We start from the raw sequence: 57,671 nt of genomic DNA, 5'->3' as shown, positions 1-57,671 counted from the left end.
CGAGGGCCAGTCGGTCGCCTGCAAATTAGACAGACGATCTCGATCGCGCCGATTGCAGTGCAGCGGGTGTTACGTTTTATGCGGAGAATATCCGTGGTGCGCTGCACTTTTCCCGCATGGCATGGTCGCGTTCACGTGCTGTCTGTGCGGGCAGCGCTGCACCAAAATGTGCAGCCCGTGGCTTGGTGAGCGGGGCCGGTCGCTTGCTGGCCCGGTGGATTGCGACAAAGCTGGCCCTAGCCCGCGCCCACCACTCTGTCGCACGCTCGCAGACGGTGGCATGACGGAGGATGCACGATGCACGCTCGAGGTTGTGATGGACGGGAAGGATCGGCGTTCGGTTCGGACGTCGCACGTAGTTGACCCCAATACATGAGCTCCTCCGAAAATCACTGGGAAGTCGGTACCGATATCGGTGGCACCTTCACCGACATCATCGCGATCCGGCGTGGCTCCGGCGAGGCGCGGATCGCAAAGGTGCCGTCGCGCCCCGACGCTCCGGTTCAGGCGATGCTGGAGGCGATCGAGGCGGTGGGCTTGCGCAAGAGCGAGATCAAGCGCTTCGTCCACGGCACCACGCGTGTGACCAATGCCATCGTCGAGGGCCGGCTGCCGAAGGTAGCGCTGGTCGCGACCGAAGGCTTTTCCGATGTGCTGGAGATCGCGCGCTATCGCCGCCGCGATCTCTATCGGCTCGACATTCCGCCGAAATCCCCGCCGCTCGTGCCGCCCGAGCGCTGCTTTGGGCTCGCCGAGCGCCTCGATCACGAAGGGCGGGTCCTGAAGCCGCTCGAACAAGCCGAGATCGAGCGTCTGGTAGACTGGCTGAAGCAGACCGGCGTCCAGAGCGTCGCGGTTGCCCTTCTTCACGCTTATGCCAATCCCGTGCACGAGAAGATGCTGGGCGAGCGCCTCAAGGATGTCGTCGCCCATGTCTCGCTGTCGCACGAGGTCAATCCCGAGGCACGCGAATATGAGCGGACCTCGGCGACCGTGTTCAACGCCGCCGCGATGCCCATCGCGGTCGAATATCTGAGCGAGTTGGAGCTGCGGCTGCCGATCGGCCCGGGCTTGCAGGTGTTTCATTCCGCCGGAGCCATGGTCCCGATCTCCGCGGTGAAACAGCGGCCGCTGGTGATGGCCATGTCGGGCCCGGCGGCCGGCGTCTCGGCGTCGGTGAGCATCGCCCGCCAGCTTGGTACGCCGCGCATGCTGACCTTCGACATGGGCGGCACCACGACCGACGTCTGCCTGATCGTCGACGGCCAGGCCGAAATGACCGACGGCCGCATGCTTGGCGACAAGCCGCTGCGCCAGCCGATGCTTGCGGTTCATTCGATCGGCGCCGGCGGCGGGTCGATCGTGCGCAACGGTCCCGGCGGCCTCACCGTCGGGCCGGAAAGCGCCGGCTCCGAGCCGGGGCCGGCCTGCTACGGCCGCGGCGGCCTTGAGCCAACCATCACCGACGCCAATGCCGTGCTCGGCTATCTCAATCCCGCGACCAAGCTCGGCGACCGGATCGGCATTGATATCGAGGCGGCCAGGCGCGTCATCGGGCCGATCGCGCGCGCGCTCGGCCTGAGCCTGACCGAAACGGCCCTTGGCATCATCAAGGTCGCGAACGCGACGATGGCTCGCGCGCTGCGCCGCGTCACGGTCGAGCGCGGCATCGACGGACGCGACTGCACGCTGCTCGCCTTCGGCGGCGGCGGCCCCATGCACGCCGCCGGGCTCGCCGATCTCTATGGCATCGCGCAGGTCGTCGTGCCCAGTGCATCGAGCGCGTTCTCGGCGCTGGGCTGTCTCACCGCCGATTTCAGCTTCTTGCAGCAGCAGACCTTGCGCGCCGCACTCGACGGCATCGATCTCATGCGCGTGTCGGAGCGCATCGGGACGCTGATCGACGATGCCTCGGCGCCGCTGATCGCCAATGGCGTTGCGAAGGCGGAAATCCAGGTCGAGCTGGCGGCGCTGATGCGTTATGCGGCACAGAACGATGCCATTCCGGTGCCCTTTGCGCTGCCGCTGGATGTAGCGAAGCTGAAGACGGATTTCCTCGCCCGACATCACGAACTGTTCGGCTACGCGACGGGCGAGCCTTGCGTCATTGAATCCGCGCGTGTCCAGGCGCGTCGTCCGTCCACGACCGTCGTGAACCGGCCGGTGACGTTGGTGAGGGCGGTGTCGTCAGGTACGCGCATCTGCTCCTTCGACAGCCTGCATGAGGTCGAGACTGCGATCGTCGACCGCGCCGCGATGGTCGATATCGTCAACGGCCCCGCGATCATCGAAGATGCGTGGTCGACGGTGGTCATGCCGCCCGGCTGGCAGGCGAAGCCTGATGCCGCAGGCAATCTGTTCCTGACGCGGAGGGCAACATGAAGCTCGATCCGTTTGTCGTCGAGGTCATCAGGCACGGGCTTTCCGCCGCGGCCGAGGAGATGAGCCTGGTGATGACGCGCTCGGCGCGCTCACCGCTGTTGCGGGAGGCCGGCGATCTGTCGTCCGCGATAACCGACGGCCATGGCAGCCTGGTCGGGCAGGGCCGCGACATCCCGATCCATCTCGGCGCGATGGCTTACACCATTCCCGAACTGCTGAAGGTCGTGCCGCGCGACAGCCTGAACGACGGTGATGTGCTGATCTATAACGTCGGCGCGCTCGGCGGCAACCATCTGAACGACGTCAAGGTCGTGCGACCCATCTTCGTCGACGGCGAGATCGTGGCGTTCGCGGTCAGCCTCGCACATTGGCCTGATATCGGCGGCACCTGGCCTGGCAGCTATTTTGCCAAGGCCATCGACACCTTCCAGGAGGCGATGCGCATTCCACCGGTGCTGATCGCGACCGCGGCGGGGGTCAATACGCCGATCGTGCAGTTGCTCAAGGCCAACATTCGCGACCCCGAATCCGGCGAAGGCGATCTTCTCGCCCAGATCGCGGCGACGAAGGCCGGCGAGCGGCGCATCGTCGATCTCTGTCGCGAGCACGGCAAGGCGGTGTTCATGGCGACGCAGTCGCGCCTGCACGATTTGTCCGAAATCGAGATGCGCGAGGCGCTCCGCGCGCTGCCGGACGGGGTCTACGAGGGCGAGGACTATCTGGACGACGGCAGCGAGAACAACGCGCCCGCGCGCATCCATGTGAAAATCACCATCGTCGGCGACGAAGCGACCTTCGATCTCTCCGGAAGCTGCGACCGCGTCTCGAACTTCTGCAACACGACCCCGTTCATGGCGCGCTCCGCCGTCGCCTATGCCGCGCGCATCATGAGCGGCCGCGACATGCAGCAGAACGCGGGTGCGCTCCGCCCCTTGACCATCATCACGCGTCCAGGCTCGATCCTGGAACCGGGTTGGTCGGCATCCGTCGCCGCCGGTAACCACGAAACCTCGATGCGCATCGTCGACGCGATCTTTCATGCCATGCAGGACACCATTCCCGAACGTTTGTCGGCAGGCGGAGCGACCACCGCGGGCGTCCTGTTCTTTGCGCAGCCGCGGCAGGACGGTTCGTGGAAGATGCTTTACGAAGTCCATGGCGGCGGCGAAGGTGCGCGTCATGATCGGGACGGCATCTCGGCAACCCGGGTGCATCTGTCCAATACCTCGAACACGCCAGTCGAGGTGATCGAGGCAAGCTACGCAATCCGCCTCGAGCAGCAGTCCATTCGCCGACAGTCCGGCGGCGCCGGCGCCCATCGCGGCGGTGATGGCGTCGTGCGCGCCTACCGCATCCTGGCTCCGTCGATGCATCTGACCACCTGCATCGAACGCATGGTGATCCCGCCGTTTGGCATGCAGGGCGGAAAGCCCGGCAAGCCGTGCCGCATCTCGCTGATCCGGCATGGCGCAAGCATCGCGATCGACGGCAAGTCGAACCTGGTGTTGCAACAAGGCGATCTCGTCACCGTCGAGACTTGCGGCGGCGGTGGCTACGGCACTGGGGCCGCCGAATGAGGGAAGTGCCATGAGCAAATTGTTGCGAACCGGGCTGAACGCGGGTGGGGCCGCGCCGATGGCCGTGGTCGGCGGCGAGGGCGTCTACTTTCACCTTGCGGACGGCCGCAAGCTGATCGACGGCAGCAACACCGGCGGCGGCCTCGGCCACCGCCATCCCGCGATGGTGGAGGCGATCCGCCGTGCGGCCGATACGCCCGTCGTCAACGAAGGCTGGACCTGGATCGGCCGCGAGCAGGCGGCGGACGATCTGATGGCCATCGCCTTTGCGGGCGAGGAGGATTGGGTCGCCGCGGTGCGCTTCTGCATCAGCGGCAGCGAGGCCAACGACATGGCGCTGTCGCTCTGCCAGGCGTTGACGCAGCGCTCGGCGCTCGCGACGCGAGAGCGCGCCTATCACGGCATCACCGGGCTGTCGCGTAACATGACGGTGCAGCCGCAATGGCACGGCGGCCTAGCGGTGCATGCCGGCGGCTCGAAGCTCCCGGCGCCGATGGCCCCGGTGCGGATCCTGCCGGCGCCTGATGGCGCGATCTACGGCGGCGCGGCCAACAACACCCCGCCCAGCGAATATCTGGCGGATGCTCCGCGTCTGCTCTCGGACACCGCGGCAACGATCATCGACTACACGCAGGGCGGCATCTATTACGACGGTGCCTATCAGGACGAGGTGGCGAGGCACGCGCGGCAGGCAGGCTCGTACTGGATCGCGGACGAGGTCGTTACCGGTGCTGGGCGCGCGGGGCGCTGGTTCGCGTTTCAGGGGGCGCAAAGCCGCCCTGATATCGTGACGCTCGGAAAATCGCTCGGCGGTGGGGCGGCGGCGGTCGCGGCTGTCGTCGTGTCGAAGGAGATCGTCGAGCGGTTAAAGGGCACGAGCTGGCAGAACTACGGCACCTTGCGCGGCCATCCGATCAGCATGGCTGCCGTCAGCGCTTATCTGAGGGTTGTCGCCGACGAGAAGATTCTGGAGCGCGTCCGGCACCTGGAAAAGCTGTTCAGCCGCCGCCTGCTCGCGATCGCACAAAAACACTCCAGCGTGCGGCGCGTGGCGGGTCAGGGATTGCATTGGACAGTGGAGTTGCACGGTCCGGACTGGCGTACCTGGCATGCCGACACCGCCGAGGTGCCGATCGCCTCGCGCGTCGCGGAACGGGCGCTGGAGGCCGGCGCCGTGATCGGGACCAGCGGCGAGCAAACCTCGCTGTTCCTGGCGCCGCCGCTTGTCATCTCCGATCGTGAGGCTGACCAGCTGCTCGACGCCCTCGACCATGGCCTTGATATTTCCGACAAGGAGCGCGGTTGAATGCGGGCCATGCAATGCACACCATGCGGTTTCGCCGGCGTCCGGCCGGAAAATCCGGACGAGGCTACGTTAAGCTGCGCGCCGGCAATTCGTTGAAGCCGTGGCTTTCCCCAAGAGATCACCAGGAAATCGCTGATGCGTATCGTCAACCTCGCCGCTGCCCAGATGGGCCCGATCCAGAAAGCCGACAGCCGCGAGGCCGTGGTCCAGCGCATGATCGCGCTGATGGATGAAGCCAAGAGCAAGGGCGCCGACCTGATCGTCTATCCCGAGCTGGCGCTGACGACGTTCTTTCCGCGCTGGTATGTCGAGGACCGCGCCGAGTTCGACATCTGGTTCGAGCGCGAAATGCCGAACGCGGCGACCAAACCTCTGTTCGAGCGCGCGGCGCAGCACGGGATGGCGATGAATTTCGGCTATGCGGAGCTGACGCCCGACGGTCATCATTTCAACACTGCAATCCTCACCGACAAGTCGGGCAAGATCGTCGGCAAATATCGCAAGGTTCATCTGCCGGGCCATGTGGAGTACGACACCAAGCGTTCGCACCAGCATCTGGAGAAGCGCTATTTCGAGCCGGGCGATCTCGGCTTCAACGTCTGGCGCGAGCTCGGCGGCATTATCGGCATGGCCATCTGCAACGACCGGCGCTGGCCCGAAACCTATCGCGTGATGGGTCTGCAGGGCGTCGAGATGGTGCTGATCGGCTACAACACGCCGTCGGTCAATGCGGAGAAGAGCGAGGAGGGCGTCGAGAAGCGGCTGTTCCACAACCGCCTGTCCGTGCAGGCCGGCGCCTATCAGAACGCGACCTGGGTGGTCGCGGTGGCCAAGGCCGGCGTCGAGGACGGCCACCCGCTGTTCGGCGGCAGCCTGATCGTCGATCCCAATGGCGAAATCGTCGCGGAAGCCAAGACGGAGGACGACGAGGTTCTGGTCCACGCCTGCGATCTCGATGCGACGATCTTCGGCAAGACCACGATCTTCGATTTCGCCCGGCATCGCCGGATCGAGCATTACGGCCTGATCACCAGTCAGACCGGCGCCGTGCCGCCGCCGGAGACGTGACATCGATGGCGGGCGAAAGCATATCCGGCATTGCCTTGCGCGAGCTCGATCCGTGCGATCGCGCGGCAGGGGACCAAAGAGCTGAAGGACGTCTAGTGAGCCGAGAACTGCACAGTCCCCAACGCCATGGTGACGGCCGCCTGTGTCGGGTCGATCACGGCAATGCCGAGCGCGTCTTCCAGCGGACGGCGATGGCGCGCCATGCCGGCGCAGCCCATCACGATGGCGCAGGCACCGTCCTCGTCGCGCAGCGCGCGGCCGACTTCGATCATCTTCGCCAGCGTTCCTTCGCCCGAAGCGGTCTCGGCGACACTCATATTGAGCGGCCGTTCGCCGGCGAGTCGTTCGGTCAATCCCATCTGCCTGAGATAGCGCATGTGGCGCGGGATCGAGCGCTGCGCGATGGCGATGACGCCGAAGCTCTCGGCGCGCGCGAGCGCCGTCAGCACGCCGCACTCGGCAATGCCGAACACGGGGCGGTCGGTGCCTTCACGGCAGACCTGAAGGCCGGGATCGCTGTAGCAGGCGATGACGAAGGCCGACGAGTTGTTGTCGCCTTCGACCAGCCGGCGCAGCGGCATCGCGACGCTGTCGACGTCGGCCTGGCTCTCGATGCCGAACGGACCCTCGGCGAGCGTCTGGCAGACCACTTCGGGTCCGCCCTCGAAACCGAGCAGCTTCAGCGCGTCTTTCAGCCCTTGCGTGACTGCAGGGTTGGAATTCGGATTGATGACGAGAATGCGCGGCCGCGACATGATGGTCTTCCTGCGACATGGAGATCATTTGCCCAAGCCTATCACGGAGTGCCTGATGACTGAACCCAGCTACGACCTGATCATCCGCGGCGGACGCGTCGCCACCACGACCGACGTTTTCGAGGCCGACGTTGCCATCTCCGGCGAGACCATCGCAGCCATCGGCCGCGGGCTTCCACAGGCCAAGCGCGAGATCGACGCGCGCGGCAAGCTGGTGCTGCCCGGCGGCGTCGATAGCCACGCCCATATCGAGCAGCTGTCCGCAGCCGGCATCATGAACGCCGATACGTTCGAGAGCGCGACCGTCTCGGCGGCGTTCGGCGGCACCACCACGGTGATCCCGTTCGCGGCTCAGCATGTCGGCATGAAGCTGCCGCAAGTGGTCGAGGATTATCACGCGCTGGCGAAGAAGGGCGCCGTGATCGACTACGCCTTTCACATGATCATCGCGGACGCGACCAAGGAGACGGTCGAGGAGCATATTCCGGCACTGGTGAAGCAGGGGCACGCCTCGATCAAGATCTTCATGACCTACGACCGGCTCAAGGTCGACGACGAGCCCTTGCTCGACATTCTCCTTGCCGCGCGCCAGTCCGGCGCGATGTTGTGCGCGCATGCCGAAAACCACGGCATCATCGCCTGGATGGTGAAGCGGCTGCTTTCGCGCGGCTACACCATGCCGAAATACCATGCCGTCAGTCACGCCCGCGTGTCGGAGGCCGAGGCCTTCACGCGTCTGATCGGCATGGCGGCACTGATCGACCAGCCCATCATGATCTTCCATGTCTCCACCGCCGAGGGCGCCAAGGTGATCCGCGACTCGCGCGGGCAGGGGCTGAAGGTCTTTGCCGAGACCTGTCCGCAATATCTGTTCCTCACCGCCGCCGACCTCGACAAGCCCGGCTCCGAGGGGGCCAAGTGGATGTGCAGTCCGCCGCCGCGCACGCATGCGGATCAGGAGGCGCTGTGGCAGGCGCTGTCGCTCGGCGATCTCCAGACCATCTCGTCGGATCATGCGCCGTATCGCTTTGACGAAACCGGAAAGCTGCGCGCCGGACCCAATCCGAGCTTCAAGCAGGTTGCCAATGGCCTGCCGGGGCTGGAGCTGCGGCTGCCGCTGCTGTTCGACGCGATGGTGTCGAAGGGCCGGCTGGGTCTGGAAAAATTCGTGGAGCTGACCGCGACGGCGCCGGCCAAGATCTACAATCTGCATCCGCGCAAGGGCTCGATCGCAGTCGGCGCCGACGCCGATATCGCGATCTGGGATCCCAACCGCGAGGTCACCATCGCCGACGAGACGATGCACGATCTCGCCGGCTACACGCCCTTTGCAGGCCGTAGGCTGAAGGGCTGGCCGGTGACCACGCTCTCGCGTGGCCGTGTCATCATCGACGGCGACAAGTGCCTCGCGAGCCCCGGCAGCGGCAAGTTTTTGGCGCGCAGCGGCGGCGAGGCGGCGAAGCCCACCGGCCGGCTGGTCGTCGACATGGATCCGGAACGGAATTTTGGAGCAAGACTGCTGTGACGGCGGACAGCGCGCGATGAAGATCGTCATCTTCGGCGGCACCGGTTTTGTCGACCTCAATCTCGCCGAGGTGCTGCTCGCGCGCGGGCACGAGGTGACGCTGTATGATCGTGCACCGCTGCCTGCGGCTGCGCAGCGATCGCTGGGCGAGTATCGCGAACGGCTCAAGGTCGTTCAGGGCGATATCACCGACTCAGAAGACATCGACGCCCTCATTGCCGAGGGATGCGATACGATCGTGCTCGGCGCGGCGGTTACGGCCGGCGAGAAGCTCGAGCGTGCATCGACTGCGCGCGTCCTTGAGATCAACGTGATGGCGCAGATCCCCATTCTACTCGCGGCGATCCGCCATGGTGTCCGGCGGGTCGTCAATCTGTCATCGGCATCGGCCTATGGCGCATCAGGTGCGCGGTTCGAAGTCCTGGACGAGGAAACGCCTTGCGATCCCGTCTCGCTCTACGCCATCAGCAAGTTCACGTCCGAGCGGTCCGTGGCCCGCCACGCCGAACTCTTTGGCGGCGATTTCCTGAACGTCCGCTTAAGTGCCGTGTTCGGTCCGTGGGAGCGGCCCGGCTCAGTGCGCGATACGCCGAGCCTCCAGTTCCAGATCCTGGCCGCGTTTGCGCGCGGCATGCCGGCGCTCATGCCGGGGCTGGGGATGAAGGATTGGATTTACGCCATCGATGCTGCCGAAGCCGTGGCCGTGCTGATCGAAGCCGAGCGCCCGCGCCATCGTCTCTACAACATCTCCAGCGGTGCAAATTGGTCCGCGCTGCAATGGGGTGAGGCGTTCGCTGCGCTGCATTCCGGCCTGCAATGCCGGCTGGCGGGGCCGGAAGAAAAGACGTTCATCAAGTTGCATGGGCGGCACCGCGCGCCGCTCTCGGTCGCGCGGATGGCCGACGAATTCGGCTGGCGCGCCCGTTTCGGCTGCGTGGAGTCAGCGGCCCATATGAGCGGCTGGTGGATGCAGCATCGAGGGGGCGTTTGACATGCGGCTGCAGGGGCGCACGGCCATCATCACGGGAGCGGGCTCGGGCATCGGCCGCGCCAGCGCAAAGCTGTTCGCGGAGGAGGGCGCGCGGCTGGCTCTCGTCGATCGCGATGCGGCGGGCCTGCAGGAAACGCTAAACCTGATCGGCGAGGCCATAATTCACGTCGGCGACGTCGGCGATGCCGCTCTGGCCGAGACCGTGGTCGGCGACGTCATAGCGAGGCACGGGAGGCTCGACGTCCTCATGACCGCCGCCGGCTTCTCCTGCGGCGGCACGATCCTGACGACGAGCCCGGAAGACTGGGACGCGGTGTTCCGCACCAATGTCGGCGGCACCTGGCTGTGGGCGCGAGCCGCCGTGCGGCAGATGCAGCGGCAGAAGGGCGGCTCGATCATCACGCTGGCCTCGCAGCTCGCGATGGCCGGCGGCAAGGGCAACAGCGCCTACATCGCCGCGAAAGGAGCCGTCGTCAGCCTGACGCGGACGATGGCCGTGGATTTTGCCGCGGACGGTATCCGCGTCAACGCCATCGCGCCGGGTGCGATCGATACGCCGATGCTGCGCCGCAGCTTTGCTCGCCATGTCAATCCGGACGAAGTGCGAGAAGCCTCTCGCAATCGCCACGCCATGAAGCGGTTCGGCGTGCCTGAGGAGATCGCGCAGGCAGCCCTGCACCTCGCCAGCGATGCGTCCTCGTTCACGACCGGCACGGTGATGGTGGTCGACGGCGGCTGGCTCGCGGCATGAATGATGCGCTCACCGCGCCCAAGCGTCCGCAAGAACGCCATGAGACTGGCGCGCAACTTGCTTTCTCCTTAACCTACCCTCGCTGGCGTTCTGGTTCGAAATTCAGGGAAAAACGAATGCGTTTTGTGTCTTTCAGGCTGACGTCCTCGGTCCTCGCCACTACGGCGCTGTTGCTCATCGCCACCGCGCCTGTGCAGGCGCAAACGCGGGCGGAAACGCTGCGTTATGTGACGGGCGCATCGGTCAACACGCTCGATCCCAACATCCCGGGCTCGACGCGCGAATCCTTCGCGCTGAGCATGAGTACCTATGACCGGCTCGTGGCGTTCGGCCGCAAGCAGCTCGACGGCAAATGGGTGTTCGATCTCGACAAGATCACGGGCGAGCTCGCTGAATCCTACGAGGTCAGCCCCGACGGCTTGAGGATCACATTCCGCCTGCGCAAGGATGCCAAGTTCCAGGACGGCTCGCCAGTGACGGCTGACGACGTCAAATGGTCGCTCGATCGCTGCGTCACCGCGCCGATCCTCGGCAAGGCGCAGCTGCTCACGGGCTCCCTGACGTCGGCTGATCAGTTCAAGGTGATCGATTCTCTCACCATCGAGGTGACGTTGCCCAAGCCCGACAAGCTTGCGCTGCCCAATCTCGCCACCGTCTATCCCATGATCATCAACTCGAAGGTCGCCAAGGAGCACGCGACCGCGGATGACCCCTGGGCCACCGCCTGGTTGAAGGAGCACACCGCCGGCAGCGGCGCCTATTTGATCGAGAGCTTCAAGCCGGGCGAGCAGGTAATCGCTAAGCGCAACGAGGCCTGGAACCGCGGCTCGCCCGACAAGCCGGCCTTCTTCAAGCGCGTGATCATCCAGTCGGTGCCGGAGCCGGCGACCCGCGCTAACCTGGTCGAGCGCGGCGATGCCGACCTCGTGGTCGATCTCCAGGCGAGCGACGTGCAATCGCTGGAGGCCAAGGGCAAGCTCAAGGTGATTTCAACACCGCAGTACAATTCGATCACCTTCGTCTCGATGAACAACCAGATCCCGCCCTTTGACAACGTCAATGTCCGCCGCGCCATCGCCTTCGCGCTGCCCTATGACGACATGTTCAAGGCCGCTCTGTTTGGCCGCGGCGCGCCTTTGTTCGGTGCGAGCTGGCCGGACGGAAAGCCGCTCAACGGCATCTATCCGTTCCAGCAGCCGGTGAAGATGGATCTCGACAAGGCCAAGGAATATCTGAAGGCTGCAGGCCTGCCGGAAGGCTTCTCGACCACGTTCAGCTTCAATGTCGGCCAGGCCTCGACCGCCGAGCCGATGGCTGCGCTGGTGAAGGAGTCGCTTGTCAAGATCGGGATCAAGGTCGACATCCAGAAGCTGCCGGACGCTCAGATGTCGACGCAGATCAACGAGAAGAAGCTACCCTTCTTCACCGAAGGCATCGTCGCCTGGCTGCCCTCGACCGACTATTTCTATCGCAACTTCTACACCGGCAATCAGCGCTGGAATTACAGCTCGATCAACAATCCCGAGCTCGCCGCAATCGCACAGGAAGCCCGCTTTGAGCCGGACAAGGCCAAGTACGAGGAGGCCGGCCGCAAGCTCAATGCGATGCATGCCGACTTGATGCCGCAGGTCATGCTGTGGCAGCCCAACCAGGATGCGGTGATGGCGTCCTCGATCGAGGGCTACACCTACGAGTTTCACCGCCAGGTCGACTATCGCGACGTCAGCCGCAAGTGATAGCGTCAGGCGAAAGGAGCTCTGAAAGGTGATGACTGGTCTTGGCGCAACGATGGTGCGGGCGGGCAGGCGGCTTCTGTCGTCGCTGCCGGCGCTGTTCGGTGTGCTGGTCTTCACCTTTCTGTTGATGCGCGTGTTGCCCGGCGACCCCGCGGTGTTCTTCGCCTCGGGGCCCAACGCCGGGAAAGAGGAGATCGAGCAGATCCGCAAGCAGATGGGGCTCGACAAATCGGTGCCGGAGCAACTCGTGTTCTATCTCTCCGACATCGGCCGCGGCAATCTCGGCCGCTCCATGATGACGGGGCAGCCGGTGCTGAATGACCTGCGCGAGCGGCTGCCGGCCTCGCTGGAGCTCACCTTCACCGCGCTGCTGATCGCGCTGATTGCGGCGGTGCCGCTCGGCGTGATGGCGGCGCTGCGTCCGGGATCGGTGGTCGATCACGGCGTGCGGCTGTTCTGCGCGCTCGGCGTCTGCGTGCCGACCTTCGTCTCGGGCCTGCTGCTGATCTACGTCTTTTATTATCTGCTCGGGCTCGCGCCCGATCCGACCGGTCGGATCGACGTTTTCACCTCGCTGCCGCCGCAACACACCGGGTTCCTCTCTTTCGATTTCCTGCTTGCCGGCGATATCGAAGGCTGGTGGACGGCCTGCAGGCAACTGATCCTGCCGGCGGTGAGCATGGCTTTGTTCGTGATCGCACCGCTGGCGCGGATCACCCGCGCCTCGATGCTGGTGTCGCTCGGCAGCGATTTCGTGCGCACCGCGCGCTCGGTCGGATTGTCCTGGCGCAAGGTGGTCGTGACCTACGCACTGCGTAACGCGATCCTTCCCGTCATCACCATCGCCGGCATCGTGTTCTCGACCATGCTGGGCGCCAACGTGTTGGTGGAAAAGGTGTTCTCCTGGCCCGGCGTTGCCTCCTATGCGCTCGATGCGCTGCTGTCCTCCGACTACGCGCCGGTGCAGGGTTTCGTGCTGCTGATGGCGAGCCTGTTCGTGCTGGTCAATTTGGTCGTGGATATCTGCTACGGCATCGCCGATCCCAGGGTGTCGATCGGATGACCAGCGCGACCCTCCGCCATTCGGTCTGGATCCTGCGCGGCAATCCGCTGACCGCCGTCGCTGCGACCGGCGTATTCCTCTTCGTCCTGGTGGCGATCTTCGGACCGTGGATCGTGCCCTATGACGCCGTGGCCTCGAATGTCTCGCAGGCCCTGCTGCCGCCGAGCGCGGCGCACATTGCCGGCACGGACCAGCTCGGCCGCGACGTGTTCAGCCGCCTCATCATTGCCGCGCGACTCGACCTTGCAATTGCGGTCTCAGCAGTTGGTATCTCCTTCCTGATCGGCGCGGTGGTCGGTTCCTTCTGTGGTTATGCCGGCGGCCGGCTTGATCGCGCGGTCGGGCGTTTCGTCGACGTCATGATGGCCTTTCCGCTCTTCGTGCTGGCGATGGCCATGGTCGCGGCCCTCGGCAACCGGATCGAGAACATCGTGATCGCGACCGCGATCATCAATCTTCCCTTCTACATTCGCTTCGCGCGCGCCGAGGTCAATGTCAGGCGCGATGTCGGCTGGGTCGAGGCGGCGCGCGCCTGCGGCGAGAGCCATTTCTCAGTGGTGCTGCGCTTCCTGCTGCCGAACATCCTGCCGGCGATGGCGGTGCAGATCTCGCTCAATCTCGGCTGGGCCATATTGAATGCCGCCGGCCTGTCCTTCATCGGCCTGGGCGTCAGGCCGCCGACGCCGGAATGGGGCATCATGGTCGCGGAGGGCGCGCGTTTCATCTCGACGGGGCGATGGTGGCTGGTCGCCTTTCCGGGCCTCGCGCTGATGCTGGCCGTGCTGTGCTTCAATCTCCTCGGTGACGGGATGCGGGACATTCTCGATCCCAGGATGCGCACATGAGCGAGGAGCTGCTCAAGATCGACGATCTCCACGTCGCGTTCTCGACGCGGCGCGGGATGGTCGAAGCTGTGCGCGGAGTGACTCTCTCGGTCGAGAAGGGCGAGATGCTCGGCCTTGTCGGCGAGAGCGGTTCGGGCAAATCCGTCACCGGCTTTGCCACGACACGGCTGCTCGATACGGCCGGCCGGGTCACTGGCGGCAAGATCCTGTTTCGCGGACAAGATGTGACGAAGCTCAGGGGAGATGACCTCCGTCATCTCCAGGGCGCCGCGATGTCGATGATCTTCCAGAACCCGCGCGCGGCGCTCAATCCGATCCGGGCGATCGGCTTGCAGATCGCGGACGCGATCCTGACGCATAAGAAGATATCGAAGGAGGCCGCGCGTGCGGAGGCGCTGGACCTGCTGCGCGCGGTGCAGATCCGCGATCCCGAGGCGCGGATGAACGCCTATCCGCATGAGCTCTCCGGCGGCATGTGCCAGCGAGTCATGATCGCGATCGCGATCTCCTGCAATCCCGCGCTTCTGATCGCGGACGAGCCGACCACCGGCCTCGACGTCACCACCCAGAAGGTGGTGATGGATCTTCTGGCGGACATCGCCGCGGCGCGCGGCATGGCCACGATCCTGATCACGCACGATCTCGGACTGGCGGCGCGCTATTGCCGCCGTATCGCCGTGATGGAGCGGGGCCGCATCGTCGAAGAGGCGCGTCCCAAAGCTCTCTTCAGCGCGCCTCGGCATGCCTACACCAGACGTCTGGTCGCGGCATCGCCGACCGCGACATCTCGCATCGAAGACCTCGTGGCGGAGGAGGACCGGGAGCGCCACACGGCCGTTAACGGCAAGCCCCGGCCGGAGCCCGCGCACGGCACGCCGCCGCTCCTGGAGGTGCGGAAATTGGCAAAACGCTTCGACCAGGGCTCCGCGGCGGTTGCCGACTTCTCGATGACGATGGCCGGCGGCGAGGCCGTCGGGCTCGTCGGCGAGTCCGGGTCCGGCAAGAGCACGACGTCGCGGGTGATCTGCCGGCTGATCGACCCGAGCGAAGGCGACATCGTGTTCGATGGGCATTCGATCGGTCACGTCGCCTCACGCGACTTTCACCGTTCGCCCCTGCGTAAAGACATCCAGATGGTGTTCCAGGATCCGAACGAGAGCCTCAATCCGCGGTTTACGGCCTACGATTGTATCGCACACCCGCTGCTGCGGCTCGATGGCATGCGTGCGGGCGAGGCCCTGCGCCAACGGGTCGAAGAATGCGCCGAGAGGGTCGGATTGCCGCGGGATCTGTTGCCGCGCTTTCCGCATCAGCTCTCCGGCGGCCAGAAGGCCCGCGTCGGCATCGCCCGTGCCATTGCCTGCCGGCCGCGGCTCCTGGTGCTGGACGAGCCGACCGCCGCGCTCGATGTCTCGGTGCAGGCGGTAGTACTGCAATTGCTCGACCGCCTGCGGCGCGAGAACGACATCGCGCTGCTGTTCGTCAGCCACGATCTCAACGTGGTGCGCATGCTCTGCGACCGCACCATCGTGCTGCGCAATGGCGGCATCGTGGAGCAGGGCGAGAGCCGGGCGCTGTTCGACAATCCGAAGACCGACTACACGCGCAAGCTGGTCGAGGCGATCCCGCATATCGAGACCGGCGAGATGCTGGCGTCGGCTCTTTGAGGTCTGAGTTGAGGCTAGGGCCCGCCCAAATCGCGATGAGATCCTGCTGGCGAAGGGCCGGTTAGTGGCATACCATTTGCACGCCAATGGGCTCTGGCTTCACCTGCTCTTGGCCAACGATGGCCGGCATCACGGCATTACTGGGAGGACTTCATGGATCGCAGGACCGTATTGAAGGGACTGGCTGGCGCGGGCGGTCTGGCATTGACCGGCCTCTCGGCACCGGCCATCGCGCAAGGCGCATCGGCCCGCACCCTGCGTTTCGTGCCCCAGGCCAATCTCGCCAATTTCGATCCGATCTGGGGCACGCAATATGTCGTGCGTAATGCGGCCGCGCTGGTCTGGGACACGCTCTACGGCATCGACGCGCAGCTTCAGCCGCAGCGCCAGATGGTCGAGTCCGAGGAGACCTCCGACGACGGCAAGGCCTGGACGTTCCGCTTGCGGCCTGGTCTCAAGTTTCACGACGGCGAGCCGGTGCTGGCCAAGGACGTCGTCGCGAGCCTCTCGCGCTGGGCGGCGCGCGATCCGATGGGCCTGATGATCATCGCGATCCAGCAAGAGCTGGTGGCCGTCGACGACCGCACCTTCAAATGGGTCTTGAAGCAGCCGTTCCCGAAAATGCTCTACGCGCTGGCCAAGAACAACGCGCCGTGCTCCTTCATCATGCCCGAGCGCATTGCGAAGACCGATCCCTTCAAGCAGATCACGGAGTATGTCGGCTCGGGTCCGATGAAGTTCGCCAAGGGCGAGTGGGTGCCTGGCGCCAAGGCCGTGTTCGAGAAGTTCGCCGACTACGTGCCGCGCCAGGAGAAGGCATCGTGGCTTGCCGGCGGCAAGCAGATGATGGTCGATCGCGTGGAATGGATCGTGATGCCGGATCCGGCCACAGCGGCGGCCGCCTTGCAGAACGGCGAGGTCGACTGGTGGGAAAACCCGATCGCCGATCTCGTGCCCGTCCTTAAGAAGAACAAGAACATCAGCGTCGATATCGGCGATCCCCTCGGCAATATCGGCTCGTTCCGCATGAACCATCTGTTCGCGCCGTTCAACGATGTGCGGGCAAGGCGCGCGGTGCTGATGGCGATGAGCCAGGAAGACTACATGCGCGCGATCGTCGGCGACGATACCGCACTGTGGAAGCCGCTGCCCGGCTTCTTCACGCCCGATACCCCGCTCTACAGCGAGCTGGGCGGCGAGATCCTCAAGGGCAAGCGCGATCTCGACGCGGCCAAGAAGCTGCTCGCCGAGAGCGGCTATGCCGGCCAGCCGGTGACGTGCCTGGTGGCGCAGGACCAGCCGATCACGAAGGCGCAAGGCGACGTCACGGCCGATCTTCTCAAGAAGCTCGGCATGAATGTCGACTTCGTCGCCACCGACTGGGGCACGGTCGGCTCCCGCCGTGCGGCGAAGACGCCGCCGGGGCAGGGCGGCTGGAACATGTTCCACAGCTGGCATGCCGGCGCCGACTGCATCACGCCCGCCGCCTACACCGCCATCCGCGCCAACGGCGACAAGGCCTGGTTCGGCTGGCCCAACAGCCCGAATACCGAAAAGGAGATCACGGGCTGGTTCGACGCCAAGAATCTTGAGGAAGAGAAAGCGGCGATCGGGCGGGTCAACAAGGCGGCGCTCGAGGATGTCGTCTACGCGCCGACCGGCTTCTTCCTGACCTACACGGCTTGGCGCAAGAACGTCTCCGGCATCGCCAAGGGGCCGCTGCCGTTCTTCTGGGGTGTGTCGAAGTCTGCATGATCGCGCGCTGAGGCCAGATGCTCTCCTTCATCCTCCGTCGCATCGTCGCGACCCTTCCGGTCATGGCTATCGTCGCGCTGTTCGTGTTCAGCCTGCTCTACATCGCGCCGGGTGATCCTGCCGTGGTGATCGCTGGCGACCAGGCGAGTCCGGAGGATGTAGAGCGCATCCGCCAGAGCCTCGGTCTCGACCGACCCTTCCTGATCCAGTTCGGTGGCTGGGTCTGGCGCATCCTGCACGGCGATCTCGGCACCTCGATCTTCACCAACCTGCCGGTGTCGGCGATGATCGGACAGCGCCTCGGACCGACGCTGTCGCTGATGATCGTCACGCTGCTGCTCACGATCGCGGTGGCGGTGCCGCTCGGCGTCGTGGCGGCGTGGAAAGCGGGCAGCCTGATCGACCGCGTCATCATGGGCTTTGCCGTGTTCGGCTTCTCGCTGCCTGTCTTCGTGGTCGGCTATATGCTCGCCTACATCTTCGCGCTCGAGCTCGAATGGCTTCCGGTGCAAGGCTACACGCCGCTCAGCTCAGGCTTCTGGCCGTGGCTCGAGAACCTGATTCTGCCGGCAATCGCGCTCGGTTGTGTCTACATCGCGCTGGTCGCACGCATCACCCGCGCCGCCATGCTCGAAGTGTTGCAGCAGGACTATATCCGCACCGCCAAGGCCAAGGGCCTCGGGCAGGGCGGCATCCTGTTCATTCACGCGCTCAAGAACGCGGCGGTGCCGATCGTGACGGTGATCGGAATCGGCATCGCGCTCCTGATCGGCGGTGCGGTCGTGACGGAGAGCGTGTTCGCGATTCCCGGCCTCGGCCGGCTCACGATCGACGCGATCCTGCGGCGCGACTATCCCGTCATCCAGGGCATCGTGCTGCTGTTCAGCTTCGTCTACGTCCTCGTCAATCTGATGATCGACGTCATCTACACGCTCGTTGACCCGAGGATCCGCTATTGACCGACACGACCGTCGATCCGCAATCGCTTCCCACCGGCCTCGTCCTCGCGCCGCAATTGCCGGAGATTCTCCGGCCGGTCAGGATCCGACGCGGCTTCGTCGGCCTCCTCCGCGGCCATCCCACCGTCGCGATCGGCGCCGCACTGCTGCTGACGCTGGTCCTGATCGCGATTTTTGCGCCATATCTCGGGACGGTCGATCCGACCGCGCTCGCGCCAGCCAAACGCACGCGGGCACCGTCGGCTGATTTCTGGTTCGGCACCGACGTGCTCGGCCGCGATATCTATTCGCGCGTGCTGTTCGGTGCGCGGGTTTCGCTCACGGTCGGGCTATCGGTCGCGATCTTCGCATCCGCTGCGGGGCTTGCCATCGGCATGGTCTCCGGCTTCATCCGCTGGGCCGACGGCATCCTGATGCGCTTCATGGACGGTCTGATGTCGATCCCGCCGATCCTGCTCGCGATCGCGCTGATGGCGCTGACGCGCGGCAGTGTCGGGAACGTCATCCTCGCGATCACTGTCGCCGAGATCCCACGCGTCTCGCGTCTCGTTCGCAGCGTCGTGCTGTCCTTGCGCGAGCAGGCCTATGTGGATGCCGCCGTGGCCTGCGGCACGCGCACGCCCATGATCATTTTGCGCCACATCCTGCCGAACACGGTTGCGCCGATGCTGGTGCAGGCGACCTATATCTGCGCCAGCGCCATGATCACCGAGGCGATCCTGTCCTTCATCGGCGCCGGCACGCCGCCGACCATTCCATCCTGGGGCAACATCATGGCCGAGGGCCGCGCGCTGTGGCAGGTCAAGCCCTACATCGTGTTCTTTCCGGCGGCCTTCCTGTCCATCACCGTGCTCGCGGTGAACCTGCTCGGCGACGGCCTTCGCGACGCGCTCGACCCGCGCATGGCCAAGAGCCTGTGATGTTGCCTGTGATGGATCGAGGCTGATCACGATGGCATTGCTCGAAGTCGACAATCTCCAGACCCATTTCCGTACCCCCGGCGGCATCAACCGGGCGGTGGACGGCGTGTCCTTCCATGTCGACGAAGGCGAGACGCTCGCCATCGTCGGCGAATCCGGTTGCGGTAAGTCGGTGACCTCGATGTCCCTGATGCGCCTGATCCCGGAGCCGCCGGGCAGGATCGCTGGCAGCATCCGCTTTGCGGGCAAAGATCTCCTGAATCTGTCTGACCGCGAGATGCGCGCGATCCGCGGCAACGACATCTCGATGATCTTCCAGGAGCCGATGACGAGTCTCAATCCGGTCCTGACCGTCGGCCGCCAGATCCGCGAGACCCTGATGATCCATCAGGGCCTGGACAAGCAGGCCGCCGAGACACACGCGATCGAAATGCTGACGTTGGTCGGCATTCCCGAGCCGAAGCGGCGGGTGCGCGAATATCCGCACCAGCTCTCCGGCGGCATGCGCCAGCGCGTCATGATCGCGATCGCACTCGCCTGCAATCCGAAGCTCCTGATTGCGGACGAGCCCACAACCGCGCTCGACGTGACGATCCAGGCGCAGATCCTCAAGCTGATGCTGGATCTGAAGCGCCGGGTCGGCGCCGCGATCATCCTGATCACCCACGATCTCGGCGTCGTCGCCGAGATCGCTGAGCGCGTCATGGTGATGTATGCCGGCCGCAAGGTCGAGGAAGCGCCGGTCGCCGAGCTGTTCCGTTCGCCGCGCCATCCCTATACCCAAGGCCTGTTAGGTGCGGTGCCTCGGCTCGGCTCCTCGCTGACGGGCACCGCGAGGCGGCTGGCCGAGATTCCCGGGCAGGTGCCCGATCTGCGCAAGCCGATCAGCGGCTGCGTCTTCGCCGGCCGCTGCGCGCTCGCGACCGATCTTTGCCGTCAATACGCGCCGGGGCTCGAAGAGAAGGGCCCGCGCCACATCGCCGCCTGTCACTACGCGGCCAAGGGAGCCGCCGCGGCATGAGCCCTCCGCTACTCCAGGTCAACGACCTCAAGAAGCATTTTCCGGTCAAGGCCGGCCTGTTCAGCCGCAAGTCCGAATTCGTCTATGCGGTCGACGGCGTCTCCTTCGAGATCGCGCGCGGCGAGACGCTGTCGCTGGTCGGCGAGTCCGGTTGCGGCAAGTCGACGGTCGGTCGCGCCATTCTGCGGCTGTTCGACATCACCGCCGGACAGGTGATCCTCGACGGTCAGCGTATTGACGATGCCGCACCAAGCACGATGCGCCAGATGCGCCGGCGCGTGCAGGTCGTGTTCCAGGATCCATTCTCCAGCCTCAATCCCCGCATGCGGGTGCGCGACATTCTGGCCGAGCCGATCCGCAATTTCGGCCTCGCCAAATCCGCCGAGGATCTCGAAGTTCGCCTCACGGCGCTGATGGACACCGTGCGACTGCCGCGCGAGGCATTGAACCGCAGGCCGCACGAATTCTCCGGCGGCCAGCGTCAGCGCATTGGCATCGCGCGGGCGCTGGCGGCCGATCCCGAGCTGATCGTATGCGACGAGGCGGTCTCCGCGCTCGACGTTTCGGTCAAGGCGCAGATCGTCAATCTCTTGCAGGATCTCCAGAGCGAGTTCGGCCTCGCGCTCTTGTTCATCAGCCACGACCTCGCCATCGTCGAGCACATGACCCACCGCGTCGCGGTGATGTATCTCGGCAAGATCGTGGAGGTGGCGCCGCGCCGCGAGATCTTTGCTGCGCCCAGACATCCCTATACCAAAGCGCTGCTGTCCGCGGTGCCGCTGCCCGAACCTGGCGCCCAGCGCAATCCCATCATCCTCAAGGGCGACGTGCCGAGCCCGATCAATCCGCCGAAGGGATGTCGCTTCCATACCCGCTGCCCGTTCGTCTTCGACCGCTGCCGGGTCGAAGAGCCGGTGCTTCGCGCGGCCGGTCCTGAGCAGTGGGTGGCCTGTCATCTCGAAGAGGGCGCGGCGACGACGAGCAGCTAGAGGGTGAAATTCGCGTTGGAAATTCGTCAGCAAAAACAAGCCCGGTTCTACTGTGCATGGGGTTGTTTTCGCGCTTTTGATGGGGCTGATCTCAACCCTGCCGGCGCAGGAAGCCCGTGATCGTGACCTTTTCCCAGATGCCGGCGGCGGCAAACGGATCGGCGCGATTGAAGGTCTCGACCTCGGCGCGGCCGGGCGCCTCGACCAGGAACAGGCTGCCCATCATCGTCTGGCTGTCGTCGGAGACGAGCGGCCCCGACATTACGATCTTGACGCCGAAGCGCGAGGTATCGCTCAGAAACGCCTTGTGCGCATCGTAATTGGCGAGCCGGGTCGGCAGCGCGCCGGCGCGGTCGACGGCGTGAATGGCGAACAGCATGGGGTCTCCGTTTCTTGACCTTGGTTCTTGGGACGGCCGCCGAAGCGACCGCCCGGATGTGATGGATGAGCTTACTTGGCCCCGAGCTTGCTGGCGTCCTCGAAGGTCGGGCAGGTGCGCTGCTCCAGCGGCACGTCGAACGGCTGGTAATTGTCCTTGGTGATCACGGTCGGCTTCAGCACGATCTCGGCGATGACCGGCTGATTGCGCAAAGCGCGGATCGTCATCATGGTGCCGAGGCAGCCTTGCGCAAATCCGTTGTAGTCGCCGCTCGCGAGCAGCTTGCCGGACTTGATCGCGTCGATCGCCTCCTTGGTGCCGTTGATGCCGATCACCTGCGCCTTGCGGTTGGCGCCGTCGAGCGCCTCGATCGCGCCGACGGCCATGGCGTCGTTGGCGGCAAGCACGCCGTCGATCTGCGAATTCGACTGCATTAGGTTCTCCATGACCTGGAGCGCCTGCAGCCGCTGGTAATTGCCCGGTTGCGAGGCCAAGAGCTTGGCGCCGGGCGCCTCCTTCAGCGCGTCGTTGAAGCCGCGGACGCGGTCGACATTGGTCAGTGATCCCTTGACGCCCTCGATGATGACGATGTTGCCCTTGCCGCCGAGCGTCTTGAGCAGAAAGCGCGCGGTCTCCAAGCCAAGGCTGTAATCGTCGGCGCCGACGAAGGACAGGAATTTTCCGCCGGCGGAACGGTCGGTGATGTTGACGACGGGAATCTTGGCCTCGTTGATCTTCTCGACGCCCGGCACCATCGCCTTGTAGTCGACCGGCGTGAACACGATCGCGCTCGGCTTCTTCACCACGACGTCCTCGATCTGGCTGAGCTGCTCGGGGATCGAATCCGGCTTGGTCGGGATGTATTGCAGCGTCTTCGCGTTCAGCGCCTTCGCCATGTTGTCGGCGCCGACCCGCACCGTCTGGAAGAACGGGTTGGTCTGGTTTTTGGTGAAGACGGCGATGGTCTCGCCGTCGGCGCGCACCTCGCTGGTGAGCGCAGCCGCCATCAGCAGCGGCAGCGCAAGGTAACCCAGTTTCTGTTTCATATTGCCTCCATCCCTCGTTTTGCTTGTTGGAACGCTTAGAAACTCATTGCGTGCGCCGGCGCGTCTTCATGTCGAGCCAGACCGCGAGAATGACGATGATGCCGGTGACGAGCGGCTGCCAATTGGCGCTGACCGAGAGCAGGTTCATGCCGTTCAGCACCAGGGTCAGGATCAGCGCGCCGATGAAGGTGCCGAACACGGTGCCGACGCCGCCGAACAGCGAGGTGCCGCCGATCAGCACCGCCGCGATCGCGGGCAGGGTCAGGCTTTCGCCGATGTCGGCTTCGGCTGAATTGAGCCGCGACAGGAAGATGATCGAGGCGAGGCCGGCCATGATGCCGGAGACGGCGTAGACTAGTAGCAGGCGCCGCGCCACCGGAATGCCCGAGAGGCGCGCCGCGACCGGATTGGCCCCGATCGCATAGATCTCCTGGCCCCAGATCGTGCGCTGCGCGAACAGCGTCCCGATTCCGAGAAACACCAGCAGCAGATAGACCGGAATCGGCAGGCCGAACAGATAGCCGCTGCCGATCTGGCGGAAACCTGCCGGAAAGCCGTGCAGCGTCTCGCCCGCCATGTACCAATAGGTCAGGCCGTTCAGCACCCAGAGCATGCCATAGGTGGCGATGAAGGAGGGGATGCGCAGCGCCGTGACCATGATGCCGTTGAGGAGGCCAACGAGCCCGCCGCAGGCGAGCCCGGTGAGGATGCCGAGCGCCGGCGAGCCGGTCTTGTGGATCACGGTGCCGGCGATGCAGGCGGACAGCGCGACATTGGCACCGACGGACAGATCAAGGCCCGCGGTCAGCACCACCAGCGTCAGGCCGGAGGCGATGAAGAAGGTCAGGCTGGCCTGGCGGAGCACATTGAGGATGTTGCCGAGGCTCAGGAAGGAATCGCTGAGCACGGCAAGCACCGCGCAGATCAGGAGTGCAGCGAGCAGGCGGTAGAACACCTGGATCGCGTCCTGCGACAGGAAGGAGCGGGGCGGCATGATCGCCTCTTTGGTGATGTCAGTCATGCGCGGCTCCTGAGACCATCGAGGAACAGCGCGACGATGACGAGCACGCCGACGCTGGCGACCTGCACCGAGGACGGCAGCGAGATCAGGTTGAGCCCGTTGCGGAGTACGCCGACGGAAAGGACCCCGAGCAGGGTGCCGAGCAGCCAGCCATTGCCGCGCTCGAACGAGGTGCCGCCGACGGCGACGGCGGCGATGGCATCGAATTCCAGGCCGAGGCCGGCGGTGGGGTGCCCGGAATTCATCCGCGCCGTCATCAACAGGCCAGCGATGCCCGCCATGGCGCCGCCGATCGCGTAGACCGCGATCAGCAGCCTGCTCGGCGACAGACCGGCATAGCGCAAGGCTTCGCGGTTGCCGCCGAGCGCGAAAATGTAGGTGCCGAAGCGGGTGTGATAGAGCAGGCCGTGGAACGCTGCGTAGGTGACCAGCGCCATCACGATCGGCACGGGTATGCCAAGCAGCGTCGCCGAATAGATGTCGCGCACGCTGTGAGGGATGCCGACCACGCTCTGGCCGTCGCTGACGATCAGCGACAGGCCTTGCGCCATGCCGAGCGTGCCCAACGTCGCGACGAACGGCGGAATGCCCAGGATCGCGACCAGCCAGCCGTTGACCGTGCCAAAGGCCGCACCGACCAAGAGGCCGGCGCCCAGGCCCAGCAGCATCGACTTGGTCGCAAGCGAGACGATGGCGACGCAAAGCGAGGTCAGCGTCAGCACCGCGCCCATCGACAGGTCCAGCCCTTCGGTCATGATGATCAAGGTCATCGGCAGGGCGAGCATGGTCAGGATGGTCGACTGCACCAGCACGTTGGAGAGGTTGGCGACCGACAGGAAGCCGGGCGCGATCGCGCCGAACAGGGCGATGAGCAGCACCAGCACGATGGCAACGCCGGGAATGCGTTGCAGCGGATGGGGTTCTGAAGCGACCGCGGCCTCACGCATGATGCATCCCCAGTCGCACGATGTTTTCCTCGGTCAGTTCGTTTCGCGTCAGATGCCCGGCGATGCGACCCTCGCGCATCACATAGGCGCGGTCGCAAACGTGGCAGATCTCGATCTGCTCGGACGAGATCATCAGCGCGGCCGCGCCTTCGGCGACGAGGCGGTCGATCAGCGCAAAAATCTCGGACTTGGCGCCGATGTCGATGCCGCGCGTCGGCTCGTCGAAGATGAAGAGTTTTGAGCCGGCCGCCAGCCATTTTCCGATCACGACCTTCTGCTGGTTGCCACCGGAGAGCAGGCCGACAGTCTGGCGCGCGCTTGGTGTCGCAATGCGGAGTTGCCGGATCAGGCCATCGGCGGTGCGCTGGGCCGAGCGTTGGTCGAACAGGCCGCTCGGAAAGAGTTTCCTCAGCGCCGAGACCACCAAATTGTCGCTGACCGTCCGCAGCAGCGCGAGACCCTCGCTCTTGCGGCTCTCCGGGATCAGCGCGATGCCGCGGCGGGCAGCGAGGTCCGGCTCGCCCGAAATCGTCTTGCCGTCGAAGATGATCTCGCCTGACGTCACGGGATCGGCGCCGAAGATGGCGCGTGCGACCTCGCTGCGGCCGGAGCCGACCAGGCCGCACAGGCCGACGATCTCGCCCCGGCGAACCTCGATGTTGATGTCGGAGATGCCGGTCGGCGCGGTCAGGCCCTTGACCTCCAGCAGTACCTCGCCCGGCTTGTCGGCAAAGTGGCGCGGATAGGTCATGTCGACGTTGCGGCCGACCATCATGCGGACGAGCTGGTCCGGCGTGACGTCGGCGGGCCTGACGCCGTCGATGCGGCGGCCGTCACGCAGCACAGTGATGCGATCTCCGATGGCGAACACCTCGGCCATGCGATGCGAGATATAGACGATGGCGACGCCGTCGGCCTTTAGCCGCGCGATCAAAGCGAACAGCAGCTCGGTCTCGCGGTCGGACAGTGCCGCGGTCGGCTCGTCCATGACGAGAATGCGGGCGTCCTGGCTGATCGCTTTCGCGATCTCGACCATCTGTTGCTGCGCCACACCGAGCTTGTCGACGATGGTGGAGGGATCGATGTCGAAACCGATCGTATCGAGCACGCGCTTGGCATCGGCCAGGATCTTGCGGCGGTCGATGGTGCCGGGGACGCGTCCCCCCGGCTCACGTCCAAGGAAGATGTTCTGGGCGATGTCGAGATAGGGGACCAGCGAGAATTCCTGGAAGATCACGGCAATGCCGAGCTTCTGCGCATCCGCGGTCGATGAGATCGCGACGTTCTCGCCCTTGTAGAAAAACTCACCGGCGTCAGCGCGATAGGCGCCGCACAGCACCTTCATCAGGCTCGACTTGCCGGCGCCGTTCTCGCCGAGCAGCATGTGCACTTCGCCGGGGTAGACGGCAAAGGACACGTCATCCAGCGCCTTGACGCCGGGGAATTCCTTGCGGATGCCGCGAAGCTCCAGCAACGGCATGGGCGAGGTGACCTCGATCGGGAGCGCGTCGCTCATGCCTTGTCACTCATGCCTTGGCTCCGCGCGCAAAGATCTTGCCAGGATTCATCAGTCCATCCGGATCGAGCGCGCGCTTGATCGATCGCATCACGTCGACGGCCTCGCCGAGCTCGTCGGTGAGATAGTCGATCTTTCCGAGCCCGATGCCGTGCTCGCCGGTGCAGGTGCCGTCCATCGCGATGGCGCGGGCGACCATGCGGGCCTGCAGCGCCTTGGCGCCTTCGGCTTCCTCCGGCTTGGCCGGATCGATCAGGATCAGCATGTGGAAATTGCCGTCGCCGACATGGCCGACGATCGGCGCGGTGAAGCCGTGCTCGTCTGCGTCCCGCCGCGTCTCGGTCAGGCATTCAGCCAGCCGCGAGATCGGCACGCAGACATCGGTGATCACCGCGCGCGCGCCGGGCCGCAGGCCCAAACCGGCATAAAGCGTGTTGTCGCGGGCGTGCCAGAGCCGGCTGCGGTCCTCCGGTGCTTTGGCCCAGGCGAAGCCATGGCCGCCATGATCGGCGGCGATCGCCTGCGCGGCCTCCGCCTGCTCGGCGACTGACGCCCCGGTACCGTGGAATTCGAAGAACAGGGTAGCGGTCTCGCGATAGCCGAGCTTGGCGTAGGCGTTGATGCCGCGCATCATGACATCGTCGAGCAGCTCGATGCGGGCCACCGGGATCGCGGACTGAATCACCGAGATCGCGGTGTCGACGGCGTCATGCAGCGTGTCGAAGCTGCAGACGGCAGCCGAGATCGCCTGTGGTACGGGATGCACCTTCAGCGTGATCTCGGTGATGACGCCGAGCGTGCCTTCCGCGCCGACGAACATGCGGGTCAGGTCATAGCCCGCTGCCGACTTTCGCGCACGCCTGGCGGTGCGGATCACGCGGCCGTCCGCCAGCACCACCTCGAGCGCCATGACGTTGTCCTTCATGGTGCCATAGCGCACGGCCATGGTGCCGGAGGCGCGCGTCGAGGTCATACCGCCGATCGAGGCGTCGGCGCCAGGATCGATCGGGAAGAACAGCCCGGTGTTACGCAGCTCCGCATTGAGCCGCTTGCGGGTGATGCCGGGCTGCACCACGACATCCATATCGCTGTCGTGCACGGCCAGCACCTTGTTCATCCGCGCGAAGTCGAAGCAGACGCCGCCCGCGACGGCAGCGGCATTGCCTTCGAGCGAGGTGCCGACGCCGAACGGCACGATCGGCATGCCCGCGCCCGCGCACAGCTTGACGATCTCGACGACCTCCTGTGTGGTTTCAGGAAAGACGACGATGTCGGGCGGCAGGCTCCGGTAGTGCGACTCGCTCTGCCCATGATGATCGAGCACGCCGCGCGCAACGCTCGCGCGCGGGCCGATCATGCCGGTGAGGCGATCGGCCAAAATGCTCGCGCTGACCTGCGGTCCCATCCTCAGCTCCCTGTCTACCCCGATCGCGGACTCTTTCCGGTCCTCTGTGTTGTCGTCCGGCTTAGGCGGCTCTTGTGTTGCTCGCAACCTGCTTCAAACCGAAATCATAGTTGAGATGAAAATATTCGCGCTCCACCATGCGGCCATCCGGTGCACGGCCGGCGGGATGACGGACGAACTCCCGGATCAGGCTGTCCTTGACGCCGAACACCACGTCGCTGTCGAGATATCGGTCGCCGGCAACGAACACGTGCGTCACCAGCTGCTCGAAGCCGGGCGCCGAGATCATGAAGTGAACATGCGCGGGGCGCCAGGGATGGCGTCCCTGCGCCTCCAGCATGTCGCCGACCGGGCCGTCATGGGGGATCGGATAGGCGGCAGGCTTGATCGACCAGAAATGGAAGCGGCCATTGGCGTCGGTATGGAAGCGCGCGCGCATCGCGAGATCGCCGATCTGGTCGAGCTGCTGCACGTCGTAATAGCCGTCGTCATCGGAGTGCCAGACGTCGACGACGGCACCCGCCAGCGGCTTGCCGTCGACGGTCGAGACCGAGCCGGTGACCAGCATCGGATCACCTTCCATCGGGCCGGAGATGTCGGCACCACTTTCCTTCTCCGGCGCGGCCTGCACGAAGAATGGCCCGAGCACCGTGGTCTCGGTCGCGCCTTCCGGTACCGGATGGTTGATCGCATCGACCAGCATGGAGACGCCGAGCGTGTCCGACAGCAGGATGAATTCCTGGCGCTTGTCGTTGCACATGTGCCCGGTGCGGGTCAGGAAATCGATGCCGAACTGCCATTCCTTCTGGGTCGGACGCACCTCGCGGACAAAGGCGTGAAGATGCCGGACCAGCGCTTCGCTGACCTCTTTGATGCGTCGATCGGTTGAACCCGCGATCCGCTCCAGCACTGCCTCGGTGATCGTGTTCTCGTTGAAGTTACGCATAGGAGGCTCCGCGGATCAGAGTTTTGGCTCGCCGAGGCCGGACAGCCGCTCGAGATGCTTGACGGTGGCGATGAAATCGGTGTCGCCGTCGCCCTGCGCGACCAGCGAGCCATAGGTCTCGCGCACTTGGGCTGCGAGCTGAAGCGGCACGCCGACGGCATGGCCGGCACCAAGGATCAGGTCGAGATCCTTGGCCATCTGCTTGCAGGAGAAGGTCGACTCGAAATCGCGCGTCCTGAGCGGCGCGGTCTTGTACTTGACCATGGGTGAAGCGACCGCGCTGTCGTCCAGCACATTCAGGATGTCCTGCCAGGCGATGCCGCCCTTGCGCGCCAGTGCCAGGCTCTCCGCCATCATCGCCGCCGACACGGCGATCATCAGATTGACCGAGAGCTTTGCGTAGCGCGCTTCCTCGGCCGGCCCGAGATAGGTCTGGGCGCGGGTGAAGGCGCCGAACAGCGGTTTTGCGTTCTCGAAGGCGTCCTTCGGCCCCGAGACGAAGCAAGTTAGCGCGCCGGTATGAACGATGCTGGCGTTGCCGGAGACCGGCGCACGAAGATAGGCAATGCCACGCGCCTGCGCGCCGGCGGCGACTTCAGTGGAGGCTTCGACGCTGACGGTGCTGGTCTCGATCAAGACGGCGCCCGGCGCCATCGCGGCGATCAGGCCGGCGGGGCCGAGCATCGCGCCGCGCAACGCCGCGTCATCGGGCAGGGAAGTGACGACCGCGGCCTTGCCGCTGACGGCCTCGGCCGGCGATGCCGCGATCGAAATGCCTTGGGCGCGCGCATCATTGAGCCGCGCTGCGCTCTGATCGAACGCGGTCACGGTGTAGCCGGCCTTGGCAACGAGCACCGACATCGGCAGGCCCATCTTGCCGATCCCGATGAAAGCAACGTTCTTCGAAGCGTCTGTCATTGTTGTTATCCGTTGGCGCCTTCAGGCGGCGCGCCCCTGTCGTTCGATGTCCTGCACCAGCCGCCGGCCGGACTGCGCCAGAAGTTGTTTCTTCGTTTCAAGCCCCTCGACCAGCAGCTGGCCGTTCCGCTTCTTCCAGGCGCCGCCGATCATGACGGACTCGATGTTGGCAAGGCTCGTCTGCATCACAACGGTGGCGACGGGATCGTGCACCGGGTGGAGATTGAGATCGCTGGCGTTGATGATGACGAGGTCGGCGAGCTTGCCCGGTGTCAGCGATCCGATCTGGTCTTCGCGGCCGAGCATGCGGGCGCCTTCCGTCGTGATCCAGCGCAACGCCTCGCGCACCGGGATCGTGGTCGTCGCTGGAATGGTGCCGCTGGTCTTGCGCGATTCCGCATTGTCGAGCGCCCGCTGCATCGACAGCGCGACGCGGGCGGCCGAGAAGAGATCGCCGGCCAGAATGGATTCAAGGTCGATGCCGATGGTCGGGCGGACGCCGCGCTTGAGCAGCCGGCCGGTGATCGGGAAGCCATGGCCCTGGATCATCTCGTTCTCCGGCGTCACCGAGAACGACACGCCGAGATCGACGAGACGATCGAGTAGATCATCAGGCAGGTCGTTGCCATGGACGATGTTGATGCCGGGGCCGGCGAGGCCGGCCTCGATCAGCTTTTCCCAGCCGCCCGGGGTCTTGGCCGGACCGCCGCCCTGATGCATCGATGCGGTCAGGTTCAGCTCCCGCGCCAAACGAAAATCGTGCATGGCAACGTCGAGCGTCGAATAATGCGGGCCGAGAATGGCGAGTCCCAGCGTGACGAGGCCGTCGCGGTCGGCGAGGAGGTCTGCCAGCAGCCGCTCGACCTCGCGGCGCGGATGCGGCACTTCCGAGAAATGTGGCTCGCCCGGCTTCGGCTCGGGTTTTGGCGAGCCGTGGAAGAAGGCCGCGCGGATGCCGCTCTCAATCAGGCCGCGGACCGCAGCGTCGGTATGATCGGGCGTCGGATTGTTGTGGCACCAGTCGACCAGCGTGGTGGTGCCGCAATTGATCTGATTGAGCGCGCCGACGAGCGTTGCGATATGGATGTCCTCGGGCCGGAATACGGTGGCAAGTCCAGCATGCATGCGGCGGAAATATTCCAGCAACGTCCAGTTGGCAGCAAAGCCGCGCAAGCCTGTCTGCCAGGTGTGCATATGCGCGTTGATCAGTCCGGGAATGACGATGCGGCCCTTGCCGTTCACGATCTCCGTGTCGGCTGCGACGTCGATCGAAGGCCGCACGTCGGCGATGCGGCTGCCCTCGACCAGCACGTCGCCGGTCGCGAGGTCGCCGATCGCGTCATCCATGCTGATGACGATGGCGGATCTGATCAGTGTGCGCCGCATCGCGTCAAGCCACAGCTTTGATGGAGGCCGGCGGCTCGCCGGCCCAGGCGCGTGCGATCAGGTCGCGAATGGCGTTGCGGTCGAGCGGGCGCGGATTCCAGTAGGCATTCGTCACCGCGAGATCGGCCGCCTTGTCGATGCCGCTTTCGGGCATGCCGACGTCGCGCAGCGCCAGCTTCGCGCCCAGCCGCTTGGCGAGATCGTAGAGACCTTGCGGTGCGTCAGCCGCGCCGATCGCCCGCGAGATGCGCGCCATCGCCTCGGGCACGGCCGGGGCGTTGTAGGCAAGCGCGTGCGGCAGCACGATGGTGTGCGTCTCGGCATGTGGCAGATCGAAAGTGCCGCCGAGCGTGTGGCAGAGCTTGTGATGCAGCGCCATGCCGACGGTGCCGAGGCAGACGCCGCACAGCCAGGCGCCATAGAGCGCTTCGGTGCGGGCCTCGCGATCGTCGCTCCTGGCGGCGATGGCGGGCAGGGCGCGTGCCAGCGCACGGATGCCTTCCTCGGCCATCAGCGATGTCACGGGATTGGCGTCGCGTGCATACAGCGCCTCGACCGCATGGGCGATCGCGTTGATGCCGGATGTTGCGGCGAGACGCGTCGGCAGCGTCAGGGTCAGATCGACATCGTAGATTACGGTCTCCGGCAGGATCGCCGCATCGCGCACCGTGGTCTTCAGGCCGTTCTCGGTCTGGCCGACGATCGGCGTCATCTCCGAGCCGGCATAGGTGGTGGGAATGCAGAGCTGGTTCACGCCGGTGCGCAACGCCAGCGCCTTGCCAAGGCCGGTGGTCGAGCCGCCGCCGAGCGAGACGACGCAGTCGGCCTCGCACGCCTTCATCGCCGCGAGCGCACGCTCGGTGACCTCGACCGGCGTGTGCATGGTCGCGCCGGGAAAGATGCCGGCATAGAGCGGGCCGAGTGCAGCACCAAGGCTCTTGCCCTGCGCCTCCTGCTGCGGCGTCGTCAGCACCAGCGCGCGTGTGCCGCCGAGCCGCTCGACCTCGGCCTTGGCGCTCGCCAACGTTCCGCTGCCGAACACGACGCGGCAGGGCAGGTTTTCAAAAGTGAACGAACCGATCATGCGCCGGTCTCTTTGATGGGATAATCAACCTGGAAGCGCCCGATCCGCAAGTCGCCCAATGCCTCGCGGACCCGCAGATGCTCTGGATGGTTGGCGTAGGCGCTGAGCGCGGCTTCATCGGTGAATTCAGAGAACAGGACGACGTCGCAGGCGTAATCGACCGCACTGACATCCATGCCGACTTCGATATGGGTGAGGCCGTCGATGCGGCCCTTGAGGCCCTCGAACAGGGTCTTGACCTTGATCCGGGCGGCCGAGCGCTCCTCTTGGGTCTCCCCGCGCAGCCGCCACATCACGATGTGCCTGATCGGGCCCGACATTTCCCTGCTTCCTCGCCTGCCATTGTGCTTTGTTGGCATTATTTTGCCTTGCAGAAATCGGAAATAAAGATCAAAATTTGTAAGTCTCTTTTCCTAATTCCGCAAAAATGGACCGGCTACTCCAACTCGAGGTCTTCTCCAAGACTGCTGAACTCGGCAGCCTTTCCAAGGCTGCCGAAATCCTGCGGATGTCGAACGCGGCCGCAAGTCGTCATCTCAGTGCGCTGGAGGAGCGGCTTGCGATCCGGCTGATCGAGCGCAATACGCGCCGGCAATGGCTGACCGAGGCAGGACAGGAGCTGTTGCAACGCTGCAGCCCGCTGCTGAACGAGCTCGCCGAAGCCGAGGACGCCGTCTCCGACCGCGCCTTGTCGCCGAAGGGCATGCTGCGCGTCACGTCTTCGCTGTCCTTCGCGATGATCTATCTTGCGCCGATGCTGCCGGCCTTCCGCGCGCTCTATCCGGATCTCAGCGTGCAGATCATCAGTGCCAATCGGTATCTGGACTTCATCGAGGCCGGCATTGACGTCGCGATCCGCACGCGCGAGCACGAGCCGGATTCCAACATCATCGTCCGCCGCATTGGCCAGATGCACCGCGTGCTGGCGGCAGCTCCCTCCTATCTGGAGAAGCACGGCCGGCCTGAGCATCCTGCCGATCTCGCCCGTCACGACATGCTGATCTACAATCTCGCCAATGATCCCTATTCGCTGCGGCTGAGCCAGGGCAGCACGACGCAGACGGTGCGGATCGCGCCGACGCTCGACAGCAATGACGGCCAGATCATTTGCGGCGCGGCGCGTGCAGGGCTCGGCATCCTGATTCAACCGCTCTACATCGTGCAGGGCGATATCGCGGCCGGCCGGCTGGTGCCCGTCCTGAGGGACTGGCAGCTGCCGCTGCTCACCATGAACATTGCCTACCAAAACCGCGTTAGGCTGCCGGCCAAGATCAGGGTCTTCTCGGATTTCCTGGTCAGCTACATCCGCGAGCATTCGGAGCCGGGGATCTGGATCGACGCGGCGAAGTGAGTGGGAAGCATCCATGTATCTCGGCATCGATCTCGGCACCTCCGCAGTCAAGACCGTTCTCGTCGACGACGCCCAGCGCGTGATTGCAAGCGAGAGCCGGGCGCTGACGATCGCCTCGGCGCAGCCCGGTCATTCCGAGCAGGACCCCGCGCAATGGATCGATGCGACCTTCGCCACGCTGGATGCCCTGAAGGCGAGCCATGCCGGCGCGATGGCGGCGGTCGCAGGCATCGGGCTGTCCGGCCAGATGCACGGCGCCACGCTGCTCGATGCGAGCTTAAGGCCCTTACGGCCCTGCATCCTCTGGAACGACGGACGTGCCGCCGCGGAGTGTCGTGTCCTGGAGCAACGCTGGCCCGCCTTGCGCGCGATAACAGGCAACAAGGCGATGCCGGGATTCACCGCGCCAAAACTGCTCTGGATCGCGACCCACGAGCCCGACATTTTTGCAGCGACCAAGCTCGTGCTGCTGCCAAAGGCTTATTTGCGCCTGGTGCTATCGGGCGAGGCGGTCGAGGACGTCTCGGATGCATCGGGGTCGCTATGGCTCGGCGCCGCGCGCCGGGACTGGTCGGACGCCGCATTAGAAGCGACCGGCCTGACGCGCGAGCACATGCCGCGTCTGGTCGAGGGCTGCGCGCCCGCTGCAAGGCTGCGGAGTGAGCTGGCGCGGCGCTGGGGCATGACCGGGCAGCCGGTGATCGCGGGCGGTGCCGGCGACAATCCGGCGGGTGCCGTCGGCATCGGCGCGATCCGGCCGGGAACCGCCTTCGTATCTTTGGGAACATCGGGTGCCCTGTTGGCACCGACCGGCACCATTGAAGCTAACCCGGACCGCGCCGTGCACACCTTCTGCCACGCCATTCCCGGCATGTGGATTCAGGCCGGCGCGATCCTGTCGGCCGCCTCCTGCCTGGCCTGGGCCGCGCGCCTGTTCGGCGTCACCGAGGCCGAGTTGCTGGCACCGCTGGGATCGCGCCCGCAGGCTCCGTCGCCGGTGAGCTTCCTGCCTTATCTCGCGGGCGAGCGGACGCCGCACGACGATCCCGCCGTGCGCGGCATGCTCGATGGCTTGAGCCATGGCACCGACCGAACGGCGATCGTGCAGGCGGTGCTCGAAGGTGTCGCCTTCGCGCTGGCCGATTGCCGCGACGCGCTCGCGGATGCCGGCATTGCGATTGCGGAAGCCGACGCCATTGGCGGTGGGTCGCGGTCGCCATTCTGGCTCTCGGTTCTCGCAAACGTGCTGAATGTTCCAGTCCATCGCTTTGCCGGAGGTGAGACCGGCGCGGCGTTCGGTGCGGCGAGATTGGGGCGACTTGCTGTCACGGGTGAGGCGATCGCCGCCGTGTGCACCCGGCCGCAGCGCATCGAGACGTTTGAACCCGACGCCGGGCTGGTCAATGCCTATGCCAAGCGGCTTCCCGCGTGGCGCGAACTGTATCGGCCGCGCCACTAGCTGGCCCAATCTGGTTTGCATACTTCGGTATACTGGCCTTCGGTATTGCCCTGCGTCGCTCGCTTTTGTTTAATGACCAAACCGCGCAGACAAGAAGGTTGAGACGCGGGTGGGAAACGCATTGTGCGTCGGGAGGCACGATGAACGATCCGATCCTCGAGATGCGCGGGGTCTCAAAATCCTTTTTCGGCATCAAGGCGCTGCGTGCCGTCGATCTCACCGTCTATGCCGGCGAAATTCATGCCTTGATGGGTGAGAACGGCGCCGGCAAATCGACGCTGATGAAGATTTTGTCCGGCGCCTACAAACCCGATCCCGGCGGCGAGATCCGCATCGAAGGACACCCGGTACGGATCGAAGGTCCGCTCGGCGGACGCGCGGCGGGCATCTCCATCATCTATCAGGAGCTGTCGCTCGCTCCCAATCTCAGCGTTGCCGAGAATATCTATCTCGGACGGGAGATATCGCGTTCGGGTTTGCTGGCGCGCGGTGTCATGCGCGAGGGCGTCGGTCCGATCTTGAAGCGGTTGGGCGCAGACTTCCTGCCATCGACGCTGGTGGCGCATCTGTCCATGGGCCAGCGGCAGCTGGTCGAGATCGCCCGCGCGCTGCACGCCAGATCAAAGATCCTGATCATGGACGAGCCGACCACGGCACTGTCGGCGGGCGAGAGTGCGCGGCTGTTCGCGCTGATCCGCCAGCTCAGGGCGGAGGGGCTCGCCATCATCTACATCTCGCATCGCATGGACGAGGTCTACGCGCTCGGCGACCGCGTCACCGTGCTGCGCGACGGCCGCCTGGTCGGCTCGCTCGACAAGCCCGAAATTCGTGCCGACACCATCGTGCGGCTGATGGTTGGGCGCGACGTCTCCTCGTTCTACAAGAAGGACCACGATCCCGACGCGGGGCGCGGGCACCCCGTGCTTGCAGCGATCGACATGGCCGATGGCCAGCGCGTCAAGGGCTGCTCGCTCACCGTGCATGCGGGCGAGGTGGTCGGGCTCGCCGGCCTGATCGGCGCCGGCCGCACCGAGCTTGCGCATCTCATCATCGGCGCGTTGCCCAAAACCTCCGGCCGCCTCGAGCTGGAGGGCCAGCCGGTCGAGATTCGCACCCCCGGCGAGGCGCTTGAGGCCGGCATCGCCTATCTGACCGAGGACCGCAAGGCGCTCGGCCTGTTCCTGGACATGTCGTGTCTGGACAACATCAACCTCGCGGTGCTCAGCCGCGATGCGAAGCTCGGCTGGTTCCTGGACCGCGACAAGGCGCGCGAGCGCGCCGGCAGGGCCTTCGCAGGCCTCAGCATCCGCGCTGCCAATGTCGGCGTCCCAGCCGGTGGCCTCTCCGGTGGCAATCAGCAGAAGCTGCTGCTGTCCCGGCTTCTCGCCATCGCCCCGAAGGTCCTGATCCTCGACGAGCCGACGCGTGGCGTCGATGTCGGCGCCAAGTCCGAGATCTATTCGATCATCGACAATCTGGCCAAGGCCGGCACCGCCAGCCTCGTCATCTCGTCCGACCTGCCCGAGATCATCGGCATTTGCGACCGTGTCGTCGTCATGCGGGCCGGCCACATCGCCGGCGAGGTGACGCGCGGCCCCAATTCGCCGCTGACACAAGAAGACATCATGGCGCTTGCCACGGGGATGGAGCATCTCGATGCCTGACAACGGTGCTGCGGAGATCCAGTCCGCCCCGACGACGACCAATGCTGCTGCCGCCGAGACAAAGCGCCAGCGGGTGAGGGTGCTGATCAGCGCGCTCGGCATGCTGCCGGTGCTGTTGATTCTCTGCATCGGCTTCCATTTCCTGTCCGAGGGACGCTTCTTCACCGGACAAAATCTCGGCATCGTGTTGCAGCAGGCCGCGGTGAACACCGTGCTTGCCGCAGGCATGACCTTCGTCATCCTCACCGGCGGCATCGATCTCTCGGTCGGCTCGATCCTGGCGGCCTCCGCGATGGCCGGCTTGACGCTCTCCAAGCTGCCGGAGCTTGGAGTGCTGTGGCTGCCGGCCGCGCTGCTCACCGGCCTTGGCTTCGGTGTCGTCAACGGCGCGCTGATCGCGCTGCTCCGCCTGCCGCCTTTCATCGTCACGCTCGGCTCGCTCACCGCGGTGCGTGGCCTCGCGCGACTGCTCGGCGCCGACACTACCGTGTTCAATCCGTCCATTCCCTACGCGTTCATCGGCAACGGCTCGCTGACACTCGTTCCCGGCGTCGCGTCGATCCCGTGGCTCTCGGTGATCGCCTTGCTCGTCATCCTGGTCTCGTGGCTGGTGCTGCGCCGGACCGTGCTCGGCGTGCACATCTACGCGGTGGGCGGCAATGAGAGCGCGGCGCGGCTTGCGGGCATCAAGGTCTGGGCCGTGCTGATCTTCGTCTACGGTGTTTCAGGGCTTTTCGCCGGGCTCGGCGGCGCCATGCAGGCGGCGCGGCTTTATGCCGCCAACGGCCTGCAGCTCGGCCAATCCTACGAGCTCGATGCGATCACCGCGGTGATCCTGGGCGGTACCTCGTTCGTCGGCGGCATCGGCTCGATCTGGGGTACCCTGGTCGGCGCGCTGATCATCGCGGTGCTGTCGAACGGCCTCATCCTCGTCGGTGTCTCCGACATCTGGCAATATGTCATCAAGGGTCTGGTGATCATCGGCGCCGTGGCGCTCGATCGCTACCGGCTGCAAGGCTCGGCCAGAACATGAAGGCGCTGCCAGAACGTGAAGGGTTTGGTGCGCGCATATGAGCGCGCATGGCTCGATGCAAGCTTCCGTTGCGGCAACTGGTCTGCCGTGCCGGGGATGAAGACAGACCAGGGAGGAAGTCCATGTTGAAGACGATCATGCTCGCCGGCGCCGCGACGGCGCTTGTTCTTAGCGCCGCGCCGTCCTCCGCCAAGGAGCTCAAGTCGATCGGCGTCTCGCTGGGGTCGATGGGTAACCCGTTCTTTGTCGCGCTGTCGAAGGGCGCCGAGTTCGAGGCAAAGAAGACCAATCCCAATGTGAAGATCACGGCGGTCGGCTTCGAATACGACCTCGGCAAGCAGGTCACTCAGATCGACAATTTCATTGCTGCCGGCGTCGACCTGATCCTGCTCAACCCCGGCGACCCCAAGGCGATCGGGCCGGCGATCAAGAAGGCGCAAGCCGCAGGCATCGTCGTCGTTGCGGTCGACACCGCGGCCGAAGGCGCCGACGCCACCGTGACCACGAACAACGTGCAGGCGGGCGAGATCTCCTGCCAGTACATCGTCGACAAGCTGGGCGGCAAGGGCGACGTCATCATCGAAAACGGGCCGCAGGTCTCCGCCGTGATCGACCGCGTCGTCGGCTGCAAGAATGTCTTTTCGAAGAATCCCGGCATCAAGGTGTTGTCCAACGACCAGGACGGCAAAGGCTCGCGCGAAGGCGGCCTCACCGTCGCGCAGGGCTATCTGACCCGCTTCCCCAAGATCGATGCCATCTTCGCCATCAACGATCCCCAGGCGATCGGCACCGACCTTGCGGCACGCCAGCAGAACCGTAGCGGCATCGTCATCACCGCGGTCGACGGCGCGCCCGATATCGAGGCCGCGCTGAAAGATCCGCAGTCGCCGCAGATCCAGGCTTCGGCGTCGCAGGATCCGTTCTTCATGGCGCGGCGGGCCGTGCAGGTCGGTGTCGGCATCCTCAATGGCCAGAAGCCGGCCTCGACCGTCGAGCTGTTGCCTTCCAAGCTCGTGACCAGGGACAACGTCGCCCAGTACAAGGGCTGGACCTCGGATCGCTCTCAATAAGTCTCTCGCCGGGAGCGCTCGATCCACGAAATCACGGGCGGCGTGTTGATCCGCGCCGCCCGTCACGTCAGACCCGCCGCGATACGCGCCGATCGGCTGTCCGAGCGCGCCAGGCCGCCTCTTGTGTTAGCTTCGCGCAACCTCGACCCGGTCGAATCGGAAGCAGATCTCGTGAAAGCCAAGATATCCGGCACCGCATCCGGCACCGCGTGGCGGCATGCCAATATCGGTCGCCTGCTCAACAACGCCGTGCGGCGCTTCGAAGGGCGCGTGCTCGCATTGATGAGCGAACGGGGACACGACGAGACGCGCATTGCGCATGTCAGTCTGACCCGCAATCTCGACGTGGAGGGGACGAGGCTCACCGAACTCGCCCGGCGCGCATCCATGAGCAAGCAGGCGATGGGCGAGCTGGTCGATCAATGTGCCGAGCTCGGCCTCGTCGATCGGATCGCGGACCCGACCGACCGGCGCGCCCGCATCGTCATGTTCACGCCGGCCGGACGCAAATGGCTCGACGCGTTTCGCGACGCAGTCGACATCGCCGAGCAGGAGATGCGCACCGAGCTCGGCAAGGCCACGATGGACGCGATCCTGAAGGGGCTGGCGGTCTATGGCGCGAAGTTCGACGCGTTGGACGACGTTGAATAGTCAGGTTACTTGACTATATCGTCAGGCTTCCTTACCATGCAAGATAATGCTGGTAGGGAGAAGGGTCTTGGAAACACGTCTGACAGCGTCGGTGCTCATCGTGGGCGGGGGGCCTTGCGGGCTGATGCTGGCCAACGAACTCGGCCGGCGCGGCGTGTCCGCGCTCCTGGTCGACGAGAAGCCGGGTACCGCGTTCAATCCGCAAGCCAACGCGACGCAGGCGCGCTCGATGGAGCACTATCGGCGGCTGGGTTTTGCGGACGAGATCAGGCGGGAGGGCTTGCCGGCGGACTACCCGACCGACGTTGCGTATTTCACTCGCTATGCCGGTCACGAACTGGCGCGCTTTGCGCTGCCGTCGTCGTCGCGCGCGGGTGAGCTCATCAAGGGCCTATCTGGCTCCTGGAGCGCGGCAGAGCTGCCGCATCGCGTCTCGCAGAAATATGTCGAGGCGGTGCTGCGCCGCCATGCCGAGCGGCTTGCCGGAATCCAGCTCCACTATGGCCACCGGCTCGCCGGTTACACCGAAAGCAATGACGGCATCGTCGGCGAGGTCGAATGTCTCGATGACGGCAGCCGCTTTCAGGTCCAAGCCGACTTCCTGGTCGGTGCGGACGGACCGCGCTCGATCGTCCGCCAATCGCTCGGCATCGTCTATGGCGGCGAGACCGGGACGCAGCGCGATTTCATGGGCGGCCGCATGCTGGCGGTGTATCTCCGCGCGCCGGACTTCTATGCGAGCATCCCGCACGCCAAAGCGTGGATGTACAATTGCTTCAACGGCGACCGCCGCGCCTTCATGGCGTCGGTGAACGGGTGCGACGAATTCGCGTTTCACACGCAGCTTCGGCCGGGTGAAGACGAGAGCGCAATCACCATCAACGAAGCCAAGGCTGCGTTCCAGCGTGCCTGCGGCGCGCCGATTGATTGCGAGGTGCTGTCGTTCCTGACCTGGACCGCCGGTCACGCGCTGGTCGCGAACGCGATGCAGCGGGGCAGGGTCTTCCTCGGCGGCGACGCGGCGCATCTGTTCACGCCGACCGGCGGTCTCGGCTACAACACCGCGATCGAGGATGCAGTCAATCTCGGCTGGAAGCTCGCAAGTGTCGTCAAGGGCGTGAGTCCGGCGACGCTGCTCGACAGCTACGAGATCGAGCGGCGGCCGGTGGCGCTCCGCAACACCGACTACGCACGGCGGTTCGCGGACTCCCTTGGTCTCTTCGCGCCGGCGCCGGAGATCGAGGACGCCACGGACGAGGGCAGCGAGGCGCGGCGGGCGGCAGGCCTCTATCTCGAGCAGCACGCCCGGGCCGAATTCAACATCCCCGGCATCACCTTCGGCGGGCGTTACGACGGATCTCCGATCATCGTCTCCGATGGCAGCCAGCCGCCGCCCGATGCTGCGAATGTCTACGTTCCCAGCGCCTGTCCCGGCGGCCGCGCGCCGCATGCGTGGCTGGAAGACGGCGCCTCCTTGTATGACCTGTTCGGGTTCGAATGGACACTGCTCCAGTTCGGCGACACTGCGTCGGCTCACGCAGGCATGACTGATGCCGTCCGTGGGCTCGGGGTCGACTTGAAGCTCGTCGCGCTGCCGGCGTCCTTGCGCGACCTCTATGACGCCGACCTCGCTTTGATCCGACCGGACCAGATCGTCGCTTGGCGCGGCAGTGCGTCGCAGGCCGGGACGATCGGGCGCGTCCTTGCCCGCGCGCTCGGACGCGATGCGAACGACGGCGCGCGGCTGGCAAGCTGATCGATTTCCGCCGCCGCACTCAACGCGGCGGTGCGCCAACGATAACAAGACGACGACAACACCGGAGGAGGACAACATGACGACAAGAGCATTTGAGGATTACGACGATCATGCCGCCACTGCTCTCGGCGTCGAGCAGACGGCGAGCAGCCGCCGGCGCATCCTGATCGCCGGCACCATCGGCACCGCGATCGAATGGTACGATTTCTTCATCTACGGCCTGATTGCGCCGCTGGTGTTCGATCAACTCTTCTTCCCCAAGTTCGACCAGCTCACGGCCACGATTGCGGTGTTCGCGACATTTGCCGTCGGATTCCTGGCGCGTCCGCTTGGCGGGCTCGTGTTCGGCCATTTCGGCGATCGCTTGGGACGCAAATCCGTCCTCTTGTGCACGCTGCTCCTGATGGGACTTGCGACCATGTCGATCGGACTGTTGCCAACCTACGCCAGCGCAGGCGTTATCGCGACCGTCGCGCTCGTCGCATTGCGCTTCCTGCAGGGCTTTGCGCTCGGCGGCGAGTCCACCGCGGCAATCCTCATGGCCATCGAGACGGCGCCCGGACACCGGCGCGGCTTCTCGGCGGCGGTGATCCAGGCCGCGGGCCCCGTCGGCGTCGTGCTCGCCTCGTTTGCCGCGCTCGCGATCTCGCGGCTGCCGGAGGCGGATCTGCTGTCATGGGGCTGGCGCGTTCCGTTTCTGATCAGCGCGGTGCTGGTCGCGCTCGGCGTCTATGTTCGCTGGCGCATCGAGGAGAGCGCGACGTTTCACGAAGCGGAGGAGTCCGGGGCGGTGCCGGCCGTCGAGGCCATCAGGGGACATTGGCGGCCGATTCTCATCGTGTTCTTCGCGGAGATGGCGCAGACCTCCTATTTCTACCTGACGGCCATCTTCACCATCTCTTTCGCGACACGTCAGCTCGGTGTTCAGAAGGACGTGATCACGCAAGCCGTGTTGTTCGCCAACCTCGTCGGGCTCGTGGCCATGCCGCTGATCGGGGCGTGGTCGGACCGGATCGGACGCAAGCGTCTGTTCCTGGCGGGCGTCGTGCTCGCGGCCGCCTCGATGTTCGCGTTCTACGGCATGGTCGCGAGCCGCGACACGCTGCTGATAACGGGTGCGGTGGTCCTGGCTGCGGGCGTAATCCATCCCCTGATGTTCAGCACCGAAGGGAGCTATTTCCCGGAACTGTTTCCAACCCGCATCCGCTTCACCGGCGTGTCGATCGGAAAACAGCTCGGCACGGTGCTCGGCGGCGGTATCGCACCGCTCGTCGCCACCAGCCTGTTCGCGCAGACGGGCTCGACTTACGCAATCACCGGATACTACGTCGCGCTCGCGCTCGCGGCGATGATCGCGCTCGGCTTCGCGCACGAAACCAGCAAATCGCGGCTGCTCGGCTGAGCTCGGCCAAGGCAGCAGAAGGTCATCAGGGAGGTTCTCATGGACGTCAGTCTTCTCATCAACGGACAAGATCAGGCCGCTTCGACCAGCAAGGTGTTCGAGCGGCGCAATCCGCTTTCGCAGGAGGTCGCAACCCGTGCGGCCGCCGCGACGGCTTCGGATGCAGACGCCGCGGTGGCGTCGGCTGCCGCCGCATTGCCGGGGTGGTCGGCGCTCGGCCCGAACGCAAGGCGCGCTCTGCTGCTGAGGGCGGCCGATGCGCTGGACGCCAAGCGCGACGCCTTCATCAAGATCATGATGGCCGAGATCGGCACGACCGAGGTCTGGTCAGCCTTCAACGTCAAGCTCGCATCCGGCATGCTGCGCGAGGCGGCGGCGCTGACGACGCAGATCGCGGGCGAAGTGATCCCGTCCGACAAGCCGGGATGCCTCGCGATGTCCGTTCGCCAGCCCGCCGGCGTCTGCCTCGGCATCGCGCCGTGGAATGCACCGATCATTCTCGGCTTCCGCGCCGTGGCGGCGCCGCTCGCCTGCGGCAACACGGTGGTGCTCAAGGCGTCCGAGATCTGTCCGGGAACGCACCGGCTGGTCGGTGAGGTATTCAAGGACGCTGGCTTCCCGCCCGGCGTCGTCAACGTTCTGACCAATGCGCCGGCCGACGCGCCCGCATTGGTCGAGCGCCTCATCGCCAATCCCGCGGTACGGCGGATCAACTTCACCGGGTCGACGCGCGTCGGCCGCGTCATCGCCGAACTCGCCGGACGCCACCTCAAGCCGGTGCTGCTCGAGCTCGGCGGTAAGGCGCCGCTGGTCGTGCTCGACGATGCCGATCTCGACGCAGCCGTCGCGGCCGTCGCGTTCGGCGCCTTCATCAACCAGGGGCAGGTCTGCATGTCGACCGAGCGCGTGATCGTCGATGAAGCGGTGGCGGCATCCTTTGTCGAGAAGCTCGCGAAGAAGGCGAGCGCGCTTCCGGCCGGGGATCCGCGCTCCGGTCCGGTCGTCGTCGGCTCGATGATCGACGAAGCTCCGGCCAGGCACGTCGTCGCACTGATCGACGACGCCATCGGCAAGGGCGCGGTCAAGCTCGCGGGTGGCGAGCGCGCCGGCACGGTCGTTCCGGCAACCGTGCTCGACCGGGTCGCGCCCGGCATGCGCATCTATACCGAGGAGAGCTTTGGTCCCGTCGTCTCCGTGATCCGCGCGCGCGGCGTCGACGAGGCGGTGCGGCTCGCCAATGACACCGAATACGGCCTCTCGGCCGCCGTGTTCGGACGCGACGTCGCCCGTGCATTGACGGTGGCGCAGCGCATCGAGAGCGGCATCTGCCACGTCAATGGCCCGACTGTGCATGACGAGGCGCAGATGCCGTTCGGTGGCGTGAAGGGATCGGGCTACGGCCGCTTCGGCGGCCAGGCCGGGATCGCCGAGTTCACCGATCTGCGCTGGATCACCATCGAGACGCAGCCCCAGCACTATCCGTTCTGATGGGCCTGAAAGCGAAGCACCCAAGGAAATCTTCCAATGAACTCCAAAACCCTGACGGTTCGGGAGGCGACTCTCGGTGTGCTTCGCTCCTTTGGCGTCGACCGCGTCTTCGGTAATCCCGGCTCGACGGAGCTCGCCTTTCTCGGCGACTGGCCCGACGACATCGACTATGTCCTCGGCTTGCAGGAAGGCTGCGTCGTCGGCATGGCGGATGGCTACGCCCAGGCCACGGGACGGCCGGCTTTCGTCAATCTGCATTCGGCGGCCGGGCTCGGCCACGCGCTCGGCAATCTCTTCACGGCGTTCCGCAACAAGACGCCGATGGTGGTGACGGCGGGGCAGCAGGCGCGCAGCCTGCTGCGAATGCGGCCTTATCTGTTTGCCGAGGACGCCGAGCAATTTCCAAAGCCCTATGTGAAATGGAGTGCGGAACCTGCGCGCGCAGAGGATGTCCCAGCAGCGATCGCGCAGGCCTTCCTCATCGCCATGCAGCATCCACGCGGTCCGACCTTCGTGTCGGTGCCGTCGGACGATTGGGCGCGGCCGGCGGCCGCTCCGCCGGTCCGTTATATCGCGACGGAATTTGCGCCTGACCCGGCGGCGATCGTTCGGCTCGGTGCGGCCATCGCAGCGGCCCGGAAACCTGCCTTCGTCGTCGGGCCCGACATCGATCGCAACGCCTGCGTCGGGGCGATGGTCGCGGTTGCCGAACAGGCGAGGGCGGCCATGTGGGCAAGCCCGATGTCGAGCCGTTCGAGCTTTCCGGAATTGCATCCACAATTCGCCGGCTTCCTTCCGGCAGCTCCCGGTGGGCTCGCGCGCGCCTTGCGCGGGGCCGATCTGATCGTCGTGGTCGGAGCGCCCGTGTTCACCTTCCATGTCGAGGGACAATGCGATCTGCTGGACAACGGAACCCCGGTTTGGCAGATCACCGACGATCCGACTGAAGCCGCGTCCGCGGCCGTGGGTAATAGCATCATCAGCACGCTTCCAAAGGCGCTCATCGCGCTTCAGTCGGCGCTGCCCGACATCGCGAACCGCGAGATGCCGGCCGCGCGGGCACGGCCCGGCGCGCCTCCCGCACAAAATCCGATTCCGCCGGCCTATGCGCTCAGCCGGTTGTCGGCGCTGATGCCGCCGGATGCGATCGTTGTCGAGGAGGCGCCATCGCATCGGCCCGCAATTCAGCAATTCATGCCGCGGCCGGGCACGGACAGTTTCTACACGATGGCGAGTGGCGGACTTGGCTACAGCCTGCCGGCTTCGGTCGGCGTGGCGCTGGCGCGGCCCGGTCGCCGCATCGTTGCCTTGATCGGCGACGGTTCGGCGATGTACTGCATCCAGGCGATCTGGACGGCGGCGCAGCGCAGCTTGCCGGTCACCTTCGTGATCATGAACAATTCGGGCTATGGCGCAATGCGCGCCTTCAGCCAGCTCATGCAGGCGCATTGCCCGCCCGGAATCGATCTGCCCGGGCTCGACTTCGTCGCGCTCGCCAAGGGAATGGGCTGCGTAGGGCAGCGCATAACCGATGCCGGCGATGTCGACCGCATCTTGAGCGAAGCGCTGGCCTCACGCGGTCCCGCGCTGGTCGAGATCGCGGTCGACGACGCCACGACGGATCTGTTTAGCCACCCGCGCTAGCCGGCGGTGTATGGGCTGGTTCGCGGAGACGAGGCGGCCGATGGAAATCTGGTCGTGAAGGCGCGGGTCTTGGGTTGGACGTGCGAGCCGTCGATCAGCTCGAGCCGGCCGCAGCGGTTCAGGGTGTGGAGCTTCCTGCCGGGCCATACCGGTCCGGGCTTCAGCGAATGGCGCACGATCTGCCTGAAGGCCGTCGGCGACAGTTCGACCACTTCCGCCAGCGCGAGCGCCGCGCCGTATCCGTCGGTGCAGTTCTGGACCGGGCGCCACAATTTGTCGTTGATCGTGATGAAATTCCCCGCCGGCCGCGTGCTCGCGCGGTCGATCAGGACCGGATTGCTGGCATGGGGCAACCAGGGCCCCAGGAGGTGCTCCGCGTAATAGATCGCCAGCGAATCCGAGTAGCCGGCGGTCCCGTCGCGCCAGGCGCCGAACAGATAATGCAGGCCGTTGTGTCGCGTGATCGTCACGTCAGCCAGCTCGAGGCCTGACAGTAGCGTCGCGTGCCGCTCCCATTTGTCCGGGAACCGGACGCATTTGTAGAGGGCGACGTCGCCGTGGGTCGAGCTCTCCGGGATCATCCACAACGCGCCGCCGTCTTCGATCAGAAACGGATAGGAGAGGTGCCAGGGCTCCTCAAGCACCGGCACGGCCTCGCCGACCGGTCCGTTGTCGCCGAACTCGATCGCCGAAATGATGCCTTTTCCGACGCGGTGGTCGAGGTCTTCGAAGAAGACGAATGTTCGCCCCTGCCACGTGATCGGAAAGGGATCGGCGTAGAAGTGGTTTCCGGGATCTTCCAGAACGTTCCAGCTCGGACCCGATAGATCGCCGGTTTGACAGACGCCCGCGCCGTCATTGAAGCGCCATCCGATATGCCAATGCGGGGCATAGCAGCAGAGACGATAGATCTCCTTGGCAATCGATACGGCCAGGCCGCGCGCGACATAGCCAACCGGTCCGCGGTGCGGGCCGTTTTCAACGGGGCGCGCCAGCTGCGGCACAATACGCGGCCTTCCCGACAGGATCGCCGCCACCATGGTCAGGGTTCGCGCCATGACGGTTTCGAGTGCGCCGCTGAGACCGGCGGCAATTTCGCCGGATGGATGGCCGCGATCCATGATAGAGCCGTCGGCCTCGTTGACGATGTCGATCACCGGCAGGTCGCCGGCCAGAATGGCGGCAAGGGCGGCGTTTTCGCCTGCAACGCCATTGAACAGCGGACGGAGATACAGCCGGGCGGAGCTGCTCGGATCGCGTGCGCCGCCGGTGAAATCGACGATCACGTCGGTGGTTTCGGTATGAACCTGCGTCCGCTGCGGAATGATGTCGAGCCTGTTGCCGCCGCTATGCTTGCCCTTGTGCAACACCACGCGTTCGAGCTCGAACAGGGCGTCGAGACCCGCGGGCCGCGGCTCGGCCGTGGCCGCCCACGCGATCTGAACCGGAACATCCCGGCCGTCGATCGTCAGCGTCTCGCGGTCCATCCACCGCCGCGCGTACTCTCGTTCACAGCGAAACTCGATGATCATGTCGAGCCCATTCCAACGTGTCAGGTCAAATGACCTGGCCGAGAATACGAACGTATTCCTCCACCATGGCATCTACCGAATAGCGCAGCCTCAGGCCTTTGGCGTTTTGTCGCAGTGCCTCGCTCAGATGTTGGTCCGTCAGCAGCCTGGAGACGGCTGCCGAGAGCTTCGCAGGATCGGAGGCATCAACGAAGAGCGCAGTCGGCTTGCCTTCGCAGGACAGCACTTCGCGCAGGACGGGAAGATCGGTCACGACGGAGGGAACACCGGCATTTGCAGCCTCGACCGCGGCCAGACCGAAGGTTTCGGCCTGTGTCGGGAACACGAACACGTCCAGACAGGCGAGAAAGTCCGCCATTCGGCTGGGGGGAATTTCCCCGAGCAAATGCAGCCTGTCCGACACCTTCAACTCGTCCGCCAGTTGCCTCAGCCGGGCCTCGTCGGCGCCCTGGCCGGCGAGCGCAAGGTGCCAGGACGGCTGATCCGGTAACAGGCGTATCGCCATGTCGAGCCGCTTGTGCGGATGCAGCCGCGCCGCGCAGCCGAGCAAGACGCGATCCGGCGGCAGATTGAACTTCTGTCGTGCGGCGTCCTTCGACAGGGTGAGGGCCTTGTCATCGAAGCCGTGCGGCACATGCACCATGCGCGAACGGTAGGCCGCGGGGTAACGCGAATACTCGCGTTCCATGTCCTGCGAATTGAGCGTGATGCTGTCGAAGAAGCCGAGGCTGCCCATGACGATGTCGGCGGTGCGGACCGGCCAGCTCATCGCCAACGCGGATGAAACCTGATTGGCGACCACAGGTGCGCGGCTGACGAGGCGCGTCACGCCGGCGCCGATGACGTTGCCGAAATGCTGGAATGTCAGGACGGCGTCGGGCCTGATGGTCCTGATATGGCGAGCGAGCGTCCACAGCATCCGCAGCAGCGCGAATGGATTGCCCGGCCGGCTCGGCGCGCAGTACAGCGTATCGGGGGGCTCGTCGAAGGAATCCGATTTGCGGAAGAAGAACAGATTGGTGACGCGATAGCCGCGAGCGGTCAGCCCGGCGCCGAGCAGCCTGGAGATCTCCTGCGCACCGGCGTTCTCGGCCTGCGTTTGCGCGAGAAGCACGTGCGGCTTCCGTTCGCTGCCGTTTGACCACGCGGATGCTGCCGCGGTCGTCTCGCCCAATTCCTTGTTCGGCTGATAATGCAGCACGGATCCCGACCCGCTAGAGAAACGAAATCTTCACCTTCTTAACTCCGTACCTATCATGCGGGCATCGCGTGGACACCGACTAGCCACAAACGGAGTTAATGCGGGGTCGACCGTCGACATCATTCGTGCAGCTATTTCGCTGGTTCCCGGATGGTGCGCAGCGAGCGTGTTAACCAAGCGAACTTGCGCGCCGCCGACGCGTGAACGCCGGCTAATCACTGGAGTCGGCGCCGCGAACTGCATAATTGCCGCGCTTCATGGCGGTGAAGCGCAAAAGCACGAGAATTGAGGGATCGACCCCTGATCGCCGGCGGCAGAGCACGTTCAGGGCTATGGTCGCGAGCGCCAGAGATACTGTGGCTGAAATCGCCGCGCCAAGCACGCCGAGCCAGGGAATGAGGACGAGAAATCCCGCGAGACGCAGCGCGACATTGGCGGCAACGACGGGAACATAGATTCGTTCATGGCCGGTCAGCTGCAGGATCGCAGCGGAAGGGCCGCCTGCGGCCTGGATCGCCGTTCCGATTGCAAGGACGATGAGGACCGAATGCTGTTCGGTGAAATGAGGTCCAAACAGGTTGAGGAGATAGGGGCCGCCGATCCAGATCGTGGCGAGCCCGGCGGCCACGCATAGCGCGGTCACCTCCGCCATCAACCGCAAGGTTCGCTCGAACTCACGATGGTTCTTGCTGAAATACAGCGAGGGGAGCCGGCGCGCGCCGAACGTATACAGCGCCGCGGACACCATGGCGAAGATGTTGGCCAGGCGCGAGGCGGCAAAGTAGATACCGGCCGTCGCCGGATCCAGCATCCAGTAGACCAGGATGACGTCGAAATACTGGTTTGCGACTTCAAGGATGGATGCGATCCAGAAGTGAAGGGCGCTCGACCGCCAGCGCGACGTTTCGGAGCGGGCCGCGGTGCCGCGCAAATCAGGCAGCACGCGCGCAATCGAAATGATCTGCGCAGCCAGGCCGACCGACATCGCAATTGTCATCACCGCGATCAACTCGGCGGGATCGAGTTGCCGGTGAGCGAACAGCATGGCGACCAGGAAGAGGACGACGATGACCCGCCAGAACAGCTCGCGGTTTCCTTCGCCCATGAGAATGCTGACCAGCGAACGTGCGATCTGGCTGCCAAGCATCACGCCAGCGTTGACGGCCGTGTACACGGACACCGCAAGTATGAGCAGCCACCAGTCGCCCCTCATGTTGGCCGCGATGGCGATCCCCGCGATCACAATCAGCATGGCGACCGAGGTAATCTTGAAGCTCGATAGCAGGACACCTTTGATCAGGTCTGGCCTGTTGCCGACTTGATACTCGTTCAGGAAGCGCACCAGCAACGATTCCTGACCGACCAGTCCCACGACGGCGGCGATCTGGGCCACCGAAAGCCAGGTCGCGAAGATGCCGAAGCCATCGGGCGACATCGTTCGTGCCGCCAGCGAGAACAACGCAAACGCAAGCGCGCCGCTACCAACCTTGAGGAGGATGGTCCCGACCACACCGCGCGTGACGTCGCGCCGCAACAACTGGAGGATGGATTCGATCATGGAAGCTTAAGGAGCTGCTCTCTCCTGAAGAGACATGTTCCGGTACGGGCGGCAACCTAGCATGCCGAAAAACCGCGAGTGTTAATCGGCGGCGTCCAGGATCCCGGCGGCGGCGACATCGCGGTGATGCCGGTTGCTTCACTGTGGAACATCGTCGTCCTCATTGTCTCAAATAGAGCAAGGCCCGGCCCGGACCGAATGACGGCGTAGCACCGCATCGACGGCTGAGAACGGCGAGATCAGCCGTTTGAATGCGGGTTGGCTCGCCCGTATCGGCCCTCAAGCTGCCAGAAACTGGAATCTACCGAGAATCCTCAGCAAGAGGCGTGCCGGTTATGTCGGGACAACCGGCTCTCCGCTCCGTTAACCTCGATATCGAGAAATGATCGCGTTTGGTCCGGCGCTGCGACATCAGGCCAGAGAATTGCACGTGCGACTTTAGTTGACCGTGGGAGCCTGGATCATGACGGCGGACAGAACTGTGACCGAGCCGATCGCCACAGCTGGCACTTCGAGAACCGTCGCGGATATCGCGATCGTCGGCGGCGGCCTTGCGGGATCGCTCGCGGCGGCCGTGCTGGCGCGGGCGGGGCATCGTATTGCCCTGATCGACAAGAGGGCGGTCTATCCGGACGAATTCAGGGTCGAAAAGATCGGCGGCCATCAATTGGCGATGCTGCGAAAGCTGGGCTTCCTCGATGCGCTTGAGAAGGTCGCCTGTCGATATGATCAGGTGCTCAACATCCGGGAAGGCAAGGTGGTCGACGTCAGCGTCGGCCAAGCCTACGGATTTCCCTATGCCGATCTCGTGGCCATGGCGCGCAGCCAGATGCCCGATCCATCCAGCCTGATCGTCGACGAGGTCACCGCGATCAGCTGCAGCGACGGCGTCCAGCATCTCGAGCTGGCCTCCGGACTGCACGTGACTGCGCGCCTCGTCGTTCTGGCCACGGGTATGGCGGGAGCTCTTGCTTACAAACTCGGTATCCGGCGGCGCGTGCTCGCCGAGCGCCACTCGGTCTCGTTCGGCTTCACGATTGCCCGCCGAGATGGTCGCCCGTTCGATTTCGAGGCGCTGACCTGCTATGGCGAGCGGACGGCTGACGGCATCGATTATCTCAGCCTGTTTCCTGTCCGCGGCGGCATGCGGGCCAATCTCTTCATGTTCCGCGACCCGACCGATCCGATCATGCGCGAGCTGCGTCGCGAGCCGGAAGCGACGGTCTTGCGTTTGCTGCCGGGATTGCAGCTCTATCTCGGCGATTTCCGCGTCACCGACCGGGTCCAGAACTGGGTGATGGATCTGACCGTCGTTGAAGGACATCTCCAGCCCGGAATCGTGCTCATTGGCGATGCGTTCCAGACCAATTGCCCCGCCGCCGGCACGGGTGTCGCGCGCCTGCTGGTGGACGTCGATCGTCTTTGCACCGAATATGTGCCGCGATGGCTCACGACCGCCGGCATGGGCCAGGAGAAGATCTCTCAGTTCTATTCCGATCGCGACAAGATCGCGGCGGACCAGCAGTCCCTGAAGATGGCGCGCTTCCGTCAGGCCCTGACGTCTCGCAACGATATCGGCTGGGATGTTCGGCGGCGGTTGCACTTCTTGCGGCGCAGCCTGACACACCGTGTCGATCAAATGCATCCGGGCTGGCTTGGACGTGTTCGCGGCGCGCTGCGTGCCTGAGCTCTGTAGCGCTTCGCCCGCCGTCGGTCAGCGCGTGGGCGTCGGGGTGCGGGCGGGCAGGAGCCGCAAGTCCGATAGCCGCTTGGCCGCCAGCTTCAGCCAGGGCGCCTGATTCAGCGCGAACAGGGCGACGGCGCCCGCGGCGCTGCCGACCTGCGTGACCGCCCACATCGGCGACGGCTGTCCACCGAACAATTTCTTGTAGGGCTCGTCACCAATGGTGAAATCGAGCATCTGATCGCCGCGCTCGATACAATCGCGCGCCACCTGCTCGAACATCAGCGCGCCCAAGGACTGGCTCTTGTACCCGGCAATGTCGAAGGCGCTCATGATGATGAGGAAGCTGTCCCGATGGCACAGTCCGAGCACGGCGGCAATCACTTCGCCGTCCATCTTCATGGCGTAGAGGCGGACAAAGGTGCCGAGACCACGAAGGGCCACGTCGGAATAGAAGCCGAAATATTCCGGACGCTGGAGCAGGTCTCCGTCGCCTTGGGCCTGAAACCGCGGACCACGAAACTTCTTCATCACCTCCAGTGCCTCCAGCACGGCGGCGCTGTCGTCGCAGCATGAGAAGCTCAGCGCGCCCTTTTTCAGCAACTGGCGATATTTCTTTGCGAGCTCCTTCTGATAGGAGCGATCGAGCGCGCTGGCCCGCCATTGCTCGAACGGCGCGACGAGAACCGTGGCGTAGGCATTGGTGTCCATCGATACGCGGCGGGATGCAGCCAGGAGATTTTCGATCGGAAGCCGGCTGTCGGGCAGCTTGGTCATTCGGAGCAGATCGAAAGGGCGAACGAGGCGCCGAATCTGCGCGCATGCACCCGCGTCATCGAGCAGTTGCGAAAATACGTCGGAGCTACAAACCGGTGCCAGATAGTCGGAGACGCGCAGGTCGGCGAATTCGACCGTTCGGATCGGACCGCGCCGGATCCGGAGCAGGGGCAGCACCATCGCAAGAGCTCCCGTCGCGCGGTGGCGGACGACGACGACCAGCGGTGTTGCGCCGGCATCCGAGGCGAGCCTGGTGTAGAGACTGTGCAACCAGATCGGATGCTGGAACGCGGTCGCGACCGAGCGATCAAACAGCTCGGCATATTCCGGGGACAGAAAGTCGAACGCCGGCTCGATGACGATGTCGAACGTGTTGCTGAGCTTGTTCATGCGCAATCAAGGAAACCAGGCATTCGCGACGATCGACCGACCGGTCGCTGCGTTCTATAGCAGGGTCGTTGCGGGCGAAACATCGGCGGCGTGCGATTTGCATTATTGCGCTCAACCGCGTTTGTATCGTTACCAATTTCTTAAAGTCCTCATTCGTGCAACATGGTCAGCACGATCCGGAATACGAAAGACGATGCCCCTCTTCTCACGGCGAGAATTGCTCGATGCGGCGGCGCGGGTCGCGGCGCTGGCCGCCTGGCCCGCTGGCGCGGCCGCGGATGAATACCCCTCCCGGCCCATCAGGCTGGTCATTCCCTATACGGCCGGCGCCGCGGGCGATCAGATCGGCCGTCCCTGGGCCGACAGGACGGCCTCGCTGCTGGGACCGATCTATGTCGAGAATATCGGCGGCGCCGGCGGCGCCATCGGCTCCGCCGCGGTGGCGCAGAGCGCACCTGACGGCTATTCGCTTCTGCTCGGCAATGGCAGCACGCAGGTGATGATTCCGTTGTCCTCGGCGCAGTCGGCCTATGACGGGGTTCGCGATTTCCGCGCCATCTACCGACTGATCATCAGCACGCTCGCATTCGCGGTTCATCCTTCCTTGCCGGTCAGGGACCTGCGGGAGCTGATAGCTTTCGCCAAGGCCAATCCGGGCACGCTTTCCTACGGTACTCCGGGCATCGGCACCGGCAATCATCTCGTCGGGGAGATGTTCAGACAGCAATCGGGCCTTGCCGCGGATTTCGTCCACGTCCCTTATCGGGGCATGGGGCCCGCGACCAACGACCTCGTGAGTGGCCAGATCTCTTCGGTCATTGCCGTGGTCTCAAGCCAGATCCTGCAATTGCATCATGCGGGCAAGTTGCGGTTGATTGCCGTGACGAGCGATCGGCGGTTGAGCGGCGCGCCGGACATTCCGACGGTGATTGAGGCCGGCATGCCCGGCCTCGGATACGCCGGCTGGTTCGGCTTGTTCGCTCCAAGAGCGACCGCGGATACGATCGTGGAGCGGATCGCTGCTGCGACCCGTACGGCGATGGCTGATCCAAAGCTGCAGGAAAGCTATCGTTCGCAAGGTCTGGAGCCGGACGTCGATTCAGGTCCCGACAAGTTTCAGCGCCTGGTCGAGGAGGAGCTGGCCCGCCTCGCTCCCATCGTCAAGGCGCTCGGGCTGAAGCGCGACTGAGATCACGCCGGGCTGGCTCGCTTCCGTCGAGCCCGATTGGGATGGCTGTCAGAGACGCACGCCGGTCGTAGCAAACGCCTGGGCGACGGGCTCCTGGACTCTATTCAAGATCACCATCCCCGCAATCGCGATCAATACGGCCGCGACACAGCCAAGCAGAAAGGCCTTCATCTTCAGACTCCGTCGATCGGAACATTAAGCCATCTATACGACACATCCTTGACGTGAGCAGTCAGAAACGAGCGTCCGTCCGAGCTTTGTCGGCGTTCAAGCGACGAATTCGTAAATTGATTATTGCGGTGCACGCTTCGGAACGGAAGGCGGCCCGGCCCAGTTCAGTATGAATATGGGAGGATCCCGCGTGAAATTGCTGACAACGACTTTGTGCTTCGCGGCACTTTGCCTTTCCGGAAGCGTCTGCGCGCAACCCGCACAGCCCGGTCCATCGGCTGCGCAAACCCCGCCCGAGGACAAGGGCCAGGCACAGCCGCAAGGCTGGACCGGCCCAATCAATACAGGATCGGGTGGCGCGCCCGCCGAAAGTCCCCAAGGTCAGAGTCCGCCTGGAATGCAGGCTGCGCCAGAGGGCTCGTCGAAGACCACCACGGCGCCGGCCAAATAGGCCGGTTCGGATATTCATCTCTGCCGGCTGTTCTGGCAATCTTGCGAGCGTGAATGTGACCAGGACCGGCCAGGAATGACCAGATCATCTTTGTGCGCGAAGATGGCCGCCGCGCTGTGGGTCATCTTTGCCGTCGCATCCGCGCATGCCGAGATGGCGGGACACGGCGGCCCCGTACGGGCGCTTGCCGTCTCCCCCGACGGGGACGAGCTTCTGTCCGGGAGCTTCGACACGACGGCGATCCATTGGTCACTCAAGACGGATACCGCAGAGCAAGTGCTGCGGTATCACGCTGATGGCATCAATGCGGTCGTCCTGCTGAAGGACCGCCGCATGATCACGGCCGGTGCGGATGCACGGATCGCGGTTTGGACGGCGGGCCGCCCTCAGCCGGACCGCGTCCTGGAGGGGCATGTCGCGCCGATCGTGGCGCTTGCCGTGTCGCCCGATGGCTCGCTCCTCGCATCGGCGTCGTGGGATCGGACGGTGCGGCTCTGGTCGCTTTCGGATGGCACCTCGCGTGTGCTCGAAGGGCATTCGCAGAACGTCAACGGCGTCGCCTTCACCCCGCACGGCAGGCTTGTCAGCGTCGGCTACGATCTTACGCTGCGCATCTGGCATTTGCCGGATGGCCAGCCCGAAATCGTGACGTTGCCGGCGCCGCTGAACGCCGTGGCCGTGGCGCCGGATGGCGAAATCATCACGGCTGCGGTCGATGGCAGGCTGCGCATGCTGACCGGGGAGGGCAAAGTCAGCGGCGAGGTCGCGGCCAGTCCGACGCCGGTGGTGGCTTTGGCAATGTCGGCGGACGGCACGTTGATTGCTGCGGCCGGCATCGGCGGCACGGTGGCGATCATCGATCGCAAGTCGCGTAGCCTGCTGCGAACATTGGCTGGACCTGGTCCGCCGGTGTGGTCGGTCGCATTCCTCCCGGATGGCGCGACGCTGCTGACGGGGGGCGCGGACAGCAAGATCAGACGCTGGAATGCGCGCACCGGCGATCCCATCGGCTCGAACCTGGCAGGATCACCGCCCGATCCGCTCGCCGCCTATGCCGGCGATCATGGTGCCGATGTGTTTCGGGCGTGTGTTGCCTGTCATACGTTGTCGGAGAAGGAGGTGCAGCGCGCAGGGCCGACGCTTGCCGGGCTGTATGGCCGGAAGATTGCATCGCTCCCGGGCTACCGTTTCTCCGATGCCCTGAAGACGATGGACATCATCTGGACGCCGGAGACGGTCGCGAAGCTGTTCGAGGTTGGGCCGAACGCCTACACCCCCGGCACCAAGATGCCGGAGCAGCGCATCGGCTCGGCCGAGGACCGCCGCGCGCTCACCGATTTCCTTGGCCGTGTGACCTCGCGATAGCCGCCGCTCAGATCGAATCCCAATTGTCCATCGGAAGATCCCTCATCTCCGGATGTTGCTTGAGAATGTGAATGACGTCGATGCCGGGGTGCTCCTTGAGCGCTTCCGCGACACAATGGTTGACGTATTTGCGGCGCGACAGCCAAGCGATCTTCTTGCCTTTTGCTTCGGCTTTGCAGCTGACGATCGCCTGCTTAACGGCGACCTTTTGTGTCTTGGTGAGCGGAGGAGCGGCAGCTTCGGCCGCTCCTCCGGCGAGAGCGATGGAGATCATGCACGTCGACAGAGCTGTGATCAAACGAGACATGGTGATGCTTCCCTGGTTTCCTGCCCCTGCGTAGACGTCTTGTGGTCCTGTCTAGTCCTTGCCCTCGCGCTGACGTAGATAGTCGTCCGTCGTCCGCGGCGGTGTTCGTTCCGGAACGCCCTTGAACGGATCGAATTGCTGCTCGCTCGTGACGATGACGCGGCAGTCGGCGCACATCCTGAGCGTCTCGATCCGCTTGTCGCCGGCCGGGTACATCCAATGGCGGCCTTCGAGCTTCGCAGCGATGCGGTCGATCGTGCTCTTCACTCCAAATGGTGTGCCACAGCGGACGCAGAGCGCCGGCTCCTCCTCCTTGAGAACAGCGGCGGGCGCGCGGGCCGCGCGGAAATCAATTTGCGGCGCGAGGCTGATGACCTTTTCCGGACAGGTGCTCTGGCACAGGCCGCATTGCACGCAGGCATCCTCGATGAATTTCAGCACGGGCCGCTCGGGGTCGTCGCGTAGCGCGCCGGTCGGGCAGGCCGAGACGCAGGAGAGGCACAGCGTGCAGCCGCTGGCGTCGACGCGGATCGCACCGATCGGCGCGCCTTTCGGCAGCGCGATCACGTCGACCGGATTCGGCGCCAGACGATGCAGCTCGCTCAGTCCGAAGCGTAAGAGGTCGCGCCGCTTGCCTACGGTCTTGAAGGTCGCCGGCGTTGCGACGGCCGCGAGGGTGCCGATGTCAGCCAAATGTTCGCCGAGCGCATCGGGATCATCCGTTTCGATGGTGGCGAGGCGGCGGCCGGCAAATCCGAGACCGCCAAGGATCGCCTCGGCCGTGCCGATCGTCTGCGACAGTCCGGTCACATCGTGGCGCGGCTTTGCGCGAAGCAGATAGCGCACGGCGGATACGCCATAGGCGAAGGCACCGACGATCGCCTCCAGCCCGAGCTGCGTGAGCTCGTTGACGGCAAAGGGAAGGACGTTCGCCGGCAAGCCGTCGCCGTGACGCGCCAGGGCATCGATCAGCGGCGTGCCATGCGGGCTGTCGTGAAAGAGCAGCACGGCATTTGCGCCGCCGGCCTCGCGATAGGCGAGCAGCATGGCGCGAATTCGCTGCAGCTGCGTATCGGCGGGCGGCAGCGTGTAAGACGCGGCGCCAGTCGGGCAGGCGGCCGCGCATTGGCCGCAGCCGGCGCAGATGTTCGGGTCGATCGCGACATGATCGCCGACGGGCGTGATCGCCCCGGTCGGGCAGAGATCGAGGCACCGATGACAGCCTGTGCGCTTCGAGCGCGAATGGGCGCAAAGAGCGGGCGCAACATCGACATATTTCGGCTTGTCAAAGCTGCCGATGAGATCGCGGGCGATCAGCACGGCGCGCAAGACCGCGGCGGGGTCATTCGTGTCGGCGCGAAGATAGCCATCGCGTAAGTCGTGGGCGGGAAACAGCGGCATATCGCCGGAAAGGTCAAGCACAATGTCGCAGCGCGAGGTGACCCCGCTTCGCGCCGCATCCACCACGAAGCGATCGCGCGAGGAGGGGCGGGGACGCGCATAGTTGTCGATAGCAAGCTCGAAGGCGCCGAAATACCCCTTCGCGGAGCGGATCGTACCCTTCACGATC

General features: G+C 65.0%; 48 protein-coding genes (1 of these 48 running past the window's edge). 29 read left to right on the top strand and 19 right to left on the bottom strand.

Going from position 1 to position 57,671, the window contains the following annotated elements:
* Positions 1-372 precede the first annotated feature (372 nt).
* The 4 genes from UNPA324_RS18265 to UNPA324_RS18250 all read left to right on the top strand — a co-directional run bounded on the left by UNPA324_RS18265 (position 373) and on the right by UNPA324_RS18250 (position 6,333).
* A complete protein-coding gene (locus tag UNPA324_RS18265) occupies positions 373-2,382 on the top strand; it encodes a hydantoinase/oxoprolinase family protein (RefSeq protein ID WP_141935274.1) in 2,010 nt (669 codons plus the stop codon).
* Positions 2,379-3,959 (top strand): hydantoinase B/oxoprolinase family protein, encoded by a 1,581-nt coding sequence (locus UNPA324_RS18260; protein ID WP_128922581.1) that lies wholly within the window; start codon positions 2,379-2,381, stop codon positions 3,957-3,959. The genes UNPA324_RS18265 and UNPA324_RS18260 overlap by 4 nt, the downstream gene beginning before the upstream one ends.
* 10 nt (positions 3,960-3,969) lie before the next feature.
* The gene (locus UNPA324_RS18255; RefSeq protein ID WP_141935273.1) at positions 3,970-5,265 is read left to right on the top strand and encodes an aminotransferase class III-fold pyridoxal phosphate-dependent enzyme; all 1,296 of its coding nucleotides are present in this window, start codon (positions 3,970-3,972) and stop codon (positions 5,263-5,265) included.
* Positions 5,266-5,400: 135 nt separating this feature from the next.
* Positions 5,401-6,333, top strand: a complete 933-nt coding sequence (locus UNPA324_RS18250) for an N-carbamoyl-D-amino-acid hydrolase (RefSeq protein WP_128922579.1) — start codon at positions 5,401-5,403, stop codon at positions 6,331-6,333.
* Positions 6,334-6,425: 92 nt separating this feature from the next.
* Here the strand turns inward: UNPA324_RS18250 and UNPA324_RS18245 are convergent, their stop codons facing one another.
* The gene (locus UNPA324_RS18245) at positions 6,426-7,088 is read right to left on the bottom strand and encodes an aspartate/glutamate racemase family protein (RefSeq protein ID WP_141935272.1); all 663 of its coding nucleotides are present in this window, start codon (positions 7,086-7,088) and stop codon (positions 6,426-6,428) included.
* A gap of 55 nt (positions 7,089-7,143) precedes the next feature.
* Between UNPA324_RS18245 and hydA the strand changes: the two genes are divergently transcribed.
* The 12 genes from hydA (at position 7,144) to UNPA324_RS18185 (ending at position 21,310) form a co-directional block, all read left to right on the top strand.
* Positions 7,144-8,613: a dihydropyrimidinase gene (gene hydA / locus UNPA324_RS18240; RefSeq protein ID WP_141935271.1), complete on the top strand. Its 1,470-nt coding sequence runs from the start codon at positions 7,144-7,146 to the stop codon at positions 8,611-8,613.
* 16 nt (positions 8,614-8,629) lie between these two features.
* Positions 8,630-9,604, top strand: a complete 975-nt coding sequence (locus UNPA324_RS18235; protein WP_141935270.1) for an NAD-dependent epimerase/dehydratase family protein — start codon at positions 8,630-8,632, stop codon at positions 9,602-9,604.
* Position 9,605: 1 nt separating this feature from the next.
* Entirely contained in the window at positions 9,606-10,355 is a 750-nt protein-coding gene (locus tag UNPA324_RS18230) for an SDR family oxidoreductase (RefSeq protein ID WP_141935269.1), read from the top strand.
* Positions 10,356-10,471: 116 nt separating this feature from the next.
* Positions 10,472-12,091: an ABC transporter substrate-binding protein gene (locus UNPA324_RS18225; RefSeq protein ID WP_141935268.1), complete on the top strand. Its 1,620-nt coding sequence runs from the start codon at positions 10,472-10,474 to the stop codon at positions 12,089-12,091.
* A 28-nt stretch (positions 12,092-12,119) separates the two neighbouring features.
* Positions 12,120-13,154 (top strand): ABC transporter permease, encoded by a 1,035-nt coding sequence (locus UNPA324_RS18220; protein WP_141935267.1) that lies wholly within the window; start codon positions 12,120-12,122, stop codon positions 13,152-13,154.
* Positions 13,151-13,999, top strand: a complete 849-nt coding sequence (locus UNPA324_RS18215) for an ABC transporter permease (RefSeq protein ID WP_141935266.1) — start codon at positions 13,151-13,153, stop codon at positions 13,997-13,999. Before UNPA324_RS18220 ends, UNPA324_RS18215 begins: the two co-directional genes overlap by 4 nt.
* Positions 13,996-15,666, top strand: a complete 1,671-nt coding sequence (nikE, locus tag UNPA324_RS18210) for a nickel ABC transporter ATP-binding protein NikE (RefSeq protein ID WP_141935265.1) — start codon at positions 13,996-13,998, stop codon at positions 15,664-15,666. Before UNPA324_RS18215 ends, nikE begins: the two co-directional genes overlap by 4 nt.
* A 153-nt stretch (positions 15,667-15,819) precedes the next feature.
* Positions 15,820-17,421, top strand: coding sequence for an ABC transporter substrate-binding protein (locus tag UNPA324_RS18205; protein WP_141935264.1), 1,602 nt, complete (start codon positions 15,820-15,822; stop codon positions 17,419-17,421).
* Positions 17,422-17,438: 17 nt separating this feature from the next.
* Positions 17,439-18,380: an ABC transporter permease gene (locus UNPA324_RS18200; RefSeq protein WP_128922569.1), complete on the top strand. Its 942-nt coding sequence runs from the start codon at positions 17,439-17,441 to the stop codon at positions 18,378-18,380.
* Positions 18,377-19,300, top strand: coding sequence for an ABC transporter permease (locus UNPA324_RS18195; RefSeq protein ID WP_128922568.1), 924 nt, complete (start codon positions 18,377-18,379; stop codon positions 19,298-19,300). The genes UNPA324_RS18200 and UNPA324_RS18195 overlap by 4 nt, the downstream gene beginning before the upstream one ends.
* Before the next feature lie 31 nt (positions 19,301-19,331).
* Positions 19,332-20,321 (top strand): ABC transporter ATP-binding protein, encoded by a 990-nt coding sequence (locus tag UNPA324_RS18190; RefSeq protein WP_181769430.1) that lies wholly within the window; start codon positions 19,332-19,334, stop codon positions 20,319-20,321.
* Positions 20,318-21,310, top strand: coding sequence for an ABC transporter ATP-binding protein (locus UNPA324_RS18185; RefSeq protein WP_141935262.1), 993 nt, complete (start codon positions 20,318-20,320; stop codon positions 21,308-21,310). The genes UNPA324_RS18190 and UNPA324_RS18185 overlap by 4 nt, the downstream gene beginning before the upstream one ends.
* A gap of 91 nt (positions 21,311-21,401) precedes the next feature.
* On the opposite strand, the gene UNPA324_RS18180 is transcribed toward UNPA324_RS18185, so the two are convergent.
* The 11 genes from UNPA324_RS18180 to UNPA324_RS18130 all read right to left on the bottom strand — a co-directional run bounded on the left by UNPA324_RS18180 (position 21,402) and on the right by UNPA324_RS18130 (position 32,278).
* Positions 21,402-21,689 carry a YciI family protein gene (locus tag UNPA324_RS18180; RefSeq protein WP_128922565.1) on the bottom strand — a complete coding sequence of 96 codons (288 nt, stop codon included), beginning with the start codon at positions 21,687-21,689 and terminating at the stop codon, positions 21,402-21,404.
* 71 nt (positions 21,690-21,760) lie between these two features.
* Entirely contained in the window at positions 21,761-22,735 is a 975-nt protein-coding gene (locus UNPA324_RS18175) for a sugar ABC transporter substrate-binding protein (RefSeq protein WP_128922564.1), read from the bottom strand.
* 43 nt (positions 22,736-22,778) lie between these two features.
* Positions 22,779-23,756, bottom strand: coding sequence for an ABC transporter permease (locus UNPA324_RS18170; protein WP_128922563.1), 978 nt, complete (start codon positions 23,754-23,756; stop codon positions 22,779-22,781).
* Positions 23,753-24,703: an ABC transporter permease gene (locus tag UNPA324_RS18165; RefSeq protein ID WP_128922562.1), complete on the bottom strand. Its 951-nt coding sequence runs from the start codon at positions 24,701-24,703 to the stop codon at positions 23,753-23,755. The genes UNPA324_RS18170 and UNPA324_RS18165 overlap by 4 nt, the downstream gene beginning before the upstream one ends.
* Positions 24,696-26,219 (bottom strand): sugar ABC transporter ATP-binding protein, encoded by a 1,524-nt coding sequence (locus UNPA324_RS18160; protein ID WP_141935261.1) that lies wholly within the window; start codon positions 26,217-26,219, stop codon positions 24,696-24,698. The genes UNPA324_RS18165 and UNPA324_RS18160 overlap by 8 nt, the downstream gene beginning before the upstream one ends.
* 10 nt (positions 26,220-26,229) lie before the next feature.
* A complete protein-coding gene (locus UNPA324_RS18155; RefSeq protein ID WP_141935260.1) occupies positions 26,230-27,624 on the bottom strand; it encodes an FAD-linked oxidase C-terminal domain-containing protein in 1,395 nt (464 codons plus the stop codon).
* A gap of 61 nt (positions 27,625-27,685) precedes the next feature.
* The gene (locus UNPA324_RS18150) at positions 27,686-28,570 is read right to left on the bottom strand and encodes an intradiol ring-cleavage dioxygenase (RefSeq protein WP_141935259.1); all 885 of its coding nucleotides are present in this window, start codon (positions 28,568-28,570) and stop codon (positions 27,686-27,688) included.
* Positions 28,571-28,585: 15 nt separating this feature from the next.
* Complete coding sequence (locus UNPA324_RS18145) at positions 28,586-29,488, bottom strand: NAD(P)-dependent oxidoreductase (protein ID WP_141935258.1); 903 nt, start codon at positions 29,486-29,488, stop codon at positions 28,586-28,588.
* 21 nt (positions 29,489-29,509) lie between these two features.
* A complete protein-coding gene (locus UNPA324_RS18140) occupies positions 29,510-30,874 on the bottom strand; it encodes an amidohydrolase family protein (RefSeq protein ID WP_141935257.1) in 1,365 nt (454 codons plus the stop codon).
* A gap of 4 nt (positions 30,875-30,878) precedes the next feature.
* On the bottom strand, positions 30,879-31,958 hold the full coding sequence (locus tag UNPA324_RS18135) for a maleylacetate reductase (RefSeq protein WP_128922556.1): 1,080 nt from the start codon (positions 31,956-31,958) through the stop codon (positions 30,879-30,881).
* Positions 31,955-32,278 (bottom strand): Dabb family protein, encoded by a 324-nt coding sequence (locus tag UNPA324_RS18130; RefSeq protein ID WP_128922555.1) that lies wholly within the window; start codon positions 32,276-32,278, stop codon positions 31,955-31,957. The genes UNPA324_RS18135 and UNPA324_RS18130 overlap by 4 nt, the downstream gene beginning before the upstream one ends.
* A 107-nt stretch (positions 32,279-32,385) precedes the next feature.
* Between UNPA324_RS18130 and UNPA324_RS18125 the strand changes: the two genes are divergently transcribed.
* From UNPA324_RS18125 to mdlC, 10 genes are all read left to right on the top strand, one after another.
* Positions 32,386-33,309 (top strand): LysR family transcriptional regulator, encoded by a 924-nt coding sequence (locus tag UNPA324_RS18125; RefSeq protein ID WP_128922554.1) that lies wholly within the window; start codon positions 32,386-32,388, stop codon positions 33,307-33,309.
* 13 nt (positions 33,310-33,322) lie between these two features.
* Complete coding sequence (gene xylB, locus UNPA324_RS18120; RefSeq protein WP_141935256.1) at positions 33,323-34,768, top strand: xylulokinase; 1,446 nt, start codon at positions 33,323-33,325, stop codon at positions 34,766-34,768.
* Between the two features lie 140 nt (positions 34,769-34,908).
* Positions 34,909-36,432, top strand: a complete 1,524-nt coding sequence (locus tag UNPA324_RS18115; protein WP_141935255.1) for a sugar ABC transporter ATP-binding protein — start codon at positions 34,909-34,911, stop codon at positions 36,430-36,432.
* Positions 36,425-37,465, top strand: a complete 1,041-nt coding sequence (locus tag UNPA324_RS18110) for an ABC transporter permease subunit (RefSeq protein ID WP_128922551.1) — start codon at positions 36,425-36,427, stop codon at positions 37,463-37,465. The genes UNPA324_RS18115 and UNPA324_RS18110 overlap by 8 nt, the downstream gene beginning before the upstream one ends.
* Before the next feature lie 122 nt (positions 37,466-37,587).
* Positions 37,588-38,535, top strand: coding sequence for an ABC transporter substrate-binding protein (locus tag UNPA324_RS18105; protein WP_164936640.1), 948 nt, complete (start codon positions 37,588-37,590; stop codon positions 38,533-38,535).
* Positions 38,536-38,706: 171 nt separating this feature from the next.
* Positions 38,707-39,186 carry a MarR family winged helix-turn-helix transcriptional regulator gene (locus UNPA324_RS18100; protein WP_141935254.1) on the top strand — a complete coding sequence of 160 codons (480 nt, stop codon included), beginning with the start codon at positions 38,707-38,709 and terminating at the stop codon, positions 39,184-39,186.
* A gap of 46 nt (positions 39,187-39,232) precedes the next feature.
* Entirely contained in the window at positions 39,233-40,942 is a 1,710-nt protein-coding gene (locus tag UNPA324_RS18095; protein ID WP_141935253.1) for an FAD-dependent oxidoreductase, read from the top strand.
* 76 nt (positions 40,943-41,018) lie between these two features.
* Positions 41,019-42,344: an MFS transporter gene (locus UNPA324_RS18090; protein WP_141935252.1), complete on the top strand. Its 1,326-nt coding sequence runs from the start codon at positions 41,019-41,021 to the stop codon at positions 42,342-42,344.
* A 39-nt stretch (positions 42,345-42,383) separates the two neighbouring features.
* Positions 42,384-43,832 (top strand): aldehyde dehydrogenase, encoded by a 1,449-nt coding sequence (locus UNPA324_RS18085; protein ID WP_141935251.1) that lies wholly within the window; start codon positions 42,384-42,386, stop codon positions 43,830-43,832.
* Positions 43,833-43,868: 36 nt separating this feature from the next.
* Complete coding sequence (gene mdlC, locus UNPA324_RS18080) at positions 43,869-45,476, top strand: benzoylformate decarboxylase (protein WP_141935250.1); 1,608 nt, start codon at positions 43,869-43,871, stop codon at positions 45,474-45,476.
* On the opposite strand, the gene UNPA324_RS18075 is transcribed toward mdlC, so the two are convergent.
* From UNPA324_RS18075 to UNPA324_RS18065, 3 genes are all read right to left on the bottom strand, one after another.
* Positions 45,473-47,008, bottom strand: coding sequence for a glucosamine inositolphosphorylceramide transferase family protein (locus UNPA324_RS18075; protein WP_141935249.1), 1,536 nt, complete (start codon positions 47,006-47,008; stop codon positions 45,473-45,475). The genes mdlC and UNPA324_RS18075 overlap by 4 nt on opposite strands.
* Before the next feature lie 25 nt (positions 47,009-47,033).
* Entirely contained in the window at positions 47,034-48,209 is a 1,176-nt protein-coding gene (locus tag UNPA324_RS18070) for a glycosyltransferase family 4 protein (protein WP_128922543.1), read from the bottom strand.
* Between the two features lie 211 nt (positions 48,210-48,420).
* Complete coding sequence (locus UNPA324_RS18065; protein ID WP_141935248.1) at positions 48,421-49,767, bottom strand: lipopolysaccharide biosynthesis protein; 1,347 nt, start codon at positions 49,765-49,767, stop codon at positions 48,421-48,423.
* A 463-nt stretch (positions 49,768-50,230) separates the two neighbouring features.
* Between UNPA324_RS18065 and UNPA324_RS18060 the strand changes: the two genes are divergently transcribed.
* The gene (locus UNPA324_RS18060) at positions 50,231-51,454 is read left to right on the top strand and encodes an FAD-dependent oxidoreductase (RefSeq protein ID WP_141935247.1); all 1,224 of its coding nucleotides are present in this window, start codon (positions 50,231-50,233) and stop codon (positions 51,452-51,454) included.
* A 27-nt stretch (positions 51,455-51,481) separates the two neighbouring features.
* Here UNPA324_RS18060 and UNPA324_RS18055 read toward each other — a convergent pair whose 3' ends face one another.
* Complete coding sequence (locus UNPA324_RS18055; RefSeq protein WP_128922540.1) at positions 51,482-52,618, bottom strand: GNAT family N-acetyltransferase; 1,137 nt, start codon at positions 52,616-52,618, stop codon at positions 51,482-51,484.
* Between the two features lie 193 nt (positions 52,619-52,811).
* Here UNPA324_RS18055 and UNPA324_RS18050 point away from each other — a divergent pair, with 193 nt between their 5' ends.
* Positions 52,812-53,807, top strand: a complete 996-nt coding sequence (locus UNPA324_RS18050; protein ID WP_141938908.1) for a Bug family tripartite tricarboxylate transporter substrate binding protein — start codon at positions 52,812-52,814, stop codon at positions 53,805-53,807.
* A gap of 48 nt (positions 53,808-53,855) precedes the next feature.
* Here the strand turns inward: UNPA324_RS18050 and UNPA324_RS35965 are convergent, their stop codons facing one another.
* Positions 53,856-53,978 carry a hypothetical protein gene (locus UNPA324_RS35965; protein WP_283810252.1) on the bottom strand — a complete coding sequence of 41 codons (123 nt, stop codon included), beginning with the start codon at positions 53,976-53,978 and terminating at the stop codon, positions 53,856-53,858.
* Between the two features lie 526 nt (positions 53,979-54,504).
* Between UNPA324_RS35965 and UNPA324_RS18045 the strand changes: the two genes are divergently transcribed.
* A complete protein-coding gene (locus UNPA324_RS18045; RefSeq protein ID WP_141935246.1) occupies positions 54,505-55,794 on the top strand; it encodes a c-type cytochrome in 1,290 nt (429 codons plus the stop codon).
* A gap of 7 nt (positions 55,795-55,801) precedes the next feature.
* Here the strand turns inward: UNPA324_RS18045 and UNPA324_RS18040 are convergent, their stop codons facing one another.
* Together UNPA324_RS18040 and UNPA324_RS18035 are read right to left on the bottom strand one after the other, a co-directional pair.
* Positions 55,802-56,101, bottom strand: coding sequence for a hypothetical protein (locus UNPA324_RS18040; protein WP_245471868.1), 300 nt, complete (start codon positions 56,099-56,101; stop codon positions 55,802-55,804).
* Between the two features lie 51 nt (positions 56,102-56,152).
* On the bottom strand, positions 56,153-57,671 hold the 3' portion of the coding sequence (locus tag UNPA324_RS18035; protein ID WP_141935245.1) for a 4Fe-4S binding protein. 452 nt of this gene lie beyond the right edge of the window; 1,519 of the gene's 1,971 nt are visible here — the last part of the coding sequence; the start codon falls outside the window, past its right edge; its stop codon occupies positions 56,153-56,155.

Origin of the sequence: Bradyrhizobium sp. UNPA324 (assembly GCF_006658635.1) — a bacterium.
GTDB classification, from domain to species: Bacteria; Pseudomonadota; Alphaproteobacteria; order Rhizobiales; family Xanthobacteraceae; genus Bradyrhizobium; species Bradyrhizobium nanningense.
Note: the sequence above shows the minus strand (reverse complement) of the source record. Positions and strands in the feature narration are given on the sequence as shown.

Coding starts and splice junctions, on each gene's coding strand:
- UNPA324_RS18265 (WP_141935274.1), top strand. CDS start 373: ATGAGCTCCTCCGAAAATCACTGGGAAGTCGGTACCGATATCGGTGGC.
- UNPA324_RS18260 (WP_128922581.1), top strand. CDS start 2,379: ATGAAGCTCGATCCGTTTGTCGTCGAGGTCATCAGGCACGGGCTTTCC.
- UNPA324_RS18255 (WP_141935273.1), top strand. CDS start 3,970: ATGAGCAAATTGTTGCGAACCGGGCTGAACGCGGGTGGGGCCGCGCCG.
- UNPA324_RS18250 (WP_128922579.1), top strand. CDS start 5,401: ATGCGTATCGTCAACCTCGCCGCTGCCCAGATGGGCCCGATCCAGAAA.
- UNPA324_RS18245 (WP_141935272.1), bottom strand. CDS start 7,088: ATGTCGCGGCCGCGCATTCTCGTCATCAATCCGAATTCCAACCCTGCA.
- hydA (WP_141935271.1), top strand. CDS start 7,144: ATGACTGAACCCAGCTACGACCTGATCATCCGCGGCGGACGCGTCGCC.
- UNPA324_RS18235 (WP_141935270.1), top strand. CDS start 8,630: ATGAAGATCGTCATCTTCGGCGGCACCGGTTTTGTCGACCTCAATCTC.
- UNPA324_RS18230 (WP_141935269.1), top strand. CDS start 9,606: ATGCGGCTGCAGGGGCGCACGGCCATCATCACGGGAGCGGGCTCGGGC.
- UNPA324_RS18225 (WP_141935268.1), top strand. CDS start 10,472: ATGCGTTTTGTGTCTTTCAGGCTGACGTCCTCGGTCCTCGCCACTACG.
- UNPA324_RS18215 (WP_141935266.1), top strand. CDS start 13,151: ATGACCAGCGCGACCCTCCGCCATTCGGTCTGGATCCTGCGCGGCAAT.
- nikE (WP_141935265.1), top strand. CDS start 13,996: ATGAGCGAGGAGCTGCTCAAGATCGACGATCTCCACGTCGCGTTCTCG.
- UNPA324_RS18205 (WP_141935264.1), top strand. CDS start 15,820: ATGGATCGCAGGACCGTATTGAAGGGACTGGCTGGCGCGGGCGGTCTG.
- UNPA324_RS18200 (WP_128922569.1), top strand. CDS start 17,439: ATGCTCTCCTTCATCCTCCGTCGCATCGTCGCGACCCTTCCGGTCATG.
- UNPA324_RS18190 (WP_181769430.1), top strand. CDS start 19,332: ATGGCATTGCTCGAAGTCGACAATCTCCAGACCCATTTCCGTACCCCC.
- UNPA324_RS18185 (WP_141935262.1), top strand. CDS start 20,318: ATGAGCCCTCCGCTACTCCAGGTCAACGACCTCAAGAAGCATTTTCCG.
- UNPA324_RS18180 (WP_128922565.1), bottom strand. CDS start 21,689: ATGCTGTTCGCCATTCACGCCGTCGACCGCGCCGGCGCGCTGCCGACC.
- UNPA324_RS18175 (WP_128922564.1), bottom strand. CDS start 22,735: ATGAAACAGAAACTGGGTTACCTTGCGCTGCCGCTGCTGATGGCGGCT.
- UNPA324_RS18170 (WP_128922563.1), bottom strand. CDS start 23,756: ATGACTGACATCACCAAAGAGGCGATCATGCCGCCCCGCTCCTTCCTG.
- UNPA324_RS18165 (WP_128922562.1), bottom strand. CDS start 24,703: ATGCGTGAGGCCGCGGTCGCTTCAGAACCCCATCCGCTGCAACGCATT.
- UNPA324_RS18160 (WP_141935261.1), bottom strand. CDS start 26,219: ATGAGCGACGCGCTCCCGATCGAGGTCACCTCGCCCATGCCGTTGCTG.
- UNPA324_RS18155 (WP_141935260.1), bottom strand. CDS start 27,624: ATGGGACCGCAGGTCAGCGCGAGCATTTTGGCCGATCGCCTCACCGGC.
- UNPA324_RS18150 (WP_141935259.1), bottom strand. CDS start 28,570: ATGCGTAACTTCAACGAGAACACGATCACCGAGGCAGTGCTGGAGCGG.
- UNPA324_RS18145 (WP_141935258.1), bottom strand. CDS start 29,488: ATGACAGACGCTTCGAAGAACGTTGCTTTCATCGGGATCGGCAAGATG.
- UNPA324_RS18140 (WP_141935257.1), bottom strand. CDS start 30,874: ATGCGGCGCACACTGATCAGATCCGCCATCGTCATCAGCATGGATGAC.
- UNPA324_RS18135 (WP_128922556.1), bottom strand. CDS start 31,958: ATGATCGGTTCGTTCACTTTTGAAAACCTGCCCTGCCGCGTCGTGTTC.
- UNPA324_RS18130 (WP_128922555.1), bottom strand. CDS start 32,278: ATGTCGGGCCCGATCAGGCACATCGTGATGTGGCGGCTGCGCGGGGAG.
- UNPA324_RS18125 (WP_128922554.1), top strand. CDS start 32,386: ATGGACCGGCTACTCCAACTCGAGGTCTTCTCCAAGACTGCTGAACTC.
- xylB (WP_141935256.1), top strand. CDS start 33,323: ATGTATCTCGGCATCGATCTCGGCACCTCCGCAGTCAAGACCGTTCTC.
- UNPA324_RS18115 (WP_141935255.1), top strand. CDS start 34,909: ATGAACGATCCGATCCTCGAGATGCGCGGGGTCTCAAAATCCTTTTTC.
- UNPA324_RS18110 (WP_128922551.1), top strand. CDS start 36,425: ATGCCTGACAACGGTGCTGCGGAGATCCAGTCCGCCCCGACGACGACC.
- UNPA324_RS18105 (WP_164936640.1), top strand. CDS start 37,588: ATGTTGAAGACGATCATGCTCGCCGGCGCCGCGACGGCGCTTGTTCTT.
- UNPA324_RS18095 (WP_141935253.1), top strand. CDS start 39,233: ATGCTGGTAGGGAGAAGGGTCTTGGAAACACGTCTGACAGCGTCGGTG.
- UNPA324_RS18090 (WP_141935252.1), top strand. CDS start 41,019: ATGACGACAAGAGCATTTGAGGATTACGACGATCATGCCGCCACTGCT.
- UNPA324_RS18085 (WP_141935251.1), top strand. CDS start 42,384: ATGGACGTCAGTCTTCTCATCAACGGACAAGATCAGGCCGCTTCGACC.
- mdlC (WP_141935250.1), top strand. CDS start 43,869: ATGAACTCCAAAACCCTGACGGTTCGGGAGGCGACTCTCGGTGTGCTT.
- UNPA324_RS18075 (WP_141935249.1), bottom strand. CDS start 47,008: ATGATCATCGAGTTTCGCTGTGAACGAGAGTACGCGCGGCGGTGGATG.
- UNPA324_RS18065 (WP_141935248.1), bottom strand. CDS start 49,767: ATGATCGAATCCATCCTCCAGTTGTTGCGGCGCGACGTCACGCGCGGT.
- UNPA324_RS18060 (WP_141935247.1), top strand. CDS start 50,231: ATGACGGCGGACAGAACTGTGACCGAGCCGATCGCCACAGCTGGCACT.
- UNPA324_RS18055 (WP_128922540.1), bottom strand. CDS start 52,618: ATGAACAAGCTCAGCAACACGTTCGACATCGTCATCGAGCCGGCGTTC.
- UNPA324_RS18050 (WP_141938908.1), top strand. CDS start 52,812: ATGCCCCTCTTCTCACGGCGAGAATTGCTCGATGCGGCGGCGCGGGTC.
- UNPA324_RS35965 (WP_283810252.1), bottom strand. CDS start 53,978: ATGAAGGCCTTTCTGCTTGGCTGTGTCGCGGCCGTATTGATCGCGATT.
- UNPA324_RS18045 (WP_141935246.1), top strand. CDS start 54,505: ATGACCAGATCATCTTTGTGCGCGAAGATGGCCGCCGCGCTGTGGGTC.
- UNPA324_RS18040 (WP_245471868.1), bottom strand. CDS start 56,101: ATGTCTCGTTTGATCACAGCTCTGTCGACGTGCATGATCTCCATCGCT.